Annotated in this window: 41 protein-coding genes, 3 other RNA genes, 8 pseudogenes and 1 riboswitch (1 of these 53 running past the window's edge); of the genes and pseudogenes, 14 read left to right on the top strand and 38 right to left on the bottom strand. The window is 64.9% G+C overall.

Annotated features, from left to right (window positions below):
• Positions 1-284 (top strand): annotated as a pseudogene (locus tag WJW29_RS02850) (IS701 family transposase); the annotation flags it as partial.
• A 514-nt stretch (positions 285-798) separates the two neighbouring features.
• On the opposite strand, the gene WJW29_RS02855 reads toward WJW29_RS02850, so the two are convergent.
• The 3 genes and pseudogenes from WJW29_RS02855 to WJW29_RS02865 all read right to left on the bottom strand — a co-directional run.
• Positions 799-1,356 (bottom strand): TetR/AcrR family transcriptional regulator, encoded by a 558-nt coding sequence (locus WJW29_RS02855; protein ID WP_042465739.1) that lies wholly within the window; start codon positions 1,354-1,356, stop codon positions 799-801.
• A 137-nt stretch (positions 1,357-1,493) separates the two neighbouring features.
• Positions 1,494-4,208 carry a phosphoenolpyruvate carboxylase gene (ppc, locus tag WJW29_RS02860; protein WP_011260202.1) on the bottom strand — a complete coding sequence of 905 codons (2,715 nt, stop codon included), beginning with the start codon at positions 4,206-4,208 and terminating at the stop codon, positions 1,494-1,496.
• A gap of 328 nt (positions 4,209-4,536) precedes the next feature.
• Positions 4,537-4,860 (bottom strand): annotated as a pseudogene (locus tag WJW29_RS02865) (prolyl oligopeptidase family serine peptidase); the annotation flags it as partial.
• Between the two features lie 252 nt (positions 4,861-5,112).
• A riboswitch (S-adenosyl-L-homocysteine riboswitch) is annotated at positions 5,113-5,228 on the top strand.
• 32 nt (positions 5,229-5,260) lie between these two features.
• On the opposite strand from WJW29_RS02865, the gene ahcY reads away from it, so the two are divergent.
• Positions 5,261-6,703, top strand: coding sequence for an adenosylhomocysteinase (gene ahcY, locus WJW29_RS02870; protein WP_011260204.1), 1,443 nt, complete (start codon positions 5,261-5,263; stop codon positions 6,701-6,703).
• 231 nt (positions 6,704-6,934) lie between these two features.
• Here the strand turns inward: ahcY and WJW29_RS02875 are convergent, their stop codons facing one another.
• The 7 genes from WJW29_RS02875 to WJW29_RS02905 form a co-directional block, all read right to left on the bottom strand.
• The gene (locus tag WJW29_RS02875) at positions 6,935-7,720 is read right to left on the bottom strand and encodes a class I SAM-dependent methyltransferase (RefSeq protein WP_011409363.1); all 786 of its coding nucleotides are present in this window, start codon (positions 7,718-7,720) and stop codon (positions 6,935-6,937) included.
• A gap of 31 nt (positions 7,721-7,751) precedes the next feature.
• Positions 7,752-8,684: a sulfotransferase domain-containing protein gene (locus tag WJW29_RS02880; protein ID WP_011260206.1), complete on the bottom strand. Its 933-nt coding sequence runs from the start codon at positions 8,682-8,684 to the stop codon at positions 7,752-7,754.
• Positions 8,685-9,174: 490 nt separating this feature from the next.
• Positions 9,175-9,861 (bottom strand): sulfotransferase family protein, encoded by a 687-nt coding sequence (locus tag WJW29_RS02885; RefSeq protein WP_014502013.1) that lies wholly within the window; start codon positions 9,859-9,861, stop codon positions 9,175-9,177.
• A gap of 150 nt (positions 9,862-10,011) precedes the next feature.
• Positions 10,012-10,569 carry a DUF3228 family protein gene (locus tag WJW29_RS02890; RefSeq protein ID WP_011409365.1) on the bottom strand — a complete coding sequence of 186 codons (558 nt, stop codon included), beginning with the start codon at positions 10,567-10,569 and terminating at the stop codon, positions 10,012-10,014.
• Between the two features lie 228 nt (positions 10,570-10,797).
• The gene (locus tag WJW29_RS02895) at positions 10,798-11,343 is read right to left on the bottom strand and encodes a DUF2058 domain-containing protein (RefSeq protein WP_011260209.1); all 546 of its coding nucleotides are present in this window, start codon (positions 11,341-11,343) and stop codon (positions 10,798-10,800) included.
• Between the two features lie 818 nt (positions 11,344-12,161).
• Positions 12,162-12,238, bottom strand: a non-coding RNA gene (locus tag WJW29_RS02900) — sX9 sRNA.
• 440 nt (positions 12,239-12,678) lie between these two features.
• Positions 12,679-13,614 carry a Gfo/Idh/MocA family oxidoreductase gene (locus WJW29_RS02905; RefSeq protein WP_011409367.1) on the bottom strand — a complete coding sequence of 312 codons (936 nt, stop codon included), beginning with the start codon at positions 13,612-13,614 and terminating at the stop codon, positions 12,679-12,681.
• A gap of 377 nt (positions 13,615-13,991) precedes the next feature.
• Here WJW29_RS02905 and WJW29_RS02910 point away from each other — a divergent pair.
• A pseudogene (locus WJW29_RS02910) lies at positions 13,992-14,395 on the top strand (VOC family protein).
• Positions 14,396-14,474: 79 nt separating this feature from the next.
• On the opposite strand, the pseudogene WJW29_RS02915 reads toward WJW29_RS02910, so the two are convergent.
• Positions 14,475-15,005: pseudogene (locus WJW29_RS02915) on the bottom strand (S8 family serine peptidase); the annotation flags it as partial.
• A gap of 296 nt (positions 15,006-15,301) precedes the next feature.
• Positions 15,302-16,279, bottom strand: coding sequence for an NAD(P)H-quinone oxidoreductase (locus WJW29_RS02920; RefSeq protein WP_011260213.1), 978 nt, complete (start codon positions 16,277-16,279; stop codon positions 15,302-15,304).
• 490 nt (positions 16,280-16,769) lie between these two features.
• Between WJW29_RS02920 and WJW29_RS02925 the strand changes: the two are divergent.
• The 4 genes and pseudogenes from WJW29_RS02925 (at position 16,770) to WJW29_RS02940 (ending at position 19,979) form a co-directional block, all read left to right on the top strand.
• Positions 16,770-18,152, top strand: a pseudogene (locus WJW29_RS02925) (hypothetical protein).
• A gap of 39 nt (positions 18,153-18,191) precedes the next feature.
• On the top strand, positions 18,192-19,019 hold the full coding sequence (metF, locus tag WJW29_RS02930; RefSeq protein ID WP_011260216.1) for a methylenetetrahydrofolate reductase [NAD(P)H]: 828 nt from the start codon (positions 18,192-18,194) through the stop codon (positions 19,017-19,019).
• 182 nt (positions 19,020-19,201) lie between these two features.
• A non-coding RNA gene (locus tag WJW29_RS02935) (sX9 sRNA) lies at positions 19,202-19,278 on the top strand.
• Positions 19,279-19,391: 113 nt separating this feature from the next.
• The gene (locus WJW29_RS02940) at positions 19,392-19,979 is read left to right on the top strand and encodes a hypothetical protein (RefSeq protein WP_011260218.1); all 588 of its coding nucleotides are present in this window, start codon (positions 19,392-19,394) and stop codon (positions 19,977-19,979) included.
• A gap of 185 nt (positions 19,980-20,164) precedes the next feature.
• Here WJW29_RS02940 and WJW29_RS02945 read toward each other — a convergent pair whose 3' ends face one another.
• The 4 genes from WJW29_RS02945 to WJW29_RS02960 form a co-directional block, all read right to left on the bottom strand.
• Positions 20,165-21,112 (bottom strand): Nudix family hydrolase, encoded by a 948-nt coding sequence (locus WJW29_RS02945; protein ID WP_011260220.1) that lies wholly within the window; start codon positions 21,110-21,112, stop codon positions 20,165-20,167.
• 140 nt (positions 21,113-21,252) lie between these two features.
• Positions 21,253-21,621, bottom strand: coding sequence for a VOC family protein (locus WJW29_RS02950; protein ID WP_011409371.1), 369 nt, complete (start codon positions 21,619-21,621; stop codon positions 21,253-21,255).
• A gap of 464 nt (positions 21,622-22,085) precedes the next feature.
• Positions 22,086-24,824, bottom strand: a complete 2,739-nt coding sequence (gene secA, locus WJW29_RS02955; protein ID WP_011260222.1) for a preprotein translocase subunit SecA — start codon at positions 24,822-24,824, stop codon at positions 22,086-22,088.
• A 156-nt stretch (positions 24,825-24,980) separates the two neighbouring features.
• A complete protein-coding gene (locus WJW29_RS02960) occupies positions 24,981-25,922 on the bottom strand; it encodes a M23 family metallopeptidase (RefSeq protein WP_011409372.1) in 942 nt (313 codons plus the stop codon).
• On the opposite strand from WJW29_RS02960, the gene WJW29_RS02965 reads away from it, so the two are divergent.
• The gene (locus tag WJW29_RS02965) at positions 25,923-26,369 is read left to right on the top strand and encodes a DUF721 domain-containing protein (RefSeq protein ID WP_011260224.1); all 447 of its coding nucleotides are present in this window, start codon (positions 25,923-25,925) and stop codon (positions 26,367-26,369) included.
• A gap of 186 nt (positions 26,370-26,555) precedes the next feature.
• On the opposite strand, the gene lpxC is transcribed toward WJW29_RS02965, so the two are convergent.
• The 15 genes and pseudogenes from lpxC to mraZ all read right to left on the bottom strand — a co-directional run bounded on the left by lpxC (position 26,556) and on the right by mraZ (position 44,356).
• Complete coding sequence (gene lpxC / locus WJW29_RS02970) at positions 26,556-27,467, bottom strand: UDP-3-O-acyl-N-acetylglucosamine deacetylase (protein WP_011260225.1); 912 nt, start codon at positions 27,465-27,467, stop codon at positions 26,556-26,558.
• Positions 27,468-27,703: 236 nt separating this feature from the next.
• On the bottom strand, positions 27,704-28,948 hold the full coding sequence (gene ftsZ, locus WJW29_RS02975) for a cell division protein FtsZ (protein ID WP_011260226.1): 1,245 nt from the start codon (positions 28,946-28,948) through the stop codon (positions 27,704-27,706).
• 302 nt (positions 28,949-29,250) lie between these two features.
• A complete protein-coding gene (gene ftsA, locus WJW29_RS02980) occupies positions 29,251-30,486 on the bottom strand; it encodes a cell division protein FtsA (RefSeq protein ID WP_011260227.1) in 1,236 nt (411 codons plus the stop codon).
• A 98-nt stretch (positions 30,487-30,584) separates the two neighbouring features.
• A pseudogene (locus WJW29_RS02985) lies at positions 30,585-31,304 on the bottom strand (cell division protein FtsQ/DivIB); the annotation flags it as partial.
• A gap of 124 nt (positions 31,305-31,428) precedes the next feature.
• On the bottom strand, positions 31,429-32,385 hold the full coding sequence (locus tag WJW29_RS02990; protein ID WP_011409374.1) for a D-alanine--D-alanine ligase: 957 nt from the start codon (positions 32,383-32,385) through the stop codon (positions 31,429-31,431).
• Positions 32,382-33,815, bottom strand: coding sequence for a UDP-N-acetylmuramate--L-alanine ligase (gene murC, locus WJW29_RS02995; RefSeq protein WP_011409375.1), 1,434 nt, complete (start codon positions 33,813-33,815; stop codon positions 32,382-32,384). The genes WJW29_RS02990 and murC overlap by 4 nt, the downstream gene beginning before the upstream one ends.
• A gap of 203 nt (positions 33,816-34,018) precedes the next feature.
• A pseudogene (gene murG, locus WJW29_RS03000) lies at positions 34,019-35,137 on the bottom strand (undecaprenyldiphospho-muramoylpentapeptide beta-N-acetylglucosaminyltransferase); the annotation flags it as partial.
• Positions 35,134-36,507 carry a putative lipid II flippase FtsW gene (ftsW, locus tag WJW29_RS03005; protein WP_011409377.1) on the bottom strand — a complete coding sequence of 458 codons (1,374 nt, stop codon included), beginning with the start codon at positions 36,505-36,507 and terminating at the stop codon, positions 35,134-35,136. The pseudogene murG and the gene ftsW, both read right to left, overlap by 4 nt.
• Positions 36,507-37,592 (bottom strand): phospho-N-acetylmuramoyl-pentapeptide-transferase, encoded by a 1,086-nt coding sequence (gene mraY / locus WJW29_RS03010; RefSeq protein ID WP_012444187.1) that lies wholly within the window; start codon positions 37,590-37,592, stop codon positions 36,507-36,509. The genes ftsW and mraY overlap by 1 nt, the downstream gene beginning before the upstream one ends.
• Positions 37,582-39,093, bottom strand: a complete 1,512-nt coding sequence (gene murF / locus WJW29_RS03015) for a UDP-N-acetylmuramoyl-tripeptide--D-alanyl-D-alanine ligase (RefSeq protein WP_011409378.1) — start codon at positions 39,091-39,093, stop codon at positions 37,582-37,584. The genes mraY and murF overlap by 11 nt, the downstream gene beginning before the upstream one ends.
• Entirely contained in the window at positions 39,090-40,565 is a 1,476-nt protein-coding gene (locus WJW29_RS03020) for a UDP-N-acetylmuramoyl-L-alanyl-D-glutamate--2,6-diaminopimelate ligase (RefSeq protein WP_080493528.1), read from the bottom strand. The genes murF and WJW29_RS03020 overlap by 4 nt, the downstream gene beginning before the upstream one ends.
• A gap of 8 nt (positions 40,566-40,573) precedes the next feature.
• Positions 40,574-42,442: a penicillin-binding protein 2 gene (locus tag WJW29_RS03025; RefSeq protein ID WP_011409379.1), complete on the bottom strand. Its 1,869-nt coding sequence runs from the start codon at positions 42,440-42,442 to the stop codon at positions 40,574-40,576.
• A 139-nt stretch (positions 42,443-42,581) separates the two neighbouring features.
• Complete coding sequence (gene ftsL, locus WJW29_RS03030) at positions 42,582-42,845, bottom strand: cell division protein FtsL (protein ID WP_011409380.1); 264 nt, start codon at positions 42,843-42,845, stop codon at positions 42,582-42,584.
• On the bottom strand, positions 42,842-43,885 hold the full coding sequence (gene rsmH / locus WJW29_RS03035; protein WP_011409381.1) for a 16S rRNA (cytosine(1402)-N(4))-methyltransferase RsmH: 1,044 nt from the start codon (positions 43,883-43,885) through the stop codon (positions 42,842-42,844). Before rsmH ends, ftsL begins: the two co-directional genes overlap by 4 nt.
• Before the next feature lie 15 nt (positions 43,886-43,900).
• Positions 43,901-44,356 carry a division/cell wall cluster transcriptional repressor MraZ gene (gene mraZ / locus WJW29_RS03040; protein WP_011260238.1) on the bottom strand — a complete coding sequence of 152 codons (456 nt, stop codon included), beginning with the start codon at positions 44,354-44,356 and terminating at the stop codon, positions 43,901-43,903.
• A 314-nt stretch (positions 44,357-44,670) separates the two neighbouring features.
• On the opposite strand from mraZ, the gene WJW29_RS03045 reads away from it, so the two are divergent.
• Both WJW29_RS03045 and WJW29_RS03050 read left to right on the top strand, forming a co-directional pair.
• Positions 44,671-45,438, top strand: coding sequence for an NRDE family protein (locus WJW29_RS03045; RefSeq protein WP_113079180.1), 768 nt, complete (start codon positions 44,671-44,673; stop codon positions 45,436-45,438).
• Between the two features lie 48 nt (positions 45,439-45,486).
• A pseudogene (locus tag WJW29_RS03050) lies at positions 45,487-45,702 on the top strand (type II toxin-antitoxin system CcdA family antitoxin); the annotation flags it as partial.
• Between the two features lie 116 nt (positions 45,703-45,818).
• Here WJW29_RS03050 and rnpB read toward each other — a convergent pair.
• Positions 45,819-46,168, bottom strand: an RNA gene (gene rnpB, locus WJW29_RS03055) — RNase P RNA component class A.
• A 146-nt stretch (positions 46,169-46,314) separates the two neighbouring features.
• Positions 46,315-47,136, bottom strand: a complete 822-nt coding sequence (rsmI, locus tag WJW29_RS03060; protein WP_011409385.1) for a 16S rRNA (cytidine(1402)-2'-O)-methyltransferase — start codon at positions 47,134-47,136, stop codon at positions 46,315-46,317.
• 120 nt (positions 47,137-47,256) lie between these two features.
• On the opposite strand from rsmI, the gene WJW29_RS03065 reads away from it, so the two are divergent.
• Genes WJW29_RS03065 through WJW29_RS03080 form a run of 4 tightly spaced genes read left to right on the top strand, consistent with a single transcriptional unit; the run spans position 47,257 to position 51,272 of the window.
• Positions 47,257-48,948 (top strand): penicillin-binding protein activator, encoded by a 1,692-nt coding sequence (locus WJW29_RS03065; RefSeq protein WP_027703224.1) that lies wholly within the window; start codon positions 47,257-47,259, stop codon positions 48,946-48,948.
• Between the two features lie 4 nt (positions 48,949-48,952).
• Entirely contained in the window at positions 48,953-49,321 is a 369-nt protein-coding gene (locus WJW29_RS03070; RefSeq protein WP_011409386.1) for a YraN family protein, read from the top strand.
• A gap of 29 nt (positions 49,322-49,350) precedes the next feature.
• The gene (locus WJW29_RS03075) at positions 49,351-49,890 is read left to right on the top strand and encodes a metal-dependent hydrolase (protein WP_011409387.1); all 540 of its coding nucleotides are present in this window, start codon (positions 49,351-49,353) and stop codon (positions 49,888-49,890) included.
• The gene (locus tag WJW29_RS03080) at positions 49,887-51,272 is read left to right on the top strand and encodes an FAD-linked oxidase C-terminal domain-containing protein (protein ID WP_012444181.1); all 1,386 of its coding nucleotides are present in this window, start codon (positions 49,887-49,889) and stop codon (positions 51,270-51,272) included. Before WJW29_RS03075 ends, WJW29_RS03080 begins: the two co-directional genes overlap by 4 nt.
• Before the next feature lie 13 nt (positions 51,273-51,285).
• On the opposite strand, the gene WJW29_RS03085 is transcribed toward WJW29_RS03080, so the two are convergent.
• The 5 genes in view from WJW29_RS03085 to kdpA are tightly spaced (at most 51 nt apart) and all read right to left on the bottom strand, a layout consistent with a single transcriptional unit that may run on beyond the window.
• Positions 51,286-52,002: a response regulator gene (locus WJW29_RS03085; protein WP_011409389.1), complete on the bottom strand. Its 717-nt coding sequence runs from the start codon at positions 52,000-52,002 to the stop codon at positions 51,286-51,288.
• Complete coding sequence (locus WJW29_RS03090; protein WP_011260247.1) at positions 51,992-54,652, bottom strand: sensor histidine kinase KdpD; 2,661 nt, start codon at positions 54,650-54,652, stop codon at positions 51,992-51,994. Before WJW29_RS03090 ends, WJW29_RS03085 begins: the two co-directional genes overlap by 11 nt.
• A 51-nt stretch (positions 54,653-54,703) precedes the next feature.
• On the bottom strand, positions 54,704-55,333 hold the full coding sequence (kdpC, locus tag WJW29_RS03095; protein ID WP_011409390.1) for a potassium-transporting ATPase subunit KdpC: 630 nt from the start codon (positions 55,331-55,333) through the stop codon (positions 54,704-54,706).
• A 40-nt stretch (positions 55,334-55,373) separates the two neighbouring features.
• Positions 55,374-57,422 (bottom strand): potassium-transporting ATPase subunit KdpB, encoded by a 2,049-nt coding sequence (gene kdpB, locus WJW29_RS03100; RefSeq protein WP_011260249.1) that lies wholly within the window; start codon positions 57,420-57,422, stop codon positions 55,374-55,376.
• 12 nt (positions 57,423-57,434) lie between these two features.
• On the bottom strand, positions 57,435-57,671 hold the 3' portion of the coding sequence (kdpA, locus tag WJW29_RS03105) for a potassium-transporting ATPase subunit KdpA (RefSeq protein ID WP_075242396.1). It continues 1,557 nt past the right edge of the window; only the last 237 of its 1,794 coding nucleotides appear in the window; the start codon falls outside the window, past its right edge — the gene reads right to left on this strand; it ends in the stop codon at positions 57,435-57,437.

Below are 57,671 nucleotides of genomic sequence, written 5' to 3' on the forward strand. Positions count from 1 at the left end.
CCACGGCACAAGGCCGATGGCGGATTGAACGCGATTATCAGGAGCTGAAGTCGGAGTTGGGCCTGCATCACTATGAAGGGCGTAACTGGCGTGGTTTTCACCATCACGCCAGTCTGTGCATCGCCGCATACGGGTTCTTGATGCGCGAGCGCCTGCGCAGTAAAAAAAACTCCGTCGCATTCAAGATGCCTGCAGTATCCAAAAGTGTCCGCCCGCGCGGGTCTGGCCCCAATGCAACGTCACCATCCCAACTCGATTGCCACGCTGGCCTTCGGACTGGCTAGGCTGATCGCCAGAAGCCTCCCACACTGCCCGTGTTGCGGGGTCTCACCGTATCAACGGATTCGGATTTAGTAACACAGTAGAAATAAGAAAGTAATAAAACTTCCGCAGGCAGAACTCGGCACTGATCAAGACATTACAGGCTCCCATATCGTACTGACCCATGTGAAGCACAAGGAGACGGTGATTGCCGCGTCGCGGTTGCTTACCTGTTATTGGGAGCATTTTGCGAAAGCACTGGAAGAATCCGAATCAGCCGTGCTTGTTGGTTACTCGGGATGCGATAGACATCTCAACTCACTTTTAAGTGCGCGAGGCCCATCAAAAATCCGTGTGGTCGAGTGGGACGGAGCAGGACAAAAGGAAAGTCGTCAGGATTTCTGGAATACACTACTTGGACACGAAGTTCACTTGGTGAGGCTCAATAACATCTTGAAATTCACCGACTGGTAGTGGCGTTAGCAAAACGCTCAACACCCATGCGGACACGTGTGGCGCGTGTCATCACGTGCGGTCTCAAGACACCTGCATGCCCAGCGCATGCATCAGCAGATCGGCCGAGCGATGCGCAAGCCGCTTGCGCTCGGCTTCGTTGTTGCCGCGCAGGCAACTGCCCAACATGTCGATCACCAGCAACACGTGCTCCTCGTCGACATCGGCCCGGCACAATCCGGCATCGCTGGCGCGATGGACGAGCGGTAGAAAGATGCTGACCGCACGCCGATCCGCTGCGTCCACTGCCGGGTGCGCGCGTCCGATCGAGCGCCAGAAATCGACCAGCGGGGCGGACTGTGCGATGTGCTCAGCCACGTTGTGCAGCAGGATCGCTAGCCCCTCGGGGCGGTCGGCCAAGTCGGCGGCCATGCGCTCCAGACCATCCAGCCCACGCGCCATCAACGCCGTCATCAGCGCGAGCCGGTCGGGGAAATTGCGGTACAGGGTGGCGCGGCCGAGGCCGGCGCGCTCCACCACCAGTTCCAGCGGCGCATTGACGCCGTGTTCGCTGAATACTTCGTCAGCGGCATCGAGAATCTGCCGGCGGCGCAGCGCGGCATCGGGGCGGGACGTCGTCATGCCGGCATTATCGGACAGATTTGTCCGGCAATGCCAGAGCCCGCTTGCCGGTTGCGCGCCCTCGCCGACCAACCGCATGGTCGCCGTTGCTTTGCGGTGGAATTGCCCGCCACTCGGCCCCGCAGCGCGCGGCTCGCTCAACCAGTGTTCTGCAAACCTTGCGAGACGCCGTTGACGCAGGCCACCAGCGCGCGCAGCAGCGCTTCGTCTTCGCCATCGGTAGCGCGCCAGCGCTGCAGCAGGTCTACCTGCAGCACGCTGATCGGGTCGATGTACGGGTTGCGCAGGCGGATCGACAACGCCAGCCGCGGGTCGTGCTGCAACAGCGACTGCTGCTGCAGCAGTGCCTTGACCCAGCCCTTGGTCAAGGCCAGTTCGTCGCGAATCAGCGGGAAAAACCGCGTGTGCAAGTCGCCGGACAAGCGCGAAAACAACTCGGCGATATTCAGATCGCCCTTGGACAGCACCATGGCGACATCGTCCAGAAAGGTGCGGAAGAACGGCCAGTCCTGCGCCATTTCGCGCAGGCTGTCTTCATGCCCGGCATCCACCGCCGCCTGCAGGCCGCTGCCCACGCCGTACCAGCCGGGAATCACCGCACGTGCCTGGCTCCAGGCGAACACCCACGGAATCGCACGCAGGTTGGACAACGCCGCGTCCTGCCCCAGCCGCCGCGAGGGCCGCGAGCCCAGCGTCATGCGTTCGATCACATCGATCGGCGTGGCCAGGCGGAAGTACTGCATGAACTCCGGCGCGGCGACGAAGGCGCGATACGCGACGGTGCTGCGTTCGGCCACCAGATCCATCACCGGGCGCCAGCGCGCCTCGCGCGGCTCGGGCGCACGCGGGCGCAGGCTCGAAAGCAACACCGCGCCGGTCATCTGCTCCAGCGAGCGCAAGGCCAATGCACGGATGCCGTACTTGCGGTGGATCACCTCGCCCTGCTCGGTGACGCGCAGGCGGCCATCGACGCTGCCGCGCGGGGCGGCGTCCAGCGCGCGGCTGGTCTTGCCGCCACCGCGCGCGATCGAACCGCCACGGCCGTGGAAGAAGGTCAGCCGCACGCCCAGATCGGCAGCGGCTTCCAGCAGTTCCACCTGCGCACGCTGCAGCCCCCAGCGCGAGGCGGCGATGCCGCCGTCCTTGCCGCTATCCGAATACCCCAACATCACCATCTGCGTATCGCCGCGCGCGGCCAGATGCTGGCGATATACCGGGTCGGCCAGCAGGTCCTGCACCGTGCCGGTGCCGCCGCGCAGGTCGTCCACGGTTTCGAACAGCGGCACGATATCTAGCGGCACGGCGCCGGCGGCGTCGACCAATCCGCCGCGGCGCGCCAGCGCCAGCACAGTGAGCACGTCGGCGCGGTTGTGCGCCATCGAAATGATGTAGCTGCCCAGTGCATCGGCACCGTGGCGCGTGCGTGCATCGGCGAGCGCGGCGAATACCGCGTCCAGCCGCGCATTGCCTTCATCCTGCACGCGCGGCAAGGCTTCTTGCCCGCAGGCATACGGGCCGAGCACGGCGGCGCGCCGGGTTGCGTCCTGCGCGTCCCAGTCGGTCTGGCCCAAGGCATCGGCCACCGCGCGCGCATGCACGCTCGATTCCTGGCGCACGTCCAGCCGCGCCAGATGGAAACCGAAACTGCGCACACGCCACAGCAGACGCCGCACGGCGAACCAACCGGCGTGCAGGCCCTTGTTGGCCTGCAGGCTGTCCAGGATCAACTGCAGATCGTCTTCGAGTTCAGAAGGGGCGGTATAGGCGCCGTCGGCGTCGTCCAGTGTGGCCTGCAGGCGGGCGCGCATCAGGTCGTTGAGCAGGCGGTACGGCATGTCGCCGTGACGTGGACGCGACCGTGCCGCGGCGTCGGGCAGCAGCGCGCGATAGCGTTCCAGCTGCGTCATGAGTTCCGGGCTCACCTGCACCAGCGTGGTCGATTGACTGAGCAGGCTGGCCAGCTGCCAGAGTTCCTTTTGATAGCGGTCCAGCACCGCGCGCCGTTGTGCATCCAGGGTGCCGGCGATGGTGTTGGCATCCACATTGGGATTGCCGTCCATGTCGCCGCCCACCCAGGTGCCGAAACGCAGCAGGCGCGGCAGGGCTGGCACGCTGCCATAGGTTTCTTCGATGGCGTGTTCGAGGGTTTCGTACATCACCGGGATGACGCGGTAGAGCACCTGGGTGAGATAGAAGCCCACATGCTCGCGCTCGTCGCCCACGGTGGGGCGCACCGGCGAGGAATCGGCGGTCTGCCACGATGCGGTCAACGCCATGCGGAAACGTGCCGCATCGCTGGTGCGCTCATTGGGCGTGCGCATGCCGTCCAGGTTGTCGACCAGGCTGGCGACCATCAGCTGCTCTTTTTCCAGCAGCGCGCGGCGCACCGCCTCGGTGGGATGCGCGGTGAACACCGGCTCCACATCGATGCGCGGCAACCACTGGCTGAGTTCGTCCAGCGTCACGCCCTGCGCCTTGAGCCGACGCAATGCGTCGTGCAGGCCATCCGGCTGCGGCGTGTCGGTCCCGCTGCGCTGGTACTCGCGGCGGCGGCGGATGCGGTGCACGCGCTCGGCGATATTGACGACCTGGAAATAGGTACTGAAGGCGCGCACCAGCGCTTCGGCATCACGCGGCTCGCGCCCGGTGAGTTGTTCGCTCAACGTGGAGGGCGGGGCATCGCTTTCGCGCCGCGAGATGGCGGTGGTGCGCACGCGTTCGATTTCATCGAGGAATTCCGCAGACACCTGCTCGGCGAGCAGATCACCCACCAGTGCACCGAGCCGACGCACATCGTCGCGCAAGGGAAGATCGGGGGTAGCGAACACAAGACTGCTGCGGTACTCGTTCATCGGAAACGCACACCCTCTTCAAGCGCAAAGTCGTCGAAGACTAACCCAAAAGGATTAGAGTGTTGCGACGCACAAGACTGTTTCAGAGCGAACCATCTTGCACCAAGCGCCACGCCCGTTCGCGTGCCAGTGGAATCCGTCGCCCTGCACCGGCACGCAATGCGCCAGGAGCGCACCCGGGCGCGATGGAGCTTCACCGATAAAGCCCGATCGCGCCCGGGTGCGCTCCTATGTGCGATGCGACGATCCGAGTTGCGTTCGCAACGCATTGCTTGCGACGACGATCAACGCTTGGCCGGCACAGCAGCCTGCGCGGGATCGCCGACATTCCGCTGCGCGCGATGCCGGCCTTGAACAGACGTGTGCGCGCGAGCAGGTTGGCGGTCATGAAGGCGCCATAGGAATGCCCGCCGATGGCGATGCGCGCGCGGTCGGTGACGCCACGCCGCACCACCTCATCCACTGCGGCCTGCGCATCGGCGATCAGCTGCGGCACGTCGGTGTCGTTGGGTTCGGCATCGCCTTCGCCCACGATCGGCATGGTCGAGGTGTCGAGCACCACGTAGCCGATCGCCAGGAATGCCTGCCGGTCCCAGTAGCTGATGGCATTGAAGCGACACGGCGAGTCGGTGACCTGGCTGGCGGTGTCGGCACCATCGCCTGCAGCGCCTTGGACGGAAGCCGATAGCCGCTGTCTGCCGCGGGAGCGGGTTGCGCGACCGTCGCGCCGAATGCCCATGTGCGTCGCCGCGCGCCTTGCGCATGCCGTGCTTGTTGCATCGTCCGTCCCCGCCGATGATCGACCTGCGACCATAGCAGCCGCCCGCCGGCCGCTCCCCTGCCGTTGGCAGGGCGTGGGCAGCAATTAATGCCCGACGGGGGTGCTGCCGATATACTCAACGCTCTCGTCGAGGGGCGCTGCGACCGTTAGGGCGGACTGATCCGCCATCCCGCACCACATGTGCGGAGACACACGGCCAGGCTCGACCAGCATTCACCGTTCAACGGCGCCCGGAACTGCAGACATTGCGTCTGCCTACCGGAGCCATTGCATGAACGCTGTCACAAAGATTACCCCGCACGCCGATTACAAGATTGCCGATATCTCCCTGGCCGATTGGGGCCGCAAGGAGCTGGACATCGCCGAGCATGAAATGCCGGGCCTGATGTCGATCCGTCGCAAGCATGCGCAGACCACGCCGCTGAAGGACGTACGCATCACCGGCTCGCTGCACATGACCATCCAGACCGCGGTGCTGATCGAAACGCTCAAGGACATCGGCGCCAATGTGCGCTGGGCCTCGTGCAACATCTTCTCCACCCAGGACCACGCTGCCGCGGCGATCGCCGCCACCGGCACCCCCGTGTTCGCCTGGAAGGGCGAGACGCTGGAAGAATACTGGGACTGCACCCTGGACGCGCTGACCTTCACCCTGCCCGACGGCACCCTCACCGGCCCGGAGCTGGTGGTGGACGACGGCGGCGACGTCACCCTGCTGATCCACAAGGGCTATGAGCTCGAAAACGGCAGCACCTGGGTCGACGAGCCGGCCTCCTCGCACGAAGAGAGCGTCATCAAGGCACTGCTGAAGCGCGTGGCCGTCGAGCGCCCGGGTTATTGGGCCCGCGTGGTCAAGGACTGGAAGGGCGTCTCCGAAGAGACCACCACCGGCGTGCACCGCCTGTATCAGATCGCCGAAGCCGGCAAGCTGCTGATTCCGGCCATCAACGTCAACGACTCGGTCACCAAGAGCAAGTTCGACAACCTCTATGGTTGCCGCGAGTCGCTGGCCGATGGCCTCAAGCGCGCCATGGACGTGATGCTGGCCGGCAAGGTCGCCGTGGTCTGCGGCTACGGCGACGTGGGCAAAGGCAGCGCCGCCTCGCTGCGTGCCTATGGCGCCCGCGTGGTGGTCACCGAGATCGACCCGATCTGCGCCCTGCAGGCATCGATGGAAGGCTTCGAAGTCAACACCATCGAATCCACCCTGGGCCGTGCCGACATCTATGTCACCACTACCGGCAATAAGGACATCATCACCGTCGAGCACCTGCAGGCGATGAAGGACCAGGCCATCGTCTGCAACATCGGCCACTTCGACAACGAGATCCAGGTCGATGCGCTCAAGGCGCTGAAGGACGTGCAGAAGATCAACATCAAGCCGCAGGTGGACAAGTACGTGTTCCCCAACGGCAACGCGATCTTCCTGCTGGCCGATGGCCGCCTGGTGAACCTGGGCTGCGCCACCGGCCACCCGAGCTTCGTGATGTCAAACTCGTTCGCCAACCAGACCCTGGCTCAGATCGACCTGTGGGAAAAGCGCGACACCTACGAGAAGAAGGTCTACATCCTACCCAAGCACCTGGATGAAGAAGTTGCGCGTCTGCACCTGGAAAAGATCGGCGTGAAGCTGACCACCCTCACCAAGGACCAGGCCGACTACCTCGGCGTGGACGTGGCTGGCCCGTACAAGCCGGATCATTACCGCTACTGAGACGTGGGCGCGCGCGCCCTCGACAGTGTGAATCAACGGGCGCCCCAAGGCGCCCGTTGTGCATTAAGGCGTCCATTGTTGAGAAGTCGAATCTTGAATCTGCGCACGCATCGCGCTACGCGTCGCCTGCGCTGTGGTCGGCTGAAAGTGGCAGACCGCCCGGTGGCCAAGGCCACCAACACGGTGGCACTTGCTGCAGCCGCCGTTGGCCGATCTTCGCCGATGGCACCGTCAGCCGCGTGCGCTCGCCTCGTCTGCATCCATCGCGGCAGGCTCATACACGGAAATCTGGCTACGGCTGCGCGCGGTAAAGGGCTGCCCGCTCCAGTCGCCCCATCTGGCCCGCAAGCGCAAGCCGGCGATCCGTGCCATCAGATCCAGCTCGGAAGGCCAGAGGTAGCGATAGCGATCTTTGAAGACGCGGGTCGCCGACTCCCCGATCATCACGATGCGCTGCTGTATCAGCTGCTGGGCCGGATCGGCGCTGGAGCACATCAGCATCACCGGCACGTCGCCATCGTCCAGGGCCGGCGCCTCCAACAACCTCACCTTGCCGTCCGCCAGCAACGTCTCCGCCTGCGGCACCATCGTCTGCAGGACGAACACGCCGGACGTTGCCAGGCGCTCGCGCACGGCGCGCAGGCAACGCAACTGCGCATCCTGCGTCAACAGATAGCCGAGCGAGTACACCGAATAGATCAGGTCGAATGGCCCGGCGACCGGGACATCGACGAAATCGTCGCAGACCAGGGTCAGTCGCTCCGCACCGGGCTTTGCACGCAGCATGTCCAACATGCCAGGCGAGTTGTCGATGCCGCAGACTGTCGCGCCGCCAGCTGCCAGCGGCAGCGCAATGCGGCCGGTGCCGACCCCCAACTCCAGCGCCGTGCCGCTGCCGACCATCGCCGCCAATGCCTGCGCACACTGCGCTGCACTGGCAACGGCCCAGTAGTGGTCCCTCAGGCGATCGTAGTACTGCGACACCTGATCGTAGGCGTGCGCCGACGATCCACCCATACCGTTCTCCGCGAAAGAGTCGCTGGCCACCCTAAGCAACCCTCCCGGTCGTCGCATGCGCCGCCGACGCAACATCGCCGGTGGCGAGCCAACGCGCGCACTCGGCGCCCAGCTCGGCGACAACATGCTGCCGATAGGCCGCATCGACTGCCGGTGCCAGTCGGTCGCGCCACCGTCCATTGAGACCTTGATTGAAGAAGGCTCGGCCGCCGTCGCGCCAGAAACCGGCGCCCTGTGGAACGTAGCGCGCCGCATGCGCGCGCATGTAGTCCAGACTGCAGTGCGCCAGCACGCGCTCGCAGCACGGGGCATCCAGCGGGATATCCAGGAATGCGGCAATGCGCCGCACTTGCGCAGGCAGGTCATGCAGCAACGCGGCGTAATGCACCAGCAGCACGTTGTCGTAATCGCGCAGCGCCCACCAGGAACGCACGCCCTCCCAGAACGGCCACAGCGGCGCACCGTCCGCACGCATCCAGGTCTGGAAATAGTCCTCGACCGAGCACGTGGGCGGCGGCATCACCCTCAATTTACCGTTACTGGACGGCTCCGCATCCAGACGCGCCTGCGCATCCGCGCTGACTGCCCGCTGATGGTCGTACAGGCTCCAGACGATGTCGCGCGCATCGCGGCCGACGTAGAGATAGCGGGCGCGTTCGGATAGCACCAGCGCATCGGCGGGCAGATGGGTTTTCACGAAGCGGCGATGGCGTTGCTCGGCGAGCAGCCGCTGTTTGGTGGCCTTGTCCGGATACACCGAGTCGAACCAGGGCGACAGCCGCGAGACCTCGATCTCCTCGGCGCCGCCGAAGATCAGTTGCGCGACGATCTGCTGCACCCAGGTCGTCCCTGCCTTGGCATAGCTGGCGATGACGACATCGTCGTCGCGAAAGGCGAAGTCGTTCCAGACTGTCGAGTCGAAAAAGCGATTGGAATATTCGCGCTGCTTGGAGGGCATGCCCACATCGGCGTCCTGTCGGTTGTCATCGCATCGGGCTCATCGGATATGCACGCGTGAACACTTCGCAACCGCATGATCCGCATCCGCGCCTGGCTCCAAGTCCCGGCACGACGGCATAACGTCTGCCGCACACTGCACACTGCACTTGCAGCACATCAGTGACTTGCGGCAACGCGCATCGCCGTCGCCGACGATGCGCGTGCATGCGGGCCATCCGGCAAAGCCCGCCCTGACATTGCAGTTACTGCGTGTAGATATACGCTACCTTGCGCGGACCAAACATTTTTAGAATCTTCGAAGACACGAGTAACAGCATGGCTTTGGCAGTTTTCATCACACGCACCTCTTCTGGAATTTTCAGAAATGGCGAGCTCTGACATTCGCCTTATTTAGGTTAGCAATAGTCATATGGCCAATCAACAGTATGGCTATTACTTTATTTTTAAAGTAAATTGCCGGGCATTTGTCGCAGAATAAGCCACGCAATGTGCGTTTATCCGAACAGATCTTCGCGCAGGTACTCCAGATATTCGCGCACATGTCGCTCGCGTGCGGCAACGTCGTCCGGCAGACGCAAGCCGCGCGTAAACCAACGCAGCCGCGGCCGTGCGTGCAAGTGTGGGTAGGGCTTGTGCGGCACCGGTACGCCGAGGAAGCTGCATAGCGGCGCCCAGCCTTGCCGAGCCGAAAATACCAGCAGCCGATCGGCTGGCACCGTATCGATCACTGCCTGATTCCAGCGGTTGAAGTAGTCCACCATGAAGGCGCGGTCCTGACTGCGCCCACCCATCTGTTGTTTCAAGAAAGTACTGAATGTCTCGCCTTCGGGGCCGACGAAGGTGCTCTTTCTGCCCGGCATCAGGATGGTCTGGGTCACCGACTCGAACCAGCTGTCGGGATCGCGCACTGTCAGGACGACCTTGGCCTGCGGATATACCTCAATCAATTGCCGCCAGTAATAGCAACCAGGATGGTCGGTACTCGAACGGTAGCCGGCGAAGATGGCCGACCAGTCTGCAGCACCGCGTTCGGCGGCATTCCACAGCGGCAGTGCCGTACGCATGTTCGCGGCGACCTCGGTGGCGTGATAACAGGGTCCAAATCCCAAATGTTCCAGCGCGAACTTCAGCGACAGCGTCCCGGTTCTGCCTAGGCCAGCACCAAGCACTTGTAACGACATGGCGATTCTCTGATCCATTACACGCAGGGCGGCAACGTAGCACGCAGCGATGGCGTACGTCCCAGCACGGGCAGTCAGGATGGATGCGGCAACTACACATGCCACGCGCAATTTAATTGGCGGACAACAACGCGAACCGGAGCGACACACTCACCCACGCCAATTGGCATTGCGCTCCCAGAACGCAACGCTACGCCGATAGGCATCGCGGTCCAGCGGCGTGCCCGAGCCGCCCTCTTCCACGCCCAAGGCATTGCGCAACATGGTGATCGGTGCCATCGGAATTTCGTCCGGCTCTGCGGTGTAGAGACAACCGACCACACCCCAGTCTGACTCGATGGGCGTGCCTTCCTTGGCCAGCTGATCGCGGCTGTAGAGGATGGGCAGCAGATAGGCGGCCACCGGTGGCTCGACACCTTCGAACCAACGCACCAGCACGGGCAATTCCTGCGAACTGCGCGCCTCGTAGCCGGAACGCAGCAGGTGCCGGTTGTCATCGGTGATGGGGACAGTGAGGCAGCGGGTGGAGGTCCAGTTGCGATGCACATGCAGCTGGCAAAACGGCGCGTAGCCCTCGATCACGCGAAGCGGTGTCTCCTCGTTGAGCCGCTGGATGAACTGCTCGGGCGTGCAGTCCTGGATGGCATTGCGACGGCCATCGCGCGGGAACAGGCGGGTGCGGGCGAACTGGGTCAGGACGATCGACATAAGCGGGCTGCGCGGCGACAAAGAGCGTCAGGGTAGCGCGCAGGCTGGGCTGCGACGACGTTGCGCGACACCTCAGCCAATGCGCGGCGGGCAAGCAGGCACGAACAGGTATGCGGAATCGATGTTCGGCAGTCGCAGAATGCTCGCCGCTAACGTGCAGGGGCGCACCACGTCGCGATGACGCGAACACGGTGCGGGGAGATCCGTATCTGCAGTAGCCCGTCAGCGCTACCAGATCAGATCGTCCGGCACCTTGAACTGGCTGTAGTAGTCGTCATCGCTATCGGCCGCGGCCGGCGCGCTGTTGCGCCCGTGATCAAGCACAACGGTATCGGCATCGCGGCTATAGACCTTGTCGGCCGCCGCGCGCGGAATCAGCTCGAAGCCATCGCCGTGACGCACGATCACCAGCGCGCCGCTGGCCAACTGGCTGCGCAGCGTGGGGTTCACCAGCACGCTGCGGATGACACTGCCATCGTTGAAGCGGTAGTCGATCTCGCCTTCACGCTTGACCTTGTTGGTCTCCACGATCTGCCGCACCTGGGCCAGCACTTCCTGCCGGCGCACCTGCACGTTGCGTTCTTCGGCCAGTGCGCGATCGCGCTCAGCACGCTCGGCCTGCAAGCGTGCCGCATCGACCTTGTCCACATCTGCCGGCGGCACCGCCGCGCCCTTGGCATGGCGCTGCTTGACCTGTTCGCGCGCAACCTTGTCCACCTGGGCTTTTTTCACCAAGCCGGCCTTAAGCAGCTGTTCTTGCAATGGATTGCGCATCGGGAGGCCAGGCAGTGGACTGGCCGCTAGTTTAACGCGGCTGGCGCCATCGCCCGTCGCGGCCTGGTCAGACCGCTGGCATCGCCGTTTGTCGGAGCCGTGGTCAGGCATCTGCCCAAGCAGCGGCGCTGCCCTTATCGTCCGCCACTTCCAACCAGTTCAAGGCCGAATGATGCTCATCTGGGGATCAGGCGGCGACGTGATTGCGCTGGGCGCAGCCGACAGCGCGCCTTGCGACCAATGCGCACAACAGCGCAGCTTTCACCACGTGCTGCGTTATCGCTACGCGCACCTGTGGTGCCTCTTCAGCTGGGTCACCAAGAAGCAGTCCCTGCGGGTGTGCGACGGCTGTAACCACACCACTGCGCTGGACACCAAGACCTTCGAGGCCAGCCGCGGCAAGCCGCCCATTCCGGCTTACCGACGCTTCGGTGGACTGGTGCTGCTCGGCCTGATTGCGATGTTGGTGATATTCGGCGCCTACAGTTCTTCGCAGACCTCCAAGCGCGATGCCGTTTGGCTTGCACAGCCCGCCCAAGGCGACCTGTCTACCGTCGACCTGCAGACCATGGCGCCCGCTGCGTATGGCGGACACGCTTACGGCGTGGTGCGGGTGGAGCGCGTGAGCGATGAGACCATGACACTGGCGCTGCCGAACAAGGGCTACGACAAGTGGAAAGGCGCCGAGCGCGATGCCAGCAGTCGCGCGAAGCAGCCCACCTACTACACCGAAGAACGTATCGAGATGCCACTGGTCAAGTTGCACACGCTGCATGCAGACGATGAGCTTCGCCAGGTTTATCGCTGCGTCGTAGAGCGGCTAACACAACGTAGCGAGCAGCTGTCAGGCGGGCGCGGACGGCGCGCTCAGAACCGCAGTGGACGCGTGGTACATGCCGGTTCCGAGTACCGGGCACGCCCGCCTGGCGGTGAGCGCAGTCGTTTTGTTAGCCGCTCTTAGTCCTCCGGTCGTTTGAACGGTGAATTGCAGCGCAGCTTGCGACATCCCAATGCAACGCCGCACGCTGATCAACACATGCCCCCCGATACGAACGCGCGTGCGGGGGCTTTTTTCCCTATTGGCTGGCGCTGATTGACTGCGACAGGATGGCGTCGCGTGTAGCGCGTGCTCGCTCGCACCGATGGACTGCGGCCACTCGCAGCATTCAACGCGCTACGTACCGCAACACGCGCGACAGTCCGATGAGATACAACTGGCAACGGCACGCCAATACAAGCGCGCCTAACGCCACTGTCGAAGATATGGCCGCTGGCGGCAGAACTTCCGGCATGCAGCCTGCAGCATTCAACGTTCAGCCAAGCAGGTGCACCCACTTACCACGCGAACGGTGCGGCGACCTTGCGCGCACCAAGCATGAACGCATCGGCCACATGCACAAACGGTGCGACATCCACTTCCGATTGACCGGCGCGCACCAACTGCACGAAGCGCCGGTACAAACCTTCGTATTCGCTCGACGCGGGCACTACCTGGGCCTGCCCATCGATGCTCAACGTGGCCCCGCCTTCACTGAGCATGAGGATGCCCGCGGTGGTCTCCACTTCGATATCCCAGCGTTGTTTGCCGCTCTGCAGTAAGTCGAATTCGGCCGTCACCGGGACGCCTGCGGTATCGACAAACGCAAGGCGGGCATACAGCGGCGCCTGCCGGTTGTCCGGCGTGTGCAACTCGGCTTCGCGCAGCGCGAAGCTGCGCGGCAGCAGATGGGTCGCAATGGACAGCGCATTGATGCCAGGGTCGAACACGCCCATACCGCCGGGTTCTAGAATCCAGTCCTGGCCCGGATGCCAGTGGCGAATGTCTTCCTTCCAGGTGATGTGCGCGCGCACGAGTTGCTTGTCGGCCAACCACGCGCGGGCAGGCGCCACACCGGCGGCGCAGCGCGAATGCCAGCTGGTGAACAGGCTGCGTTGCGCACGCTGCGCCACGTCTTGTAGGTCATGAATTTCGGCAAGCGTGGCGGCTGGCGGTTTTTCCAGAAATACATGGCGGCCAGCGGCCAACGCGGTCTGCGCCAAGGCGTGCCGCCCGACCGGTGGCGTGCACAAGGCCACCGCCTCGATCTCCGGCTGTGCGGCGAAGGCTTCTTCCAGTGAGTGGTAGGCCGGCACACCATCGACCGTGCCATGCCGGCTCACGGTGGCCACCAACTGCACATCATCGCGCGCAGCGATGGTGGGCACGTGCTGATCGCGGGCGATCTTGCCGATCCCGACAAGGGCAATGCGCAATGCGTCTGGATGCTTCATCGAAACCTTCGTGCTGATAGGAGGCGGCCACCGATGCGAACGGCTGCACGCACACTGCCTGACCATTGCTGCAGCGGCGCGATGCGGAGAGCGCACGCGACGGCGCAGTGTACGTTCAGCGTGCAGCCCAGTGCGAGACATCGCTTCTGCTTGTTTTGCTATACCTGCGTGCCAGCGGCTGCGTATCGGGCCTGCTCAGTTGCACCACGAAGGCAATGCGCGACGGCTGCAGACGTTGTCGGCGCGGCAGTCGGAATTGGCGGCGCTCGACCACACGCCAGGCGCCTCTTTTGCAGCATGCGATTGACGCCGGCGCGCATGCAGACCAGCATCGCTGCCGGCACGCCGATGTGCCGTCGCCCTCCAAGGCTGCACCGATGTTGCATCACGTTTCGCTGGGCGTTCGTACGATCGAGATATCCGCCGCATTTTGCGACGCAGCGCCGGGTGCGCTTGGCTATGTGCGGGTGTGGTCCGATCTGGAGTCAGGCACGCTCGACCAGGCGGTCGGCTAGGCAGGCCCGGTGGCGAAAATTGCCTGGCGTTGAAACAACGCCAGGCAACGCAATGTGCGCCGGGGGCCGGATTCCATCTGGCGTTTGCCGCAACCGACACATCCGCCGTGGACGCTTTTCACCGAGACGCGCTACAGCACGGCGGTCGCTGCAATGGCGCACCCGGCTTGCGACCGGATTATGGCGATGATGATCACGCCGCGTTCGTCATCGATCCGGACGGTCACCACATCGACGCGGTGGTCGACCGCTCGCCGCCTCGGTAACCAGCACCGCCGCTACGCAACGTTGGAATGTCAGTGTCTTAGGCCGCAGCGACAGCGAGCTCGCCATGCGCATTGACACTCATGGCGATGCCTGCGTCAGGAAGCGGTCGAAGTCGCCGATGTTCATGCTGCCCCAACCCGACGCGAAGTCCCAGCCCAAGCTGGCGTTATAGCCATCGCGATAGAGACCGTTGGTGCCCACCACGACGTCATGGGCGCGCTGCGCGTCGTTGCGCTGGCTCGCGTACTGATAGATCTGCGGCGCGACGAAGCCCAGATCGGGATGCGACTGCAACAGCCGGGCGATATAGCCGGCGAAGGTCGGGGTGGCGGCACTGGTGCCCCACACATACCACGGAGCCTCGTTGCCCTGCGCATCGGTGCCGCGAATCTGCGCACTGCTATAGAACGCGCCATTGAAGCTGACATCGGGTACTGCACGGTAGCCGGACGCCGTCTGCCCAGGCAGCAAGGTACGCTGCCATTGTGGCGCGTAAGCGATCTTGCTGACGCCACCCTGGCTGAGCTGACGGCCGACACCGGCGTTCCAGACGCGCTCGGAGGCGTAGCTGCCGGGTTTGCCGACCTGGGTCAACAGTTCGGTGGCCCCGGCCAAGCCCAACGCGATGGCGGAGGCAAGTACGGCCTGGCAGAAAGAGCGCGTCATCATTTCGTTTACCGCCGGTTGGTGTGAGTGAAGAGGCTGCGGAGTCTTCACGAGGCGGTATAAGTTTCAGGCACAACAATGCGAAGCGGGTGCTTGGCAAACGATCCCACCAACATTTGTCTCTCAAGATCTACAGCGTTTTGCCGTGCCCCGACGGCTACACACCGAAGGCTGCGCGCGTCCACGCCAGCGAACCGGCGGCGGGTCCGCCCGGTCCGGCACCGGATGCGCCGGTGTGCCTATATCTCCAGCACGATCTTGCCCAGGTGGCTCCCCTGCTCCAGGTAGCGATGGGCCGCGGCAGCCTCGGCCAGCGGAAAGCGCTTGTCGACCAACACCCGCAGCTTGCCTTCGGCGATCCACGGCCACACAACCCGCTCCACTTCCGCCGCCAGGCGCGCCTTTTCATCCGCAGTGCGTGGGCGTAGCGTCGAGCCGGTGATGACCGCCTGCTTGCGCATCAGCACCGGAATCGGCAGTTCGATGGTGGCGCCGGCCTGCGAGGCGATGTAGACGATACGTCCGCGTTGATTGAGCGCTTCCAGGGTGTCGGCGAATACTGCAGCGCCCACCATGTCGAGCGCGACGTCTATACCGCCATGCGCCTTGGCCACCTCGACAAACGATTCGCTGGTGGAATCGATCGCCACATCGGCACCCAACGCGCGCGCCTGTGCGGCCTTGCTGGCCGAGCGTGCGGTCGCCAGCACATGCGCACCTGCCGCCTTGGCCATCTGGATCGCCGTGACGCCAATGCCCGAGGTCGCACCGTGCAACAACAGCCATTCGCCTGCTGCGAGCCGACCGTGTTCGAATAGATTGGCGTAGGCGGTGAAGATGGTTTCCGGCAGCGCCGCGGCGTGCACCAGATCCATGCCGGCAGGAATCGGCAGCACGTGACGCGCATCGACGGCGGCGTATTGCGCATAGCCGCCGCCGCCCAGCAGTGCGCACACGCGCTCGCCGACTTTCCAGCGACCAGCCGGCTCCACGATCTCGCCGGCGATTTCCAACCCCAACGTTTCCGGTGCGCCAGGCGGCGGCGGGTAGTGCCCGGCGCGTTGCAGCAGATCGGGGCGATTGATACCGGCGGCGTTCACGCGCATCAGCACCTGGCCCGCTGCAGGACGCGGGCGCGGTTGCTCGGTGGCGTACAGCGCGTCGGCGTCGCCCTTGCCATCGCGGATGGCGATGGCGGTCATCGTGGTATCGCTCATGAAGACGCTCCGTGGAAGGTGCGCCCAGTGTAGGCGTGCAGACGTCAACGCTTGGCGCAGATGCATCCCATGTTTACTTGCAGGTGCTACCGCAGCAGCGATAGGCAAGCGATGCGGTTTCGTGGAACTGCATCGCAGTGCTGCAGCGTGTGCGAACGAGATCATGGGCAAATGGACGAGCGGTTATCGTCGACGGCATCGCGAAGATTCACGCGAACGATCGGCTGGCTGCAGCGACACCAAGCGCCCGAGATACGAACGCTATCAACATCGCCTTCGTCGAATCGAGCGCCGCCAACAACACATCGCGGAAAGTTGTTCGCCGGGTCTCGACGGCACGCGTGGAACGGTCATGCAGGCGTGCTGCAACATCTCCTCACACCGAGATGCCATTGCCCGCAAGCAGCCCCCATCAGGCAGATGCTGCGCCTTCGCCCGCACCACGGTGTCCCGCCCCATGCTGGCGTATTGCGAGCCACAAGGAGTCGCCATGCAGTTGCCGTGGAGTGTGCGCATCACCGTCATCTGCCTACTCGCACTGTCCGCAAGCATGCATGTCCGTGCAGCGCAGGTCCCAATTGCGCAGGGAGCAGACGGCTATCGCCTGTTGGTGGATGGCGCCCCGTTCGTGATCAAGGCCGCCGGTCTGGGCAATGGCAGCATGGAGACGCTGGCCGCACGTGGCGGTAACGCATTCCGCACCTTGCACGTGGACGCTGATCCGCAACGCCAACGCGCCCTGCTCGATCGCGCGCAGCGTAACGGTTTGAAAGTGGCAGTCGGCATCGAGGTCGGCAACCAGCGGCATGGCTTCGATTACGACGATGCCGCCGCGGTGAAGCAGCAACTGCAGCACATCCTTGCGCAGGTGCGGCAATCGGCGGCGCATCCGGCGGTGTTGCTGTGGGTGGTCGGCAACGCGCTCAATCTGGATGACAGCAATCCCAAGGTCTGGAACGCGGTCGGCGAAATCGCCGAGGCGATCCATGCCATCGATCCGGACCATCCGGTCACCACCACGCTGGCCGGCTTCGACAAACACCTGATAGACCAGCTCAAGACGCGCGCGCCGGCACCGGACCTGGTTGCCGTGCAGCTTTCTGGCGATATTGCAGCGCTGCCGCAGAAACTGCGCGATAGCGAGTGGCGCGGCGCCTACGTGGTCACCGAATGGGGCCCTACCGGGCATCGGGAATCGCCGGCCACCACGTGGGGCGTGCCGATCAAAGACGACCGCACGCACAAGGCCCTGTTGCTGCAACAGCGCTACCGCAGCCACATCGCCAGCAACACCCGCCAGGGACTGGGAGCGTTCGTGTTCCTGTAGGGCGACCAGCAGGAGCGCACGCCTACCTGGTATGGCCTGGTCCTGCCTCCGGGCGACGTCACGCCCAGCGTGGACACATTGCAACTGCTGTGGACCGGGCAGTGGCCGGCCACGCGGGCGCCAGCGGTGTCGGCGCTCACGCTGGCTGGCCAGCGCGTGACCGATAGCGTGAGTCTTCGCCCGGGCCAAGCCGTGACCGCGAGCATTCACGCCAGTGGCGCATCCGTCTTGCGCGACACCTGGCAGGTGCGCATCGAAAGTACCGCCCGCAGTAGCGGCGGCGACCCGGAGACGTTGCCGCCGCTGGTCGATGTCGCCATTGCGCCGAACCGCGTGGCCGGTGATCGCACCCGCGCACCTGGTACGGGCGAGGAGGTGCGCCTGATCGCACCACCGCCAGGCAATTACCGTTTATTTGTGGAGGCAGGCGATGACGACGGCCGCGCCGGCCATGCCAACCTGCCATTCCGCATGCTGCCGCCCTCACCCGCCCCGCGACAAGGCGCATCGGAACCGCCGCAACCAAATATGCATTCATCGCGATGAAGCGATATTATTTCCGCACGATCCGCCGGACCCGCCGCGATGACGCATCTCAGTTTCGAATTTTACCCGCCCAAGACCGATGATCAGCGCGCGCAACTGGACCGCACCGCAGCCAGGTTGAAGGGCTACGCCCCGGAGTATGTGTCGTGCACCTTCGGCGCCGGCGGCTCGACGCTCAGCTACACCTCCGAAACGGTGCGCCATCTCAAGCAGAAACATGGCTTCGAAGCGGCGCCGCATCTGTCCTGCGTCGGCGGCAGCCGGCAGGAGATCCGCGAACTGCTCAAGCTGTACCGGGCGATCGGTTGCACCCGCATCGTCGCGCTGCGTGGCGACCTGCCCTCGGGCATGGGCCATCCGGGCGACCTGCGTTATGCCTCTGACCTCATCGCCTTCATCCGCGCCGAGCACGGCGACGCGTTCCGGATCGAGGTCGGCGCTTATCCGGAGACCCATCCGCAGGCAACCGACGCGCTCAGCGACCTGCGCTATTTCAAGGCCAAGGTCGACGCCGGCGCCGATGCGGCGATTACGCAGTATTTCTACAACGCCGATGCGTACTTTCATTTCCGCGACGCGGTACAGCGCATGGGTGTGGAGGTGCCGATCATTCCCGGCATCATGCCGATCTCCAACTTCTCGCAGCTGCGGCGCTTTTCCGAACAGTGCGGTGCGGAGATTCCGCGCTGGATCGGCAAGAAGATGCAGTCCTACGCCGACGACGCCGACGCAGTGCGCGCATTCGGCGCAGACGTCGTGGCGGCCTTGTGCGAGCGCCTGATTGCTGGCGGCGCGCCGGCATTGCACTTCTACACGCTCAATCTGGCCAAACCGACCACGCAGGTGTTGCAGCTGCTTGGGCGCTGAGTGCGGGCTTCGCATTGCGCGCGTTTCAACGTGCGCTTCGAAGCGCGTATCGTGCACGCAGTGCGCTGGCGCTGGCCCTTCCCCACAGCACAGTACGTCGCGCACCACGGCGTAAGTCTTAGAGCGGCCAACGCAACGACTGCGCAGCTGCCAGGTGGGCGCGGCCGGTGCTCGGAATCGGCATGGACCACGCGTCCACTGCGGGTCTGAGCGCGCCGTCCGCGCCCACCTGGCAGCTGCTCGCGACGTTGTGTTAGTCGCTCTTGATCTGCACGCGGGCTGACGACGGTGATGGAACGACAGGCAGTCATCGCACCCGCCCCAGCGCGCACCTGTATCGCCAGCTCACACGCGTCCGGCTAAGCTGCCCTGATGCCTCGTCTTCTGCCCCTGTTGTTATTGCTCTGCATCTGTCCCGCCGCGCGTGTGCAGGCGCAGGAAATCCATCGCTGCGTCTCGCCGGACGGGCAGACCATGTTCACCGACCGGCGCTGCGACGACGTTAGCGCGGCCAGCCGCCCGCCGCCCGCCATCAGCACGCAGGGCAATTACGGCCTGTATCGCTACGGCTGCCCGCGGCGGCTGAGCGAACTGGTGTCGTTGCTGCAATCGGCGGTCGACAGCCGCGATGTCAACCGCCTGTCCAGCCTGTATCTGTGGAGCGGGCAATCCGATGCCACCGCCAATCAGGTACTGAGCAGGCTGGAGGCCATCGTGCAGCGTCCATTGCTGGATATCGTGCCGATGTATCCACAAAGCGACACCCCGACCTGGGACACCGAAGCCACCGCACCGACGCCGTCGCTGGATGGCAGCGCCATCGATGCCCCACTTCCCACCCCGCCCAGCCGCCCGCGTCCCTGGGGCTTGCAGCTGGAACAGAACCTGGCCAGCGGCACGCCCGCGCGTAGCGTGCTGCGGCTGCGCAGGCAATACAACTGCTTCTGGGTGACGTTTTAGCGCCATGTGGCGCGCGCGGACGGGGCTCAGAAGCGGCATCCATCACTCGGACCTTCCGGCTTGTCCAGGCAGTACACCTCCGCCTGACCGCTGCTCGCTGCGTTGTACGCACGGCCCTAATAACGAAGCGATTGAACGCTTACCAACGCCCGGCAAACCGCCGAACACCACCAGCGTCGGTGCGGTTATTGCGGCCAAAGCGAGCGGATCGCCGCAATGCCCTGCGCACCATGCGAGCGCGCCTCGCGCACATCTTCAATCTGCATGCCGCCAAGCGCGTAGATCGGCAGCGAGACCTGTTCACGCAAGGTTTCGAAACCGCCCCATCCGAGAGGTGTGGCGCCCGGGTGCGATGCGGTGGCCTGCACCGGCCCCAACACCGCGAAGTCGCAGCCGATCCGTTGCGCGTGGCGCAAGTCGTCCAAGCCATGACAGGAAGCAGCCACCAGCTGTTCTGCGGGCAGCGGGCGTTCCTGCAGACCGGCCAACTGCTCCGACCCCAGATGCACGCCGACCCCCAGTTCCGCAGCCAGCGCGATATCGCGATTGAGCAGCAGCTGCGCGCGGGTGCGTCCACGTAAGCGCATGACCTGCTGCAGCAGCGCCTGCCACTGCGCAGGTGCTGTCTGTCGCGCGCGCAGCTGGATCCGCGTGATCCCATTCTGCAATGCGCGCTCCAGGCCTTCCAGCCAGCGTGCGTCGTCCTCCGGTTCGGGGGTGATCAGGTAATGGTCGGGCTGGCGCAGCGCACCCACCACCGGCACATCGGCCGGCGGCATCGAATAGCGCGCCAGCTTGTCTGCCGCCACCCAGGTCATGGCCTGGCCTTCGCGCCCACGTGGGCTGCCTTTCCAGGCGGTGATGTGACGCACTTCCAGACGCAGCCGCTTGTCCGGATACAGCTGCGGCACATCCATGAGCCAGTCCCCGACCTGCGCCTCGATGCCAAGCTCTTCGTTGAGCTCGCGCACCAGCGCTTGTTCGGACGTTTCGCCGGGCTCACGCTTGCCACCCGGGAATTCCCACAGGCCAGGCATGTCGCGGGTTTCTGTACGACGGGTCAGCAAGATGCGCCCGCGGGGGTCGGTGATCACGCCGGCAACGACGTGAATGGATCGAAGAGAATCAGGCATGGACGCAAGAGTGCCGCGAGTGAGCGGTTCAGCGCAATCGCTTGAGGGCTGGGATTCGTGATTCGTGAGTAGGGATTGGTAACAGCTGGTGCACTACAGGCGTTAGCCAATCCCGCATCACGAATCCCCCAATCCCGGCTTCACAACGGCTGCCCGATTCGCCACAGCACGCCGCTGGGATCGTGCAAGGTGAAATCGCGCGCGCCCCACGGCCGGTCTTCCGGAGCGCTGACGCTCGCACCGAACTGCGCATCCAAACCAATGTCGTGCACGTGCTGCCACCAAGCGTCGGCATCGTCCACCCACAGATGCAGCATCAGGTTCTCGGCCAACTCGCGCACGTAAAAATCCTGCAGCAAGAACGCGCACTGCGCGCCATGCCGGAAACAGGTCACATTGCCCACCTCGTCTTCCTGCACGAATCCCAGCGCGCGATAGAACCGCTGCGACACTGCGTAATCGCGCGCAGGCACGAAGACCTTCAGTTGTTGGCTGGACAGCTGCGACATGACCGCACTCCAAGCAGGACGTGCAATGAGCATACGCCCCGCAATCGCACAGACGCAGCAGCGCGATGCACGGCGGCACAGGTAACGCATCAAGAATCTACGACTGCGTAGCTGCAGCTCACGCTCACTGGAATAGGCGCCTTGAACGCGCGCTCCCAGCGTTGATGTCGTGGTGTCCCAACGAATGCCGACCGACTCGACCAGCGACACTCTTAGCAGGAACTTGGCCCAACGCAAGCGAGATCAGCAGGCAGGGCCTTGCACCCAACCTCCAACATTCAACTCCCGCTTTTCAGACAATTTCCACTTCTCAAAAGCCCCACCAACTCTCCGTCAGCACAGCCCCCTTGGTAAGGAGGCGCGCCAACGGCGCGGGGATCGGAAGAGTACCGTGCACCCAACGTCCGCAACGCGGACGCTGGGTGAGCAGCCCGCAAAGCGGGCTGCTCCACGGTCAACTCAGCTCAGCTGAGTTGACCGTGGCAGTGCTTGTACTTCTTGCCGCTGCCGCAGGGGCAAGGATCGTTGCGGCCGACCTTTGGCTCGTCGCGGGTGACCTGCGAGACCGGGACCGGCGCGTTGCCGCTCTGCACCTGCGCGGCTTCCTCGTCAGTGCCGTAGCCACCCACATCCTGGTGCTGGAATTGCGAGGCCATCAAGCGCGCCTGCGCATGGAGACGTTCCTGCTCTTCCAGTTCGGCCACTTCTTCTTCGCTGCGGATGCGCACACGCGCCAGCAGATGGATCACTTCACGCTTGACGTTCTCCAGCATCTCGGAGAACAGCTCGAACGCTTCTTTTTTATATTCCTGCTTGGGCTGCTTCTGTGCGTAACCGCGCAGATAGATGCCCTGGCGCAGGTAATCCATCTTGGCCAGGTGCTCCTTCCAGCCCTGGTCGAGCACGGTCAGCATCACGTGCTTTTCCAACGCGCGCATGGTGTCGTTGCCCACGGCCGCTTCCTTCTCGGCGAAGTGCGCATCCACTGCTGCCTGCACCTTGGCGGCAATCTGCTCGGCATCAATCTCTTCTTGCGTGCGCACCATGTCGGTCAGCGACAAGGTCACGCCCAGCTCGGACTCCAGCGTAGCTTCCAGGCCCTTCACGTCCCACTGTTCGTCCACCGAATTGGGCGGCACGAAGCGTGCAACCAGATCATAGATCACATCGCCGCGAATCCCGTCGACGTTGTCCTTGACCGACTCGGCGTCCAGCAATTCATCGCGCTGGGCGTAGATCACCTTGCGCTGATCGTTGTTGACGTCGTCGAAATCCAGCAGGTTCTTGCGGATGTCGAAGTTATGCGCTTCCACCTTGCGCTGCGCCTTTTCGATCTGCCGGCTGACCAGGCGATCTTCGATGACGTCGTCTTCCTTCATGCCCATCATGCGCATCGCCTTCTGGACCCAGTCCGAGGCGAAGATGCGCATCAGATTGTCTTCCAGCGACAGATAGAAGCGCGACGAACCCGGGTCGCCCTGACGACCGGCACGGCCGCGCAGCTGGTTGTCGATACGCCGCGATTCGTGGCGTTCGGTACCGATGATGTGCAGGCCGCCGGCCGCCTTGACCGCGTCATGACGACGCTGCCAGTCGGTCTTGATCTTGAAGCGCGCGTCTTCGGTGGCGTCTTCGCCGAGGGCGTGATACTCCGATTCCAACGAACCGCCCAGCACGATGTCGGTACCGCGACCGGCCATATTGGTGGCGATGGTTACCGCGCCCGGTTGGCCGGCGTTGGCCACGATGGTGGCTTCGCGCTCGTGCTGCTTGGCGTTGAGCACTTCGTGCTTCACCCCGGCTTTGCGCAGATGCTCGGACAGCATTTCCGAGGTCTCGATCGAGGTCGTCCCCACCAACACCGGCTGACCGCGCTTGGCACAGTCTTCGATGTCGGCCAGCACCGCGTTGAACTTGCCCTTGCGGTTGAGGAACACCTGGTCCGGATGGTCCTTGCGCACGGTCGGGCGGTTGGTCGGGATCACCACCACTTCCAGGCCGTAGATGCTCTGGAATTCGTAGGCTTCGGTGTCGGCCGTACCGGTCATGCCGGACAGCTTCTTGTACATGCGGAACAGGTTCTGGAAGGTGATGCTGGCCAGCGTCTGGTTTTCGCGCTGCACCGGCACGCCTTCCTTCGCTTCGACCGCCTGATGCAGACCGTCGGACCAGCGCCGCCCGGACAGCGTACGGCCGGTGAATTCGTCCACGATCACCACTTCGCCATCGCGCACGATGTAATCCACATCGCGCTGATAGATCGCATGCGCACGCAGCGCCGCGTTGAGGTGATGCACCACGCTCAGGTTCTGCGCGGCATACAGGCCGTCTTCGGCGTTTTCCAGGATGCCGGCCTGCAGCAGCAGTTCTTCGGCGTGGCCCATGCCCGCCTCCGACAGATGCACCTGCTTGCCCTTCTCGTCGACCCAGAAATCGCCTTCGCCTTCTTCGCTTTCCTGCTTGGTCAGCTGCGGCACGATGCGGTTGACGCGGATGTACAGCTCCGGCGACTCGTCGGCCGGGCCGGAGATGATCAGCGGGGTGCGCGCTTCGTCGATCAGGATCGAGTCCACTTCGTCGACGATCGCGTAATGCAGAGTACGCTGGTAGCGGTCGGCGCGCGACAGCGCCATGTTGTCGCGCAGGTAGTCGAAGCCGAATTCGTTATTGGTGCCGTAGGTGATGTCGCTGCCGTAGGCCTCGCGCTTGTCGCTGTGCGGCATGCCCGGATACACCACGCCTACGCTCAGGCCCAGCCAGTTGTACAACTTGCCCATCTGCGCGGCGTCGCGGCGCGCCAGGTAGTCGTTGACCGTGACCACGTGCACGCCCTCGCCCTGCAGCGCGTTGAGGTACACCGGCAGCGTGGCCACCAGGGTCTTGCCTTCGCCGGTGCGCATCTCAGCGATCTTGCCCAGGTGCAACACCATGCCGCCGATCAGCTGCACATCGTAATGGCGCATGCCGAGCACGCGGCGGCTGGCCTCGCGGCACACCGCAAAGGCTTCGGGAAGAATCTTGTCCAGGGACTCACCGGCGGCAAGCCGCTGCTTGAACTCCGGGGTCTTGGCTTGCAGCTCGGCGTCAGAGAGCTTCTCGATCGTCGGCTCCAGCGCATTGATCTGGGTGACGAGGCGGGTGAGCTGGCGCAGCTGGCGTTCGTTACGACTGCCAAAGACACGGGTAAGCAGACTGTTGATCATTGAAGAAACCGGTTGAAAAGGAACGGTTTGACCGACGCCGGTCCCCACAGACCCGACCGCCGTAAACGAAACAGGGCGCACTGCGCCCTGTCGATGGCAACACCCTATTGTAGCTTGGGGCGGGCCTTCACGAATCAAGCGCGGCCCGCGCCTTCGTCAACCGCGCCCTTGACGTCCCACCGGCGTGGTTTCACCCAGGAATTTGCGCGGATTGACCACGCGCCCGTCCGCCCAGACCTCGAAATGCACGTGTGCGGCGGTAGAACGGCCGCTGGAGCCGGCACGCGCCACCTGCTGGCCGGCACGCACCAGATCGCCCACCTTCACCACCAGACGCGAGTTGTGCGCATAGCGGGTCACATAGCCATTGCCGTGATCCACTTCCACCACATTGCCGTAGCCGCCACGCACACCGGCGTAGCTGACCACGCCATCGGCAACCGACATCACCGGGTCGCCCACGTTGGCGTGGAAGTCCACACCCTTGTGGAAGGCCGAACCACCGTCGAACGGGTCGGCGCGACCGCCGAAGCCGGAGGTGATGTAGGTGTTGCGGATCGGCATCCGCGAAGGCACCGCGTTCTGCTCGAGCTGATGATCGAACATCAGCGAGGCCAGGACGTCCAGTTGCTGGCCGGAGGCGGAGAACTGCTGCTCCACTTGCCCGAGCGTCTCCTTCAGCTCTTTCACCGGCATGTCGCTGACCGGCTCATCGCCGCCACCGACGCCGACAGGCTCATCGAAGTCGAACTCGCCGTCCTTCAACTTGCCCATCTCGGTGAGGCGCTCGCCCAATGCATTGAGGCGGGTCGCCTGCGCCTGCAGCTCGCCCAGACGGGCGGCCAGCGCATTGACCTGCGCCTGTGAGGCGCGCTGCGCCTGGGCCAGCTCGGCCTGCTGTTGCGCAACCTTGGCCTGCAGCGCGGAATTGGTCACCATGCCGGTGGCGGTGCTTGCACCAACGCCGATCAGCATGCCCAGGCCCAGTACCGCACCAAGCACCACCATCGGCCGATCTGCTGCAACGTCCTGGAACTGCCGGGCCGCACGCTGCGCCCGGGTCTGCCGGGATTTGATGACAAATTTTTTCAACGCCATATGAGTGTCATGTCCAAGCCCAAGTCCAACGCACACACCCCTTCCACTCCACAACCGGCCATCGAGGCCGCGTTGGGGGAAAAGGCTGGCGACCCCTTGCGCCGAGCCTTGTGGCTCGATGCACTGGACCGGCAGTTGCGCTCCCTGTTACCACCTCATCTGGCCACCCGTTGCCGGTTAGCCAATGTCCGAGGCAAACAGCTCGTTTTTCTGGTGGATTCGCCGGTCTGGCATGCCAAGGTGCGACTTGCCGAAACCCAAATCCTGGATGCCGCCCGATCCATCGGACTGGAGGCCACCGCAGTGACCGTCAAGACCGCAACCGCGCCGCTGCATTCCCCAACGCAGCAGAACCGCGACCGTCCTAAACCCGTGTCAGAGGCGACGCACAAAGGTTTGCGCGACGCGTTGGCTTCCTTGCAGGACGTCTTACCGACGAAGCGGTAAGGTCTTCACCGCTCATCCAGAGCGGCCGCCAGTGCGTGAGAGCGTTGCGAAGAGCTCACACGGCCCGACGCATCCTAGCGGGCATGTCGGCCGCAGGAGTTAGGGAATTATTAGATAAATGTTAAGAATGAACAAAAAATACAACTTGATTCACACTTTCTGTGCCAACTAGGGCATTCCCTGACACTACGCGTAGACAGGGCTGGCGTAGGTGACCGGCGGCTGCTCGGTGCCTTCCGGGAAGCTCACCCATTCCCAGGCGGCCTGGTCGGCCAACAACGCACGCACCAGTTTGTTGTTGAGGGCGTGGCCGGATTTGAAGCCTTCGTAAGCACCCAGGATGGCGCCGCCAGCCAGATACAGATCGCCAATGGCGTCCAGAATCTTGTGCCGCACGAATTCGTTGGTGTAGCGCAGGCCGTCTTCGTTGAGCACACGGAACTCGTCCAGCACGATGGCGTTGTCCATTGAACCGCCCAGGCCCAGATTGCGCTCGCGCATGTACTCGAGGTCGCGCATGAAACCGAAGGTGCGCGCGCGCGAAATTTCCGTGACGTACGCCGACGTGGAGAAATCGATTTCCTGGCGCGACTGCTTGGCCGGGATCATCGGGTGATTGAATTCGATGGTGAAACCAAGCTTGTAGCCCTCGTAGGGCTCAAAGCGCGCCACCTTGTCGCCGTCGCGCACTTCCACGGTCTGCTTGATCCGGATGAAGCGCTTGGGCTTGCTCTGTTCGACGATACCTGCCGACTGCAGCAGGAACACGAACGGGCCGGACGAACCATCCATGATGGGCAACTCGGCCGAGGACAGTTCGACGATGACATTGTCCACACCCAAGCCCGCCAATGCGGACATCAGATGTTCGACGGTCTGGATCTTGGCACCGTTGCAGCTCAGGCCGGTGCACAACGTGGTTTCGGTGACCAGCTCGGCATCGGCGGGGACTTCGACGATCGGTTCCAGGTCCACACGTCGGAACACCACGCCATGATCGACCGGAGCCGGTCGTAGCGTCATATACACCTTGTCGCCGCTATGCAGGCCGACGCCGGTGGCGCGAATGGTGTTCTTGAGCGTGCGTTGCTGGGTCATATGCGAAGTCTGGCTGAACAATGCAGACAGACGCTGAATCGACTGCCTGGCCCGCTGAGATTATCAGTATTTTAACAAGTCGCGCGTGACGGAAACTGTCATCACCCGGTCACGCTGTTACAAAAGCTGCCGGATCGGCACCGATCCGGCAGAAATGACATGGCATGGCAATGCACCCCGAAGCGGACTCCGGGGCAAGACGGGCTGCGTCACCGTAGCGACGCGGCCGACGCTCCTTAGTCGGCCTGGCGGCGCAGGAACGCCGGAATATCCAGATAATCGTTGGGCAGGTCAGCCGCCGGCGCCGAGGAGCCGCCGCTGGTGTGGTTGCCGCTGCTGCTGCCAGCCGAGTCGCTGCTCGGACGACGCAGGCCCAGGCCCATGCTGCCGCCGACGGCCTTGGACACCGCGTCGCCGCTGTTGGTGTCGAAGTCGCCGAATTCCGGCTGCCCGGTGGTGGCATTGCGCACCAACTTGATCGGCGCACGCTGATCCGGACGCTGGGGCTGCCGCGCAACCGCACGGTTCAGGCCGGTGGCCACCACGGTCACGCGCACTTCGTCCTGCATGTCCGGGTCGAGCACGGTACCGACGACCACGGTGGCATCTTCCGAGGCGAAGGCTTCGATGGTGCGGCCGATCTCGTCGAACTCGGACATGGTGAAGTCCGGGCCGGCGGTGATGTTGACCAGGATGCCGTTGGCGCCGGCCAGGTTCACATCGTCCAGCAGCGGGTTCTGGATGGCGGCTTCGGCAGCGGCCTGCGCGCGATCGTCGCCGCGTGCCGAACCGGTGCCCATCATGGCCAGACCCATTTCCGACATCACGGTGCGCACGTCGGCGAAGTCGACGTTGATCAGGCCCGGACGCACGATCAGATCGGCGATGCCCTGCACCGCGCCCTGCAGCACGTCGTTGGCAGCGCGGAACGCCTGGATCATGGTGGCGTTGCGGCCCAGCACGGTGATCAGCTTTTCATTGGGGATGGTGATCAGCGAATCGCAATGCTGGCTCAACTCTTCGATGCCCTTCAGCGCCACCTGCATGCGGCGACGGCCTTCGAACGGAAACGGCTTGGTGACCACGGCCACGGTCAGGATGCCCATCTCCTTGGCCAGCTGTGCGACCACCGGTGCGGCGCCGGTGCCGGTCCCGCCACCCATGCCGGCGGTGATGAAGACCATGTCCGCACCCTGCAGCGCGTCCATGATGCGCTCGCGATCTTCCAGCGCGGCCTGGCGGCCGACTTCCGGATTGGCGCCTGCGCCCAGGCCCTTGGTGACGTTGGTGCCAAGCTGCAGCTGCAACTTGGCGCCGCAATTCTTGATCGCTTGCGAGTCGGTGTTGGCGGTGATGAATTCCACGCCATCGACGTTGGTGTTGACCATGTGCGCGACGGCATTGCCGCCGCCACCGCCCACGCCCACAACCTTGATGACTGCGTTGGGAGCCATTTTTTCAATCAGTTCGAAATGTGCCATGTCAGTGTCCTCTTGAGCCGGGAGTGAGAAGTGGGGAGAGGGGAGTCGCAAACGCGCTGGTCCCTGCCCTACTCCGCATCACGGCGAGTGTTGTTGTTTGAAAGTCGGGTCTCGGTTGCGTGGCCATTGATGCGCTGTTGCGCTCAACGACTCACCACACCTGCTCCTCGACGCAATGCCTGCAAAAAAATTTTACCGCCTACCTGCTCGCCGCTCTCTACTTCATCTTCGCAACCGCCGCCGCTTTGCCTTTCGCTCTTGCTCTTGCCAATCCCGAATTCAAACTCCCGAATCTCGGCCCGTCAGAATTCGCCGCGATACCAATTCTTCAATTTCTTGAACAAGCTTCCCGCGCGTCCGGTCGGGATCGACGGGCGACGCGGATGTTCGATCTGGCTGCCCATCAGCAACAGGCCGACGCCCGAGGCATGCACCGGGTTGCCGACGACTTCGCCCAAGCCCGTGACGTGCTGCGGAATGCCTACGCGCACCGGCATTTGCAGCATTTCCTCGGCCAGTTCCACCACGCCTTCCATCTTCGAGGCGCCGCCGGTGAGCACCATGCCGGCGCGCACCATTTCTTCGAAGCCGGAGCGGCGCAGTTCGGCCTGCACCATCTCGAAGATTTCTTCGTAACGGCCCTGCACCGCCTGCGCGAGTGCATGGCGGGGCATGCGGCGCGGCGGGCGATCGCCCACCGATGGCACCTGGATGCTCTCTTCGGCGGTGGCCAGCTGCGCCAGCGCACAGGCGTAGCGGACCTTGATCTGCTCGGCTTCCGGCGTGGGCGTGCGCAGCATGTGCGCGATGTCGTTGGTGACGTGGTCGCCGGCAATCGGCAAGGAAGCGGTATGGCAGATCGCGCCCTGCACGTACACCGCCAGATCGGTGGTGCCGGCGCCGATGTCCACCAGCACCACGCCGAGCTCGCGTTCGTCGGCGGTCAGCACTGCGACCGACGATGCCAGCGACGACAGCACCAGATCGTCGACATGCAGGCCGCACTTCTGCACGCACTTGGTGATGTTGGCGGCGGCCGACTGCGCGCACACCACCAGATGCGCTTGCACCTCCAGGCGCACGCCGGTCATGCCGACCGGGTTACGGATGCCTTCCTGCGAATCGTCCAGCACGTACTCGCGCGGGATCGCATGCAGGATGCGCTGATCGGCAGGAATGGCCACCGCCTTGGCGGCATCGAGCACACGCTCCAGATCGCTCCAGGTCACTTCGCCGTCGCGGATCGGCACGATGCCGGGCGAATTCTTGCACTGCACGTGGTTGCCGGAAATCGAGGCATACACCGAGCGGATCTCGCAGCCAGCCATCAGTTCGGCTTCCTCCACCGCACGCTGGATCGACTGCACGGTGGATTCGATGTCCACCACCACACCGCGCTTGAGACCGCGCGATTCATGCGAACCGATGCCGATCACTTCGATCGGATTGCCGGGCGAGTATTCGCCGACCAGCGCAACGACCTTGGAAGTGCCGATGTCCAGTCCAACGATGAGGGATTTGTCGCCTTTGCGATTCATGTCTTAAAGCCGGGAGTCGGGAGTCGGGAGTCGGGAGTCGTGAAACGCGGATGGACCAGGGCAACCCGAGAGGATGCCGCGCGATGCCGAGGCGTCGATTTTTCCAATCCCGAATCCCCACTCTCCACCGCCCGCCTTTCAACGGTAAATCCATTGGTGTAGCGAAGGTCGGCGCGGGAGATCGGGCGCTGCGGATCGGCCAGCTGCGGCAGCATGCGTGCGAAGCGCTGCAGACGGGCGCGCGCATCGTCGCGGCCGACCACGATCTGCACGCCATTGCTCAGACCCAGCGACCAGCTGCCGCGCGCGTCCATTTCAAGACGCTCCACATCCAGCCCGGTCGGTGCGAACAAGGCGCGCGATTCGTTGTATAGCGCCACCACATCCTGGGTTTTGCTGTCCGGCCCACCCAGCTGCGGCAACTTGAAATCCTTCAACAGCGGCGGGGTGCGAAACAGCCGGCCCTGCTCGGACAGCATGCGGTCGGTGCCCCAGCGCGCAAACGGCTTGTGCTCGGTCACGTGCACTTCCAGCACGTCCGGCCAGCGCTTGCGCACCTGCGCACTTTCCACCCACGGCAAGCGCGCGATGGCGTCCTGCGCCTGCTGCAGTTTCACCGCAAAAAAACCGGCACGCGCATACGGCAACACCACCGCACGCAACTCTTCGGCCGGCACGCGCTTGAAGTCGCCGGACACGCGCAACTTGGCCAACGGCCAACGCTCGGCACCGACCCAGCCATTGAGCACAGCCACCACCGGCAGCGCGACCAACGCCAGCGCGAGCAACCAGGCCAGGATGCGCAGGGTGGCGTTCATGGGCGCGCTCCGCACACGGGATTCGGCATTGGAGATTGGGGGTTGGTCACGGCAGCAGCCACAGCAAAGGCGCGCATGGCACCGCCGTTCACCAATCCCGAATGCCGAATCCCCAATCCCGTCATCACAGCGTCTGCTCCAGCACGCGCCAGACCAGTTCTTCGAAATCGATGCCGAGCTGGCGGGCGGCCTTGGGCACCAGCGAGTGGCTGGTCATGCCGGGAGCGGTGTTCACTTCGAGCAGATACAGCTGGCCGCTGCTGCCATCGCGCATCACGTCCACGCGGCCCCAGCCACGGCAGCCGGCAGCGCGGAACGCATCGAGCGCAAGTTGGCGGATCTGCGCTTCGGGCTCGCCTTCCAGGCCCGGGCACAGATACTGCGTGTCTTCGGCGATGTACTTGGCGTTGTAGTCGTACCACTGGCCCTTGGGCACGATGCGGATGGACGGCAACGCGGTGTCGCCGAGCACCGCAACGGTCAGTTCGTCGCCTTCGATCAACTGCTCCATCAACAGCGCACCGTCGTAGCGGGCAGCCAGGGTCACTGCGTCTTCGAGCTGTGCCTGGTCGAACACGCGGCTGACGCCAACGCTTGAGCCTTCATTGGCCGGCTTGACGATGACCGGTAAACCGAGCTGTTGTGCCGCGACATGAATGTCCGCGGCGCTGGCGCCAGCAGCCAACCGCGCGTAACGCGGTGTCGACAGGCCCAGCGACAGCCACACCTGTTTGGTACGGATCTTGTCCATGCTCAACGCCGAGCCAAGCACATCCGAGCCGGTATACGGCACGCCGAAAGCTTCCATCAGGCCCTGCACGATGCCGTCTTCGCCGCCGCCGTTATGGCCGTGCAGCACATTGAACACGCGATCAAACTGCTGCGCGACCAACGCCTTGGCCAGTGCCGCAATGCCATCGACCGGCTGCGCATCGACGCCGCGCGCACGCAGCGCTTCCAGCACATTGCTGCCGGAGTTCAAGGACACCTCGCGCTCGGACGAAGTGCCGCCGAGCAACACGGCGACGCGGCCAAAGATGGCCGGATCGCTGGTGCGGGCATTGGCGATGACCGCGCTCATGCCGGCTCTCCGACAAACCCGTTGTTGATGATGTGCTGTGCCACATAACCGATATCGCCGGCGCCCATCATCAACAGCAGGTCACCGTCTTGCAGCACGTCCGGCAACACTTCGGCAAGGCTGGCGATCTGGCCGACGACCACCGGTTCGCTGCGGCCGCGCGCACGGATGGCGCGCGCTAGTGCACGCGAATCGGCGCCCGGAATCGGCGCTTCGCCTGCCGGGTAGACCTCGCTCAACACCAATGCGTCGACCGTGCTGAGCACCGCGGCGAAGGCGTCGAACTGATCGCGGGTGCGGCTATAGCGGTGTGGCTGGAATGCGACGACCAGGCGCTTGTCCGGCCAGCCACCACGCGCCGCAGCGAACACGGCTTCGAGCTCGCGTGGATGGTGGCCGTAATCGTCGACCACGCGCACGCGCGCGCCGGTGCTGGTGGTGACTTCGCCCAGATCGTTGAAACGACGGCCGATGCCGGCGAAGTTTTCCAGCGCGCGTGCAATGGTGCCCGGAGCCACGCCGAGCTGCCAGCCGATTGCGGCAGCCGCCAGTGCATTGAGCACGTTGTGACGCCCCGGCAGCGCCAATGTCACTGGCGTGGTGGTGCCTTCCGGCAGACGCAGCGTGAAGCGCATGCGCGGACCGTCCTGCACCACATCTTCGGCGCGCACGTCGGCGTTTTCGCTCATGCCGTAGCTCATCACGTGGCGCGGCGTCCTGCCGGCCAGCGCAGCGACTTCCGGGTCGTCGATGCACAGCAGTGACAGGCCATAGAACGGCAGGCGCTGCAGGAATTCGGCGAATGCGGCCTGGATACGCGCGAAATCGTTGCCGTAATTTTCCAGGTGATCCGCATCGATGTTGGTGATGACGGCCATCAACGGATTCAGGCGCAGGAAGCTGCCATCGCTCTCGTCGGCCTCGGCGACCAGCCATTGGCCGCCACCGAGTTTTGCGTTGGCGCCTGCGGCCAGCAGCTGGCCGCCGATGACGAACGTCGGGTCCAACCCGCCTTCGCTCAGCACCGCTGCAGCCAGGCTGGTGGTGGTGGTCTTGCCATGCGTGCCGGCCACCGCGATGCCGCGGCGGAAGCGCATCAACTCGGCCAGCATCGCGGCACGCGGCATGATCGGAATGCGCTGGCTGCGCGCTTCCATCAGCTCGGGGTTGTCATCGCGAATGGCGCTGGAGACCACCACGCAATCGGTGCCCAACACATTGGCGGCCGAGTGGCCGCGCATCACGCGCGCACCCAGCTTGGCCAAGCGACGCGTGGCCACGTTATCCGAGTTATCCGAGCCGGAGACTTCATAGCCCAGCGTCAACATCACCTCGGCAATGCCGCTCATGCCGGTGCCGCCGATGCCGACGAAATGCACGCGCGGAAACGCGCGCACCAGATCGCCACTGTCCTGCAGACGGCGGATCAAGCTGCACCCCCTGCGAAGGTGCCGGGAGTGAGGATGGCCAGCCTGTGGCTGTCGAAGAGCGAGCGGCATTGGAGATTGGCAACGGCGGCGGTCGATCGCCCCGAAAATTGACCATCAACGGAGTTCTGCATGCTGTCCTGCTTGTGCTGTTGCTCTTTACCAATCCCGAATCCCGCTCGCTCTTCGACAGCCGGAGGCTGGCGATCCCCAGTCCCGGCCTCCTGAAGAATGATGTCGGCGATGCGCTCGGCGGCGTCCGGCTTGGCCAGGGTGCGTGCGGCGTTGGCCATCGACAGGCGACGGGCCGGGTCGGTGAGCAACGTCTGCAACACCTGCTGCAAGCGCACTGCCAGGCTGTCGTCCTGCTTGAGCAGCACGGCGGCGTCGGCCCCAACCAGATATTCGGCATTGCGGGTTTGATGGTCGTCCACGGCGGCGGCAAACGGCACCAGCACGCTGCCGACACCGGCGGCGCACAGCTCTGCAAGCGTGGAAGCCCCGGCACGGCACACCACCAGATCGGCCCACGCATAGGCCGCAGCCATGTCGGCGATAAAGGGTTCGACGCTGGCGTTGACGCTGGCCTGTGCATACGCCACCTCGGCTTCGGCGCGCAGCTTTTCGCCGCACTGATGGCGAACCTCGACATCCGGATGACCGAGTGCGGCCAGCGCTGTCGGCACCGCCTGATTCAACACGCGCGCGCCCTGGCTTCCGCCCAGCACCAAGACGCATACCGGGCCGGTGCGACCGACCAAACGGTCAGCCGGCGCAGGCAGTGCAGCGATTTCTGCACGCACTGGGTTGCCTACCGCTTCTTCGCCAGCAAAGCTGCCCGGAAAGCCGGTCAGCACGCGGCGCGCGAAACGCGACAACACCTTGTTTGTCATGCCAGGTGCGCGATTCTGTTCGTGCACCAGCAACGGCGCACCGAGCAAGCGCGCAGCCAGCCCGCCCGGACCGGCAGCAAAGCCGCCAAAACTGATCACCGCACGCGGCTGGCGCTTGCGCAGCACAAAGCCTGCGGCGCGCACTGCGCGCATTACCCGCAGCGGCGCGCCGAGCAACTTCACCATGCCTTTGCCGCGCAGGCCGGTGATGGCCAGCGTATCGATCGGAATGTCGTGCTGCGGCACCAGGCGGGTTTCCATCGCGCCATCGGCACCCAGCCAGGTCACCGGCACGCCGCGCGCGCTCAGCACCTTGGCCACGGCCAGTCCCGGGAAAATATGCCCACCGGTGCCGCCGGCCAGAATCATCACCGGCTGAATCCGCGCAGATGGATGTGCGGGCGTTTGCGAGAGATGCGCATAAACGCTCACGCAATCCTCCCAAACGTCGGTTCCACACGCGGTTGCATGCGGCTGGTGCCGCGCAGGATGGCAGATGCCGGTGCTACATGGGCGGCAACCGGGGCGGCGGCAGGTGCGGGCGCAGCGGCAGTGTCGCGTTGCGGCTTGCGCGCAGGCGCGTAGGCCGGCGGTACCGCATCGACCACCGGCTCGGCTGGCTCACCTGGCGAGATGGCCGCGCCCTGCGGAGACAACTTGCTGCGCAGGCGCTCGGCGCGATCGGCCTCGTAGGACACCCGCAGCAGCACACCCATCGCAAGACAGGTCATCAGCACCGATGAACCGCCTGACGAAATCAGCGGCAGGGTCAGCCCCTTGGTCGGCAGGATGCCCAGGTTGACGCCGATCGACACGAAGCTCTGCATTGCGATCCACAGGCCGATGCCGAAGGCGATGTAGCCGGAGAAATGCCGCTTCATTTCCACGCAGCGCATGCCCAGCCAGAAGGCGCGACCGACCAGCAGCGCGTACAACCCGATCACCCCGCACACACCCACAAAGCCCAGTTCCTCGGCGATCACCGAGAAGATGAAGTCGGTGTGCGATTCGGGCAGATAGTTGAGCTTCTGTACCGAGGCGCCCAGGCCTACGCCGGTCCACTGACCGCGACCGATGGCCATCAGGGCGTTGGACAGCTGGTAGCCCGAGCCCAACTGATCCACCCACGGGTCCATGAAGGAGGTCACGCGCCGCATGCGGTACGGCTCGAAGATCACCAATGCCACCAATGCCGGCAGCAACAGCAGGATCGGCAGGATGATGCGCCCGATCGGCGCACCGCCCAGCACAAGCATGCAGGCGGTCACGCTCAGCAGCAGCATCGAGGAGCCGAAGTCCGGCTGCAGCAGCAACAGGCCGACCAAGAGGCCGACCACGAACACCGGTTTGAGCATCGCCTGCCAGGTCGCGTTGACCTCGTCGCGGAAACGCACCAGATAGCTCGCAAGCCAGATGATGTAGAACACTTTCACCGATTCGACCACCTGAAACCGCGACACGCCCAGGTTGATCCAGCGCTTGGCGCCATTGACGGTGCTGCCCAGGCCAGGCACGAACACCACGACGAGCAGCACAAAGCAGGCCAGCAACAGCATCTGGTTATGCTGTTCGATGGTCTTGAGCTCGGTGCGCATTGCCCAGAACGCCAGCGCGATGCCGCCCCCCAGGAACAGCAAGTGGCGGGTCAGGTAGTAGAACGGGCTGGCTTCCAGCTCGATCGAGCTGGACGCCACCATCACCACGCCCAGCGAGGCGAGCGTGACCGCGGCCCCGAGCAGCCACGGATCGTAGCGGCCGCCGATGGCGTCCAGTCGTGTGGCCTGGCGGGACATGTCGTTCATCAGCGCACCTTCAACGTGGCAAGGCCGATCAGCACCAGCACCACCGAAATGATCCAGAAACGCACGATCACGCGCGGCTCCGGCCAACCCTTGAGTTCGAAATGGTGGTGGATCGGCGCCATGCGGAACACGCGCTTGCCGGTCAGCTTGAAGCTGGCCACCTGGATGATCACCGACAGCGTTTCGATCACGAACACGCCGCCCATGATCACCAGCACCATTTCCTGACGCACGATCACCGCGATGGTGCCGAGCACCGCGCCCAGCGACAGCGCGCCGATGTCGCCCATGAACACCATTGCAGGGTAGGTGTTGAACCAGAGAAAGCCCAACCCTGCCCCGGCGATCGCCGAGCAGATGATGATCAGCTCGCCAGCGCCGGGAATCAGCGGGATTTTCAGGTATTCGGCAAACACCACGTTGCCCGACGCATACGCGAACACCCCCAGCGCGCAGGCCACCAGCACGGTCGGCATGATGGCCAAACCATCCAGGCCGTCGGTGAGGTTCACTGCATTGGAGAAACCCACGATCCAGAAGTAGGCGATCACCACGAAGCTCACGCCGGCCAGCGGCAGCGCGATGGACTTGAACATCGGGATGTAAAACGTGATCGCCGCCGGGACGTCGGCGGTGTAGTACAGGAACAAGCCGGCCGCCAGGCCGAAGATCGACTGCAGCAGATACTTCCAGCGCGATTTCAACCCATTCGGGTCGCGACGCACGATCTTGATCCAGTCGTCGTACCAGCCGATCGCACCGAAGCAGATCATCACCGCCAGCACCAACCACACATAGCGATTACGCAGGTCGCCCCACAGCAGCACCGACAAGGTGACGGTGAGCAGGATCAGCGAGCCGCCCATGGTCGGCGTGCCGGCCTTGGAAAAATGCGTCTGCGGGCCGTCCTGGCGGATCGGCTGGCCGCCCTTGAACTGGGCGAGCTTGCGGATCACCGCAGGGCCCATCCACAACGACAGGAACAGCGCGGTCAACGCAGCCAAAATGCCGCGGAAGGTCAAATAGTTGAACAGCCCGAACAGGCTCTCCAGTTGCTGCAGCCAACGGGCCAGCTCAAGCAGCATGGGATGCGCCCTCCGCTGATGCGAGCAGCGCGGTGACGACGCGGTCCATCGCGCTGCCGCGCGAACCCTTCACCAGGATCGTGATGGAGGCGGCACCTGAAAGAGCGGCCGTGGACGGCGATTTCTGTTGGTGAATCACTGCATGTTCCTGCGTATTTCCCGATGCGTGTTGCTGTGTGCGTGTTTCCCGGCTGGCGGTATCGACCAGATCTGCCTGCAAGGCGTCGATCAACTCGCCGTGTGTGGCGAACACGCGGCCGCCGTCGCCAAATGCCTGCGCCGCGGCGGCGCTGAGCTCGCCCAGCGCGTACAGCCGCTGCAGCTTGGCCGCGCGTGCGCGACGTCCGGCAGCGGCATGCAATGCGAGGCCTTCGGCGCCGAGTTCGCGCATGTCGCCGAGCACCAGCCAGCCTTCGCCGGGTGCGGCGGCCAACGCATCGATGGCCGCATCCAGCGAGCCAGGGTTGGCGTTGTAGCTGTCGTCGATCAGCACCGCGCCACTCGGCAAGGTCTGCGCGATTTGCCGACCGGCCACCGGATGCGCCTGCGCCAGACCGGCCGCGATCACCGGCAAGGCGATGCCGGCACCAAGTGCCAGACCGGTTGCCGCCAAGGCGTTGAGCACGTTGTGGCGGCCCGGCAACGGCAGTGCAACCTGCGCTTCGCCCTGCGGGGTCACCAAGGTGAACTGCGCAGCGCCAGCCTGCAGTTGCAGCTCACGCGCCGTGATATCGGCACCGATCTGCAAGCCGTAGCGCACGATGCAACGTCCCTGCACCGGCTGCGCCTGCAACTGCTGCTCGAACCACATGCCAAAAGCGTCATCGGCATTGATCACGGCCACGCCATCGGCGGGCAGCGCGGCGTAGATGGCGCCCTTGGTCTGTGCAATGCCGAGCAAGCTGCCCAGGCGTTCCAGATGGGCGGGCGCGATGTTGTTGACCAGCGCGACATGCGGCTGCGCGATATCGGTCAGATAGGCAATATCGCCCGGCTTGCCTGCACCCATTTCGTAGATCGCAAAGTCCGCATCGTCAGGCGCGGCAATCACGGCCAGCGGCAAACCGATCTCGTTGTTGCGGTTGCCCGGCGTGGCGTACACGGTCGTGCCCTCCACGCGCCCGGCTTCCTGCAGGATCGACAGCAGCAGCGCCTTGACGCTGGTCTTGCCGTTGGAACCGGTCAACGCGAGCACGCGCGTGACGCGGTCGCGCTGCATACTGGCAGCAATCCGCGCCAGTGCCAGCTCGGTATCTTTCACCACCACCTGCGGTACGCTCAGCGCCGGCAGCAGGCGCTCCACCAGCAATCCGCTGGCCCCACGCGCGACGGCGTCGGCGGCAAAGTCATGTCCATCGAAACGCTCGCCGCGCAGCGCGCTATACAGGCTGCCATTGGCGAGCGTGCGGGTGTCGTTGCCGACCGCATCGATCATGGCGTCGTCGCCATGCAGTTCGCCGCCGGCCCAATGCGCAATCAATGACAGTGGGGTGAGCTTCATGGGCGCACTCCCAACACGGTGCGCGGCAGCAGCACCTGCGCCGCCACGATGGCGTCGTCGAAGGCATGCCGCACGCCGGCAACTTCTTGGTATGGCTCGTGTCCCTTGCCGGCGATCAACACGATGTCGGACGCGCTGGCCATGGCGATGGCCTGATGGATCGCTGCGGCGCGGTCGCGCTGTACGATGGCGGCATCCGGGCGCGCGAAGCCGCGCAGGATATCGGCCACAATCGCATCGCCATCTTCGCCACGCGGGTTGTCGTCGGTGACGATTGCCACATCGGCGTTGAGTTCTGCAATCGCCGCCATCTGCGGGCGTTTGCCGGTGTCACGTTCACCACCGCAGCCGAACACGCAGATCAGCCGGTCCTGCGCATGCGAACGCAGGCTGCTCAATGCCTGTTCCAGCGCATCCGGGGTGTGTGCGTAATCGACCACCACCAATGGTGCGCCATGTGCGCCACCGAGACGGTTCATGCGGCCATGGATCGGCTGCAACTGACCGAGCACGGTGGCGATCTGCGCGGGTGCGATGTCCAGCGCCCACAACGCGCCGGCCACGGCCAGCAGGTTGTCCACGTTGAAGCGGCCCAGCAACGGCGAATGCACCGGATGCACTTCGCCCTGGATATTCAGGGCGAAGTTGATGCCGTTGTGGTCCAGCTGCAATGCCTGCGCGCTCACGCTGGCATCGGCATGTGCGCGCGAGCTCACGCCGATCGCGCGCAGCACGGGATCGCGCGAAGCGAACAGCGTGCGGCCGAAGCCATCGTCCAGATTCACCACGGCGGCTTTCAAGCCAGGGCGGGTGAACAGCTTGGCCTTCGCGGCGCCGTATTGCGCCATCTCGCCGTGGTAATCGAGATGATCGCGGGTGAGATTGGTGAACACCGCGACGTCGAAATGCACCGCATCCACGCGGCCCTGATCGAGCGCGTGCGAGCTGACCTCCATTGCCACCGCCTGCGCGCCCTCATCGCGCAACTGCGCCAGCAACGCATGCGTGGGCAGCACCAGCGGCGTGGTGAAACCGGTCGACACGGCCGCACCATACAGACCGACGCCAAGGGTGCCGAGCGTGCCGGTGGGCGTACCGAGCAGCGTCAGCGCCTGCGCCAGCAACTGTACGGTGGAGGTCTTGCCATTGGTGCCAGTGACGCCGACCATGCGCATTGCATGCGACGGCCGGCCATGAAATTGATCGGCCATCACGCCAAGGCGCGCGCGCAAACCGGGCACGGCAATCGCATCGACGGGGACCGGCAGACCGTCCGGAGCCGGCGGCTCGAACAACACCGCTGTTGCGCCATTGGCGCGCGCTTGTTCGACAAAGCCCAGGCCATGCGCACCGAAGCCGGCGATCGCCACGAACGCATCGCCCGGAGCAACGGTACGGCTATCCATCACCAGACCGGAGACCTGCACGTCGTGCGGCAGCGCCACGTCCGGCAGCAACTGCGAAAGCGCCATGGAACGGCTCACTGGCGGCTCTCCTGCAACGGCGCGGGCTGCGCTGGCGCGGCGGCCGGCGCAGGCGCCAGTGCGGTCGGGATGCCGGCAGACACTTCGTCCACCGGGTCCGGCACCAGCGCCGGATCCAGATCGGCCGACTGCGGCTTGACCATGGGCTGGCCGGTCTTGCCGGCAGCCTGTGCGGCCAGCCATGACTGGATGTCGTCCGGCGGCACGTCCATCAAGCGCAGCGCGCCTTCCATCACCTTGTGGAACACCGGCGCCGACACCAGGCCGCCGTAGTACACCTTGCCCTGCGGATCGTTGATCACGATGACGGTGGCAAAGCGCGGGCGCGTGGCAGGTACCAGACCCGCGAACAGCGCGTTGTAATGCCCGCGCTCGTAGCCGCTGGCGCCGTTCTTGCGCGCGGTACCGGTCTTGCCGGCGACGTGATAGCCCAGGATCGCCGCGCCCTTGGCGCCGCCTTGGGTGACCACGGTTTCCATCATGTCGATGACCTGCCGCGCCACTTCCGGCGTGATCACCTGACGGGTTTCGTTGTGCTGGCCGCGCACGAAGGTGGGCGGGGTGAGCTTGCCGCCGTTGCCCAGCGTGGCGTACGCCTGCGCAATCTGCAGCGGCGTCACCGACAGGCCGTAGCCATACGACATCGTGGTCTTGGACGGGCCGCTCCAGCGTGCCGGCTGCAACACCACACCGGCCGATTCACCAGGAAATCCGCTATGCGGCGCACTGCCGTAACCGAAGTTGCGGATCGACTGATAGAAGGTCTGGTCCGGCACCTTGGCGGCGATCTTGGCCGCACCGATGTTCGAGCTGCGGGTGATCACGCCAGTGACATTGAGCACGCCGTTATTGTGTGGCACATCGCGAATGGTGAAGCGCCCCACCGACATGTAGCCGGGGTTGGTATCGATGACGGTGTCCTTGGTCACCACGCCGGCAGTCAGCGCGGTGGCCACGGTCAGCGGCTTCATCGTCGAACCCGGCTCGACCAGATCGGTGACCGCGCGGTTGCGGCGCGCCGACGGGTTGATGCCGGTGACCGAATTCGGGTTGTAGGTGGGCAGGTTGACCATCGCCAGCACTTCGCCAGTGGCCACGTCCATCACCACCATCGAACCGCCTGCTGCGTTGTTTTCGACCAGGGCGTTACGCAGTTCCTTGTAGGCCAGGAACTGGATGCGGCGGTCGATGCTCAGCGTCAGGTCCTTGCCCGGTTGCGCCGGACGCACCAGGTCCACGCTTTCCACGATGGCGCCTCGCGCATCGCGCACCACCTTCTTGGAACCGGGCTTGCCGCGCAGCCATTCGTCGAAGGCCAATTCAAGGCCCTCCTGCCCGCGGTCGTCGATGTTGGTGAAGCCCAGCACGTGGGCCATCGCTTCGCCTTGCGGATAGAAGCGACGGAACTCGCGCTGCGAGAACACGCCGGGAATTTTCAGATCGACAATCGCATGCGCCTTGTCCGGATTGATGCGGCGCTGCAGGTACATGAATTCCTTGCCGGCCTTCTGTGCCAGCTTGGCGTTCAATTCGTCCAGCGGCTGTCCGAGCGCCTTGGCCAGCTCGGGAATGCGGTCCGGGTTGCGCAGCAATTCCTGCGGATTGACCCAGATCGATTCCACCGGCGTGGACACCGCCAGCGGCTCGCCGTTGCGGTCGGTGATCATGCCGCGCGAGGTGGCGATAGGCAGTTCGCGCAAGTAACGCGCTTCGCCCTGACGCTGATAGAAATCGCGGTTGACCAGCTGCACGAACGCGGCGCGCCCGATCAACGTCACCGAGCACAAGCCCAAGGCGATGCCGACCAGGGTAAGGCGACCACGGAGATTGAAATTGCTGCGAGTGCGGTTACGGCCGGTTTTCATGGCGCCCATCCCTGTGCGCCACCCGGCGGGCAGCTTCGCTGTGCAAAACGGCTGTCCTGCCGTTTTGTCGTTGGCGCACATTCGTGTGCGCCACCCTGCGTGCTGCTTTGCTGTGCAAAACAGATGCTCTTCTGCTTTGTCATGGGCGTATCACCACGATGTCGTTGGTCTCCGGGAACTTCATCCCGATACGCGCACGCGCGACTTGATCGACCCGATTGCTTTCCGCCCACGTGGCCTGCTCCAGCTGCAGCCGGCCGAATTCGATATTCAACTCGTCGCGCGTGTGTTCGAGCTTGGACAACTGCACGAACAGCTTGCGATGCATGTGGCGCATGTACACGACACCGATCGCCGACGCGATGCTGCAGGCAAGCAGCACGATGAGCAACAGGCGGCTCATCGGGCGTCTCCTTGAGACGCCGGGATTGGGGATCGGGGATTGGGGATTCGCCCAGAGCGCCTCTCCAATCCCGAATCCCCAATCCCCAATTCCAGCTTTTCAGCCACCCGCAGCACCGCGCTGCGGGCGCGTGGGTTGACGTTCAATTCTGTGTCGTCGGCCTTGATCGCGCCGCTCACCAATTGCAGCGTCGGCACGAACGGCTGCGCTTCGGGCAGGCGGCGATTGCTCGGCGGGGCCTTGGCGTAGCGGGCCATGAATTGTTTGACGATGCGATCTTCCAGCGAATGGAAGCTGATCACCGCCAGCCGGCCGCCGGGCTTGAGCGCGGCAAGCGCTGCATCCAGGCCGGTTTCCAGATCGTCGAGTTCGCGATTGATGTAGATGCGGATCGCCTGAAAGCTGCGTGTGGCCGGGTGGGTCTTGCTGTCGCCGCGCGGCATCACCGAGGCGATCAGATCGGCCAGTTGGGCGGTGCGCAGCAGCGGCTGTTCGGCGCGGCGCGCCACGATGGCGCGCGCGATGCGGCGGCTCTGGCGTTCTTCGCCATAGGCCCACAGCACATCGGCGATCTCGCGATCGGTCGCCTGCGCCAGCCACTGCGCCGCACTCTGACCGCTGTCCGGGTCCATGCGCATGTCCAGCGGGCCGTCCTTGCCGAAGCTGAAACCGCGCCCGGCCACATCCAGCTGCGGCGAAGACACGCCCAGATCCAGCAGGATGCCGTCGACAGTGGCAGCGGCAACCACCTGACCGAGCCCGGCGAAACTGCCGCGATGGATGGACACGCGTGCATCGCCACCGAACGTCTGTTCGGCCACTGCGATCGCGTCAGGGTCCTTGTCCATCACCAGCAGTCGACCTCCCGGGCCAAGGTGTTCCAGCACGCCGCGTGCGTGTCCGCCACGTCCGAACGTGCCATCGAGATAGGTTCCGTTTTCGGTCACTTGCAGGCCATCCAGAACCTGCGTGTAGAGCACCGGCACATGGGCCGCCGGCGGCTGCGACACCGGGTGACCGGGCTGCGCTTCACCGCGCATCCGGGCACCCCCGGCTCACAACCTGAGATCGAGCAATTCATCGCCCAGATCCCCGTCAGACAATGTCTGCTGGATCAGTGCGCGATGTGCCTGCTCGCTCCAGAGTTCGAATTTGTCGCCCATGCCCAGCAGCACGGCTTTTTTCTCGATGCCAACCGCATTGCGATGGCTGGCCGGGATGCTCAGACGGCCATTGGCGTCCAGCTCGAGCACGGCCGAAGAACCCACCAGTTTTTGCTGCAGCGTGCGGATCACGCGCTGGGTATTGGGCTTGGACATCACATCGTCACGCACCCGTTCCCACTCCTTTTCCGCGTACAACCACAGGCATCCGGCTTCGAACGGGTTGTAGGTGAGTACCAGGCGGTTGCCGCTGACACGCGTAACGAGGTCGCGGTATGCGGTTGGCACCGCCATACGCCCCTTGTCGTCCACCGTGATGGCAGTCTCGCCCTGAAACACCGAATGCAACCTCGAATTCCCGCTGGGGGATCATTGAACCACGAAAAACCACAAAACACCTGGTTTTCCCTCCGTTGCCCACCTTAGCAGCGCATCAAAGGTTGTCAACAACTTTGAGGTCCATAAATCGCTAGTCGCATCAATGAGTTGCAGCACTCTTTAGAGACTTGTTCAAAGGTTATCCACAAGTTGCTGTTTCGTCTCAGATTTTGAGATTGAACGGAAATTCAGGGGCGTGAAGGCTATGTAAACCCGACCCCACTCTCACTTCACGCTGCGCCAGCGGCAGACCGCAACTGCGCAAACCGGCGACAATCGGCGCCATGTGCCTGGTCGCTCTTGCCTGGAAAACCAACCCGCGCTGGCGCCTGCTGCTGGCCGGCAACCGCGATGAATTCCACGAACGCCCCACCGCGGCGCTGGCGCAGTGGGCGGCACCGGCAGAGAACGTGCTTGCGGGCCGCGACCTGCCCTCTGGCGGCAGCTGGGTGGGCCTGGGTCAGGACGGCCGCGCTGCGGTGGTCACCAACGTGCGCGCCCCGCTTGCCACCGCCTCGCGGCGCTCGCGCGGGCATCTGATTGCCGACTATCTGTCCGGCAGCCTGGGCGCTACCGCGTACGCCGACGCACTGGCCGGCGCCGCCCGCGCGTTCCCACCCTTCAGCTTCTTACTGTGCGACGCCGACCGCTGCGAGCACCTGAGCAATCACCCTTCGCTGGCGCGGCAACTGGCGGCGGGCATCCATGGCATGTCTAACGGACCGCTGGACGCGCTGTGGCCCAAGACCGCCGCACTGACCGAGGTGCTGCGCCACTGGTGCGCCCACGGCAATGAAGACCTGCAGCCACTGTGGGCTGCGTTGGGCAACCCGGCCATCGCCCCCGATGCTGCGCTACCGCAGACCGGCGTGGACCTGCCCATCGGACGCCTGCTCTCGGCCGCCTTCATCACCGGACCCAGCTACGGCACCCGCGCCAGCACCATCGTGGCGGTGGACGATCGAGGGCAGGGCTTTATCCATGAACGCCGTTTCGGCACAAATGGGCTCTTCCAGGGCGAGACCCGGTTGGAGATCCCGGGAGCGCGTTGACACTCCAGAATCATGCGCATCGCGTGCGCATAAGCCGGGCGCCAGCGCATGAACCGCTACTACGATGTTTCTGCGCAGAAGAAGCCGCTGAATCTGACCATCAACGCCGACCTGGCGGCGCAAGCCCGCACGCTGACCGGCAATCTCTCGGCAAAGGTCGAAGCGCTGCTGGCCGAGTACGTCACCAAGGAACGCGACAGCCACAGCGCAAGAGCGCTTGCGCTGCAACGCGCCGCGAGCGAATGGAAGGCCTTCACTGAGTCAAGGGGGCGCGGCGACAGCCGCGGGGATGTGGCATGCCCGGAGCGGAACCCGCGTTTTGTACCGCCAACGGCGGTACGAAGCGTGGGCGCCTTCGACGGGCAAACGCCCAAAGAAGGCGGCGGAGCCGGCCGATAAGCCGGGTTCTGTCGTGGACAGTCATTCGTCTAGGCGCCACGTCACCGCAGCGCTCAAGCAACCTACCCGGATCCAGCGCGGGCCACGCCAATGGATCCCTATTTGGTCTTGCTCCAGGTGGGGTTTGCCGTGCCGGTCCGTTACCGGACTCGCGGTGCGCTCTTACCGCACCATTTCACCCTTACCGGCTCCCCGAAAGGAACGTAGGCGGTATCTTTCTGTTGCACTGTCCGTCGGCTTGCGCCGCCCAGGCGTTACCTGGCACCTTGCCCTATGGAGCCCGGACTTTCCTCGGCACTCTTGCGAGTGACGCGACTGTCTGGCCGACTCCGCCGGGGCGCATTCTACGCTATCGCCACCATGCAGAACGGCACGGCGATTTCAAGCTTGCCATTGCCCCGTAGGAGCGCATCTGGGCGCGAGAAGCCGTACCGACCAACCACATTCGCCTCCAGACACGGCCCTGCAACGGCAAGCCTAGCCGCCATACAAGGCCTTACGCGGCGCGCCGGTCAGCTCGGCAGCGAGCTTGGCGGCGGTGGACGGCGGCAGGTGTTCGGCGAGCTTGGCGTAGACGCGGCGGCCTTCGGCGAGCTGGCCGTCGGCGGCATCGGCGGCGCCTTGCACCATTACCACGAACTCGCCCTTGCGCTGGTTGTCGTCGGCTTCGACCTGGGCCTGCAGTTGCGCCAGGGTGCCGTCGAGTACGGTTTCGAACAGTTTGGTCAGCTCGCGGGCAACGACCGCCGGGCGTTCGTCGCCGAAGGCCAAGCGCAGGTCGGCCAGCGATTCGACGATGCGGTGCGACGATTCGTAGAACACCAGGGTACGGGTCTCGCCGGCCAGCCGCGTCAGGCGCTCGCGGCGGGCGGCGCTCTTTGCCGGCAGAAATCCTTCGAAGCCAAAACGGTCGCTGGGCAGGCCGGCGACGCTGAGCGCGGCAATCGCAGCACAGGCGCCGGGTACGGGGCTGACCTTGATGCCGGCGGCGCGGGCGGCGCGCACCAGCTTGAAGCCAGGGTCACTCACTAGCGGGGTGCCGGCGTCGCTGACGATGGCCAGCGATTCGCCCTCGCGCAGGCGTGCCACGATGCGTTCGGACATGGCCTCTTCGTTGTGGTCGTGCAGAGCCAGCAGTGGGCGGTCGATGCTGAAATGGCTGAGCAACTGGCGAGTGTGGCGGGTGTCCTCGGCGCAGATTGCGGCCACGCCACGCAGCACCTCCTGCGCGCGCGGCGACAGGTCGGCCAGGTTGCCGATCGGCGTGGCGACCACGTGCAGGGTTCCAGGGGACGTCATCAGCGGTTTTCCGGGGGCAAAGGGTAGAATCGTAGCGTTTTTAACAGTCCGCCCTGGCGGCCCCTGTCCAATGGATCTGAAATGAACAAGCGTGTTGCAAGGATCTCCGCCCTCTCGCTGATGGTGATGCTGGCCGCCGGTTGCGCCACCAGCAGCGTCACGCCGACCGCTTCGCCGACGCCGAGCGCGGCATTGGCGCTGCTGGACCAGAGCGAGCCGCGCGAAGCCGCGCAGCAGCTGGAAGCCGAAGCCGCCAGTGCCAGCGGAGTGCAGCGCAGCCGATTGCTGGCTGCGGCCGCGTTCGGTTGGCACGACGCTGGCGACGATGCGCGTGCCCGTACGTTGCTGGCGCAGGTCAACGCGCGCCAGCTGAGCGGCGAGGAACGCGCCCGCTTCGGGCTGCTCACCGGCGAGTTGGCGGTGATCGACAAGCAGAGTGTGCAGGCGTTACAGGCGCTGGGCGACAGCCCGCAGGGACTGACCCAGCCGCTGCAGACGCGTTGGTTTATGGCACGCACCGCCGCACTGGAAGCGACCGGCGACCTGTTCGGCGCGGCCGCCAACCGCGCGCGCGCCGATGCCAGCCTGACCGGCACCGCGCGCAGCGAGAACCAGCGCGCGATCGTGCGCCTGCTCGCCGCCCTCGACGACGCCACCCTCAAGGGCCGCACCGCCGCACTGCCGGCCGGCGACCCGCTGTACAACTTCGCTGGGCGCGCGTTGATCAGCCGCGGTCTGGGACTGCCGCGCGCGTTCGAGCGCGATGCGCAGTGGGGCTTCGACACCAGCAAGCGCCCGCCGGCCGAACGCGATGGCTACCGCCCACCGGTCAAGCTGGGTGTGCTGTTGCCGATCACCGGCAACCTGGCCACCGTCGCCGCGCCGGTGCGCGATGGCCTGCTGGCCGGCTACTACGCGGAAACCCGCCGTCGCCCGGAAGTGCAATTCTTCGACACCGCCGGCACGCCAGCCGGTGCCAATGCCGCCTATGACAAGGCCGTGAGTGCCGGGGTGGATTACGTGGTTGGCCCGTTGGGGCGCGACGAAGTCAGCGCGCTGTTCGCGCGCGGCCAGCTGGCGGTGCCGGTGCTGGCGCTCAACCGCCCCACCGACAACAAGGCCCCACCCAGCGGCAGCGCCGGGTTCTCGCTGGCGCCGGAAGACGACGGCATCATGGCCGCCGAATATCTGCTCTCGCGCGAACGCCGCAACGTGCTGATCGTCGGCACCAGCGACGACAACGGCAAGCGCACCATCAAGGCCTTCCGCGACCGCTTCACCGAACGCGGCGGCACCGTCGCCGGCAGCATCAGCGTGGCCGATGCGCCGGGCGATATCGGTGCGCAGTTGCGCAATTACGGCACGGCCGATGCGGTGTTCCTGGCAGTGCGCGGCAACACTGCACGTGCGCTGGCGCCGCAGCTGGCACTGGCCGGGTTCGCCGGCAAGTCGCGCGTGGGCACATCGCAGTTGGTGGCCGGCACCGGCAAGGTCGAAGACGATCTGGTGCTGGATGGCATCGTCTACCCGAGCGAAACGTGGACCGTCCTGGGCGTGTCCGGCCTGCCGGCAGTGAGCGAGGTGGCCAGCACCCTGCCCAGCGCACGCGGCCCGGCCGCCCGCCTGTTCGCATTCGGCTACGACGCCTGGAAGATCACTGCGTACCTGGAAAAACTCGCCACCGGCAGCGATGGCGGCCTGCACGGCGCCACCGGCACCTTGCACCTGGATGGCTTCGGCAATGTGCTGCGCACGCCGGCCTGGTCCACCTTCAGCGGTGGCCGTCCGACCCCGATCGCCGACGGCCGCTGAGGCCATGCCGGCAGCGCGTCAGCAGCGTGGTGCGGGGGTCGAAGCGGCCGCACGCGCATTGCTGGAGCAGGCCGGTCTGCGGTTGGTGGTCGGCAATGCCAACTACCGCGGCGGCGAACTGGATCTGGTGATGCGCGATGGGCAATCGCTGGTGTTTGTGGAAGTGCGCTACCGGCGCGACGATCGCTTCGGTGGCGGCGCGGCATCGGTGGACTGGCGCAAGCGCCGCAAGCTGGTGCTGGCTGCGCAGCTGTTTCTTGGCGCTCACCCCGCACTGGCAGCGCTGCCCTGCCGCTTCGATGTGGTCGATGCCAGCGGCGAACCGCCGGTATTGCACTGGATCCGCGACGCGTTCCGCGCCGACGATTGCTGACCGCCGCCGACGCGCACCCCGACGTTCCGATGCCAACCATCATGACCCACACTGCCGTGCCTCTGGCGCTGTGGTGCGCCAGTGAACGCAGGCGCATCTGGCCGCGCCTGCTCGTGGCCGGTGTCGTGGCCGCCATGGTGCCGGATGCCGATGTGTTGGCGTTCGCGCTGCATATTCCCTACGCCGATGCGTTCGGCCACCGTGGCGCCAGCCACTTGTTGTTGTTCGCCGCGTTGATGGCGTTGTTCGGCGCTGCGGCACATCGTCTGTTGCGAGCGGATGCCGTGCAGGCAGCTGTGCTTTTGTGCGTCTGCACCGCATCGCACCCGCTGCTGGATGCGATGACCTCCGGCGGCCTGGGCGTTGCGCTGGGTTGGCCGTGGAGCGGGACGCGCTGGTTCGCACCGTGGCGGCCGATCCGAGTGTCGCCGTTCGCGACCGGCTTCTTCAATGCGCACGGCCTGACCACGTTGCTCTCCGAGCTGCGCTGGGTCTGGTTGCCGCTCACCGTCGCCGTGCTGGGGTGGAAATGCATCCAGCGCGCGGCACCACAGGATCGCGTGTCATGACCGATGTACTTCCCACCGCACTTGCCGAGCTGTTGGCCGCGCGCCTGGATGCCGATGGCTGGTTGACCGGCGACGATGCGCGCCGCCGCTATGGCGAAGACGATTCGCGCCGCTGGGCATTGCCTGCTGCCGTCGCCTTGCCGCGCGACACCGATGACGTCGTGGCGATCGTGCAGGCGTGTCGCGCCTATGGCGTGCCGATCGTGGCGCGCGGCGCCGGCACCGGCACCACCGGCGCGGCAGTGCCATTTTCCGGCGGCGTGGTGCTGTCGATGGCGCGCATGAATCGCATCGTTGCGCTGCGACCGGAAGACCGCTGCGCAGTGGTGCAACCGGGCCTGCTCAATGGCGACTTGCAGCAGGCGCTGCAGCCGCATGGATTGTTCTGGCCACCGGATCCGTCCAGCGCGGAGATCTGCAGTATCGGCGGCAACTTATCCACCAACGCCGGTGGACCGCGCGCGGTGAAATACGGCGCCACCCGCGACAACGTACTCGGCCTGGTGGCGGTGACCGGCACCGGCGAAGTGATCCGCTGCGGCGGTGCGTACACCAAAAATTCCACCGGCTACGACCTGACGCATCTGTTGGTCGGCAGCGAAGGCACCTTGGCGATCATCATCGAGGCCACGTTGAAACTGACCCCGCGCGCAATCGCACAGGCCGGCTTGCGCGCGCTGTATCGCGATGCGTCCAGCGCCGCAGCGGCGGTGTCGCGGCTGATGGCGCAACCGACCACGCCGACCATGCTGGAATTCATGGATGCCAGCGCGATCGCACTGCTACGCCGCAACGGCAGCGACGTGCCCGACGCCGGCGCCATGCTGTTGATCGAAGCCGATGGCGATCACGACACACTGCCTTACGCATTGCAGGCCCTGCACGATGCCGCCGATGGCGAAGGCGTGCTGAGCCTGGACGTGGCCGCCGATGGCAGCGCACGCGACAAGTTGTGGGCGGCACGCCGCGCCCTGTCGCCGGCCTTGCGCACCATCAAACCCGGCAAGATCAACGAAGACGTGGTGGTGCCGGTGTCGCGCATTCCCGCACTGGTGGCCGGCGTGGAAGCGCTCGCTGCCGAATTCACATTGCCCATCGTCGCCTTCGGCCATGCCGGCAACGGCAACCTGCACGTCAACATCATGTACGACCCGGCCGATGCCGACGAAGATGCGCGTGCGCATGCCGCGCTGCCCCGTCTGTTTACGCTGGTGCTGGGACTGGAAGGCACGCTCTCCGGCGAACACGGCATCGGCGTGGCCAAACGCGATTTCATGGCACAGGCGTTCAGCGCATCCACGCTGGCGGCGATGCGTGCGATCAAGGCCGCACTGGACCCGGATGGGATCTTGAATCCTGGCAAGGTGTTGCCGCCCGCCTAGCGACGCGCTTGCCTCAGCGCGTCACCCCGATAAACCGCAGCCCCACGCCGGGTTCGGTGACGATGTAATGCGGGGCGGCGGCATCGTCCTGCAGTTTCTGGCGCAGTTTGCCGACCAGGATGCGCAGGTAGTGGGTGTCTTCTTCGTGGGTGGGGCCCCACAGTTCGCGCAGCAATTGCGGTTGGGTCACCACGCGGCCGGCGTGCTTGAGCAGCAGTGCGAGCAAGGCGTATTCCTTGCGGCTCAGCGGCACGGCTTCGCCGTTGAGGGTGACTTCGCGCAGGCCCAGATGGATGTGCAGGCGGCCATCGTCGAACACGCTTTCTTCCACCGTGCTGCCGGCACCGGCCTGACGCAGCAATACGCGGATGCGTGCCATCAATTCCTGCACGCCGAAGGGTTTGGTGACGTAATCGTTGGCGCCGGCATCGAGCGCGGCGACCTTTTCGGTTTCGCCGGCACGCACGGTGAGCATGATCACCGGCACGTTGGACCACTGACGAATCTCGCGCAGCATCTCGTGGCCGTCGCGGTCCGGCAGACCGATGTCCAGCACCACCAGTTCGGCGCCCTGCCCGGCCAGCAAGGCCATGCCTTCTTCGGCGGTGCCGGCCTGCAGCACGCGGTAGCCTTGCGCACGCAGGCTGATATCGAGAAAACGGCGGATCTGCGGCTCGTCGTCGACGATCAGCACACGGGCGGGCGGGATGGCAGTGAGGTCAGTCGGCATCGGGGCGAGGTGGCGCGGCGGGAACGAGCAACGGCAGCGTAATGCGAATTGTGGTGCCGTGACCATGCGCGCCTGCCAATGCCTCTACGCTGCCGCCGTGCGCGCCGATCATGCCCTGGCAGATGGCAAGGCCCAAGCCGGTGCCGTTGCGCCCACGGTCGCCGCGTTCCACGCTGTAGAACATGTCGAAGATGCGCGCGCGCTCGTCTTCGGGAATGCCCGGCCCCTGGTCGCCGATGTCGATCTGCAGCGCGCCGCTGCGCAGCGTCGCCTGCACGGTGACCGCGATGCCGGGCGGCGAGAACTTCGCCGCATTTTCCAGCACGTTGAAGATGGCCTGTTCCACCAGCGCCGGATGCACCCAGATCGCCGGCAGGTCGGCGGCCAGGTCCAGCTGCAGGCGCACGTCGGGCTGGTAACGCTGCAGGCGGCGGGTGGCCGAGCCGATCAATTCGTCCACGCCGATCCAGTCGCGATTCACGGTCAGCCCGGTGTGGCCAAGCCGGGTCATATCAAGCAGATTCTGGATGTAGCGATCCAGTCGCTCGCCTTCAAGCTGGATGGTGTCGAGCAGGCTGTGGCGATCGTGCGCGTCCATCGCATCGCCGTAGCTGGCCAGGCTGCTGGCCGAGCCGATCATCGAGGCCAGCGGCGAGCGCAAGTCGTGCGACACCGACGACAACAATGCCGAGCGCAGGCGCTCGGTTTCGCCACTCACACGTGCGCCTTCCAGATCGGCGACCAGGCGGGTGCGTAGCGCCGCCTGGCCGATGTCTTCCACCATCGCTTCGGCCAGGCGGCGTTGTTCCAGACCGGGCCGTTGCACGCCCTGACGAAAGCGCAACGCAGCGACGCCCAATGTACCGCGCTCATGGCGCACCGGCAGGCACCACCACTGCGCGCCGGCCAAGGTATCGGTGAAGCGGCCGGCGGGCTGGCCATGCCGCTGGGTCCAATCGGCGGCGCTGCGATCGAGCGCACCGAAGCTGGTGGGGGCATCGCTTTCGCGCTGCTCCAGGCGTAACCAGACGTCGGCATCCAGCGCAGTGGCCAGCGCGCGACGGCCGGCTTCCAGCACCTGGCCCAGATCGGCAGCGGTGCTGAGCTGGCGGGCAAGCGCCTGCAACACGTTGGCGTGCGCATTGGCTGCGCGCAAGGCCAGTACCTGGCTGCGCAAACGCGAGGCCAGCCGGCCGGCGACCAACGCGGCGATCAGGAACATGCACACCGTCACCACGCCCTGGCGCGCACTGATCTGCAAGGTGAAACGCGGTTCGATGAAAAAGAAGTTGTAGGCGACAAAACTCAGCAGTGCGGCGACCACCGCAGCGGCCATGCGCGTGCGCGAGGCCACCAACACCACCGCGACGATGAACACCATCGACAAGTCGTTGATGTCGGTCCAGCGTTGCAGCAACCACGCCACGCCCACCGCACCGGCTGCTGCAATCGCGGCGAACACCAGGTCGTATCGCTGCAGCCATTGGCGCGGATGACGCCAACGCTGACGCGCGCGTGCGCGCGCATCGGCGGAGCTGACGATGACCAGTTCGTAATGCGCGCCACGTTGCAACAATTGCTGGGTCAACGTGCGATTGAACATGCGTGCCAACGGGCGTTCGCGGGTACGCCCCAGCACCAGGGTGGAGATGCCGTTTTGCGCGGCGAAATCCAGCAAGGCGTCGGCGACGTTCGTCCCGTGCAGCAGCGAGGTGTCGCCACCGAGGCGACGCGTCAACGCGAACGCACGGTCGATCTCCAGCCGCCAGGCCGCATCGGTCACGGTGCGGGTCTGCACGGTGACTACCGTCCACGGTGCATCGCGCCGCTCCGACAGACGCCGCGCCACGCGCACCAGATAATCCGAGCTGCCACGGCCATCGATGGCTACCACCACGCGGCGTCGCAACGCGGCGGTGCCAGGCAAACCGCGCGCGGCCTGGGTGTCGCGCAGATCGCTGTCGACGCGGTCGGCAGCGGTCTGCATCGCCAGCTCGCGCAACGCGGTGAGATTGGATGGCGAGAAAAACGCCTGCAACGCCTGCGTGGCCTGCTCGGGCAGGTACACCTTGCCCTGTTGCAGGCGCTCGATCAGTTCGCGTGGCGGCAGATCGACCAGCACGATGTCGCGCAGGCGGTCGAACACGGCATCGGGCACGGTCTCGGACACGCGCACGCCGGTGATGCGCAGCACGATGTCGTTGAGGCTTTCCAGGTGCTGGATGTTGACCGTGGTATAGACGTCGATGCCGGCATCGAGCAACTCCACGATGTCTTGCCAGCGCCGCTCATGGCGGCTGCCGGGCACGTTGCGGTGCGCCAGCTCATCGATCAGGGCCAGCCGCGGTTTGCGTGCCAGCAATGCATCCAGATCGAGTTCTTCCAGCATGCGGCCCTGGTAACTCACGCGCGCGCGCGGCAGCAGCGGCAAACCCTCCAGCAACGCAGCGGTTTCGCTGCGCCCGTGCGTCTCCACCACACCGGCCACCACATCCATGCCCTGCCGCAGGCGCTCGCGCGCCCGCGACAACATGGCGTAGGTCTTGCCCACCCCCGGCGCGGCACCCAGGAACACCGTCAACCGCCCACCGTGTTCGCGCTGTAATTCGCCGATCAAGGCATCGGCTTGCTGGGTGCGGGCGTCGTTCATTCGGGCAATCGGGCAATCGGGAATCGCAGAGCGTACAGCTGCGTGATGATTCTAGTACGCTTGCTTCACACCATTGTCCCTTCCCGACTCCCCATTGCCGGCCTTATCCAGCGCCAGATTCAGGGCGAGCACGTTGACCCGCGGTTGCCCAAGCAGACCGAACTGTGGCGCTTCGGTCGCAGCTTGCACCAGTGCAGCAACGCGTTGCTCGGGCAAGCCGCGTGCGGCGGCCACGCGGCGGATCTGCACCTGTGCGCCGGCCGGGCTCAGGTGCGGGTCCAGGCCACTGCCGGATTGCGTCAGCAGCTCGCCCGGCACCGCCTCCGGGGCGATGCCGTCGCGTTTGGCCACTTGCGCACGGGTGGCAGCGATACGGGCCAGCAAATCGGGATTGGAGCGTGCCTGGTTACTGCCCGACGCGGCGGTGAGGTCGTACTTGGCGGCCGACGGACGCGGCTGAAAATAGCGCGCATCGGTAAACGGCTGCGCAACCAATGCCGAGCCGACAACGCGCGCATCGACACGCACCAGCGAACCGGTGGCTTGCTCGGAGAACAGTGCGCCGGTGATGCCGGTGGCGACCAGCGAGTAGGCCAGGCCCAGGCCGAACAGGGTGAATACCGCGAGCATCAGCGAACCGCGCAGGGCGCCGTCGTCGCGTAACGGCAAGGAAGAAGACATGGACATGATCTCAGAAGAAGAAAGGTGCATCACACGTGGCTCAGACACCGAAGACGGCGACCAGCACCAGATCGATCACTTTGATCGCAACGAACGGCAGCAACACGCCACCCACGCCGTAGATCAACATGTTTCGGCGCAACAGCGCGGTGGCGCTGGAAGGACGAAAACGGACGCCGCGCAATGCCAGCGGAATCAATGCCGGAATGATCAACGCATTGAAGATCAACGCCGCCAATACCGCATGGCGCGGGCTGGAGAGCTGCATCACGTTGAGCGCTGTCATCGACGGGATGGCGGCAGCAAACAGCGCCGGCAGGATCGCGAAGTATTTGGAAACGTCGTTGGCCAGCGAGAACGTGGTCAACGCACCGCGCGTAATCAACTGCTGTTTGCCCACTTCCACCACCGCCAGCAGCTTGGCCGGATCCGAATCCAGATCCACCATGTTGCCGGCTTCCTTGGCGGCTTGCGTGCCGGAGTTCATCGCCAGACCCACGTCGGCCTGCGCAAGCGCCGGTGCGTCGTTGGTGCCGTCGCCGACCATCGCCACCAACCGCCCGCCCGTCTGCTCGGCCCGGATGCGTGCCAGCTTGTCTTCCGGACGTGCCTGGGCGATGTAGTCGTCCACACCGGCTTCGGCAGCAATCGCGGCAGCGGTGAGCGGGTTGTCGCCGGTGATCATCACCGTCTTGATGCCCATCGCACGCAACTGCGCGAACTTTTCCTTGATGCCCTGCTTGACCACGTCGCTCAACTCGACCACACCGAGCACATGGCGGCCTTCGGCCACCACCAACGGTGTGGCGCCGCCACGCGCCACTTCTTCGATACGGCCCTGCAATTCGGGCGACACCGTGGCGCCCATGCCCTGCACATACGCCACGATCGAATCGCCGGCGCCCTTGCGGATGCTGCGCCCGCCAAGATCGACACCGGACATGCGCGTCTGTGCGGTGAACGCGATGAAATGCGCACCCTCGGCCTCCACTGCGACGGCACCTTGCTGACGCGCCAGCTTGACGATGGATTTCCCTTCCGGCGTCGGATCGGCCAGCGAGGCAAGCATGGCCGCATCGCGCAGTTGTGCGCGATCGACGCCAGCCAGGGGATGGAATGCGGTGGCCTGGCGGTCGCCATAGGTAATGGTGCCGGTCTTGTCGAGCAGCAGCACATCCACGTCGCCGGCCACTTCCACTGCCTTGCCGGATTTGGCCAACACATTGGCCGACAGCGCGCGGTTCATACCGGCGATACCAATTGCCGGCAACAGCCCGCCGATGGTGGTCGGGATCAGGCACACCAGCAACGCGATCAGCAGCAGCGGATCCAGCGTGACGCCGACAAAGCCCGCAATTGCCGGCAACGACGCCACCACGATCAAAAACGTCAGCGTCATCGCGGCCAGCAACAAGGTCAGCGCGATCTCGTTCGGCGTCTTCTGCCGATTGGCGCCTTCCACCAACGCGATCATGCGATCGAGAAAGCTGTGCCCCGGCTCGGCGGTGACCTTGAACACGATCTCGTCGGAGAGCACGCGCGTGCCACCGATGACGCCGCTGCGGTCGGTGCCGGCCTCGCGCAACACCGGTGCCGATTCACCGGTCACCGCTGCTTCGTTGATGGTGGCAACACCACGCACGATCTCGCCATCGGCCGGTACGAATTCGCCTTCGGACACCATGACGTAATCGCCCGGGCGCAGTTCTGCCGCCGGCACGCGGGTTTCGCGGCCACCCAGTGCGGTTTCCACCCGGCGTGCCACCAGGTCCTTGCGCGCCCGCCGCAACGAGGCGGCCTGGCCGCGGCCACGCGCCTCGGCAATGGCTTCGGCAAAATTGCCGAACAACACGGTGACGAACAAAATCGCCGTCACCGCCCAGCCGAAGCCGGCATGCGCATGCCCGCTGGCGGTGATCACCGCTGCCAGCACCGTGCCGCCCATCACCACCGCCATCACCGGGCTGCGCAACAGATGCCGCGGTGCCAACTTGCCGAAGGCAGCACGCATCGCCGCAACCAGTACGGCGGCATCGAACAACGCTGCGTCACCGCGCTCGCGTTTTTCAGTCGTATCGATCGTAGACATTGCTCAAAACTCTCAGGACGCCGCCAGGGCGAGGTGTTCAGCGATAGGACCCAGCACCAGTGCCGGCATGAACTGCAGCACGGTCAGCACCAGCACGATCGCCATCAGGGTCAGCGCAAAGGTGGGCGTTTCGACTTGCAGGCTGCCGGCCGACTCCGGCGCACGGCGCTTCACCGCCATGCGCGCAGCCACCATCAACGGCAGCACCAACGCCGGATACCGTCCCAGCGCCAGCACCAACGAGCAGCT

The organism is Xanthomonas sp. JL1 (assembly GCF_038405005.1).

Coding starts and splice junctions, on each gene's coding strand:
- WJW29_RS02855 (WP_042465739.1), bottom strand. CDS start 1,356: ATGACGACGTCCCGCCCCGATGCCGCGCTGCGCCGCCGGCAGATTCTC.
- ppc (WP_011260202.1), bottom strand. CDS start 4,208: ATGAACGAGTACCGCAGCAGTCTTGTGTTCGCTACCCCCGATCTTCCC.
- ahcY (WP_011260204.1), top strand. CDS start 5,261: ATGAACGCTGTCACAAAGATTACCCCGCACGCCGATTACAAGATTGCC.
- WJW29_RS02875 (WP_011409363.1), bottom strand. CDS start 7,720: ATGGGTGGATCGTCGGCGCACGCCTACGATCAGGTGTCGCAGTACTAC.
- WJW29_RS02885 (WP_014502013.1), bottom strand. CDS start 9,861: ATGTCGTTACAAGTGCTTGGTGCTGGCCTAGGCAGAACCGGGACGCTG.
- WJW29_RS02890 (WP_011409365.1), bottom strand. CDS start 10,569: ATGTCGATCGTCCTGACCCAGTTCGCCCGCACCCGCCTGTTCCCGCGC.
- WJW29_RS02895 (WP_011260209.1), bottom strand. CDS start 11,343: ATGCGCAATCCATTGCAAGAACAGCTGCTTAAGGCCGGCTTGGTGAAA.
- WJW29_RS02905 (WP_011409367.1), bottom strand. CDS start 13,614: ATGAAGCATCCAGACGCATTGCGCATTGCCCTTGTCGGGATCGGCAAG.
- WJW29_RS02920 (WP_011260213.1), bottom strand. CDS start 16,279: ATGAGCGATACCACGATGACCGCCATCGCCATCCGCGATGGCAAGGGC.
- metF (WP_011260216.1), top strand. CDS start 18,192: ATGACGCATCTCAGTTTCGAATTTTACCCGCCCAAGACCGATGATCAG.
- WJW29_RS02940 (WP_011260218.1), top strand. CDS start 19,392: ATGCCTCGTCTTCTGCCCCTGTTGTTATTGCTCTGCATCTGTCCCGCC.
- WJW29_RS02945 (WP_011260220.1), bottom strand. CDS start 21,112: ATGCCTGATTCTCTTCGATCCATTCACGTCGTTGCCGGCGTGATCACC.
- WJW29_RS02950 (WP_011409371.1), bottom strand. CDS start 21,621: ATGTCGCAGCTGTCCAGCCAACAACTGAAGGTCTTCGTGCCTGCGCGC.
- secA (WP_011260222.1), bottom strand. CDS start 24,824: ATGATCAACAGTCTGCTTACCCGTGTCTTTGGCAGTCGTAACGAACGC.
- WJW29_RS02960 (WP_011409372.1), bottom strand. CDS start 25,922: ATGGCGTTGAAAAAATTTGTCATCAAATCCCGGCAGACCCGGGCGCAG.
- WJW29_RS02965 (WP_011260224.1), top strand. CDS start 25,923: ATGAGTGTCATGTCCAAGCCCAAGTCCAACGCACACACCCCTTCCACT.
- lpxC (WP_011260225.1), bottom strand. CDS start 27,467: ATGACCCAGCAACGCACGCTCAAGAACACCATTCGCGCCACCGGCGTC.
- ftsZ (WP_011260226.1), bottom strand. CDS start 28,948: ATGGCACATTTCGAACTGATTGAAAAAATGGCTCCCAACGCAGTCATC.
- ftsA (WP_011260227.1), bottom strand. CDS start 30,486: ATGAATCGCAAAGGCGACAAATCCCTCATCGTTGGACTGGACATCGGC.
- WJW29_RS02990 (WP_011409374.1), bottom strand. CDS start 32,385: ATGAGCGCGGTCATCGCCAATGCCCGCACCAGCGATCCGGCCATCTTT.
- ftsW (WP_011409377.1), bottom strand. CDS start 36,507: ATGAACGACATGTCCCGCCAGGCCACACGACTGGACGCCATCGGCGGC.
- mraY (WP_012444187.1), bottom strand. CDS start 37,592: ATGCTGCTTGAGCTGGCCCGTTGGCTGCAGCAACTGGAGAGCCTGTTC.
- murF (WP_011409378.1), bottom strand. CDS start 39,093: ATGAAGCTCACCCCACTGTCATTGATTGCGCATTGGGCCGGCGGCGAA.
- WJW29_RS03020 (WP_080493528.1), bottom strand. CDS start 40,565: ATGGCGCTTTCGCAGTTGCTGCCGGACGTGGCGCTGCCGCACGACGTG.
- WJW29_RS03025 (WP_011409379.1), bottom strand. CDS start 42,442: ATGAAAACCGGCCGTAACCGCACTCGCAGCAATTTCAATCTCCGTGGT.
- ftsL (WP_011409380.1), bottom strand. CDS start 42,845: ATGAGCCGCCTGTTGCTCATCGTGCTGCTTGCCTGCAGCATCGCGTCG.
- rsmH (WP_011409381.1), bottom strand. CDS start 43,885: ATGCGCGGTGAAGCGCAGCCCGGTCACCCGGTGTCGCAGCCGCCGGCG.
- WJW29_RS03045 (WP_113079180.1), top strand. CDS start 44,671: ATGTGCCTGGTCGCTCTTGCCTGGAAAACCAACCCGCGCTGGCGCCTG.
- rsmI (WP_011409385.1), bottom strand. CDS start 47,136: ATGACGTCCCCTGGAACCCTGCACGTGGTCGCCACGCCGATCGGCAAC.
- WJW29_RS03065 (WP_027703224.1), top strand. CDS start 47,257: ATGGTGATGCTGGCCGCCGGTTGCGCCACCAGCAGCGTCACGCCGACC.
- WJW29_RS03070 (WP_011409386.1), top strand. CDS start 48,953: ATGCCGGCAGCGCGTCAGCAGCGTGGTGCGGGGGTCGAAGCGGCCGCA.
- WJW29_RS03075 (WP_011409387.1), top strand. CDS start 49,351: ATGCCAACCATCATGACCCACACTGCCGTGCCTCTGGCGCTGTGGTGC.
- WJW29_RS03080 (WP_012444181.1), top strand. CDS start 49,887: ATGACCGATGTACTTCCCACCGCACTTGCCGAGCTGTTGGCCGCGCGC.
- WJW29_RS03085 (WP_011409389.1), bottom strand. CDS start 52,002: ATGCCGACTGACCTCACTGCCATCCCGCCCGCCCGTGTGCTGATCGTC.
- WJW29_RS03090 (WP_011260247.1), bottom strand. CDS start 54,652: ATGAACGACGCCCGCACCCAGCAAGCCGATGCCTTGATCGGCGAATTA.
- kdpC (WP_011409390.1), bottom strand. CDS start 55,333: ATGTCTTCTTCCTTGCCGTTACGCGACGACGGCGCCCTGCGCGGTTCG.
- kdpB (WP_011260249.1), bottom strand. CDS start 57,422: ATGTCTACGATCGATACGACTGAAAAACGCGAGCGCGGTGACGCAGCG.